A 54990-nucleotide genomic window follows, 5' to 3' on the forward strand; every position below is an offset into this window, starting at 1 on the left:
TGCAGAACCCGGGGCCATTGTCGCGAATGTACAGATTGACGCCGTCGGCGGTGGCTTCGGCACTCAGCCACAACTTGCGCGGCGGGCCTTTTTCGGTGAGCGCATCGAGGGCGTTGGCCAGCAGATTGCCGAGCACCTGGCGCAGTCGGGTTTCGCCGGCCTCGACCCACAGCGTGGCTGCGGGCAAGTCGCGGATCAGTTCGACTTCCATGCTGCGGCGACGTTTGGCGAGTAATGCCAGCGCATCGTCCAGCGCCGGTTGCAGAGCGACGCTTTCCGGTGCGTGGCGATCGCGCCGAGCGAAGGCACGCAAGTGGGCGATGATCGAGGCCATGCGCCCGGTCAGTTCGCTGATCAGCTTGAGGTTGCCGCGCGCGTCCTCGGTGCGCTGATGATCGAGCAGCACTTCGGCGTTTTCCGCATAGCTGCGAATCGCCGCCAGCGGCTGATTGAGTTCGTGGCTGATGCTCGCCGACATGGTCCCCAGCGCCGACAGTTTGCCGGCCTGGACCAGATCGTCCTGGGCGCGTACCAGCTCCTGCTGGGCGTGCTCGCGCTCAAGCACTTCCTGCTTCAAACGGCGGTTGAGGCCTTCCAGATCGCTGGTACGTTCGGCCACCCGGCCTTCCAGTTCGCGGCGCGCCTTGGCCTCGAAGGCGATGCGCTCCAGATAATGCCGGCGACGTTGCATCATCAAACCCACCAGCAGCATCACCACCAACAGTGTGGCGCCGCCGATCGCGACCACCGTGCGCACCGGACGATCAATCAGCGTGCGCGGGGCGAGGATGCTCACGCTCCAGCCGGTCTCGGCGATGTCGTGGGTCTGCGTCAGCCAGGCGTCAGGGCTCAGGTTCAGCGGCCGGGGTTCACGGGTCGGGTAGGGCTGGATCGCGGTGATCGCGGCGCGCTCGGCATCGCTCAACTCGCGAGTGGAGCGGAAACGCCATTCCGGGCGCGACGTCAGGATGACCACGCCGTTATGGTCGGTCACCAGCAGTTGTTCCGGGGTTTTGCCCCACAGGCTTTCGGTATGGTCGAGGTCGACCTTGATCACCAGCACGCCGATGATTTTCTCGCCGTTGCGCACAGCAGCGGCGAAGAAATAGCCGCGTTTGGCCGAGGTGGTGCCGAGGCCGAAGAAGCGCCCGAGGCGCCCGGCCATGGCTTCACTGAAATACGGGCGGAAGGCGAAGTTGCGGCCGACGAAGCTGTCGCGTTTGTCCCAGTTCGACGCCGCCAGTGTCTGGCCGGACGTGTCCATCAGGTACATCACTTCAGCGCCGGTCTGCGCGGCGATGTTTTTCAGCAGGCGATTGGCGTTGCCTTGGGTCACGCCGTCGTCCGGCGCACCGAGCACCGCGCGCAGGGCCGGCAGATCGCCGAGAATCTGCGGCAACACTTCATAGCGATGCAGGGTGCCGAGCAGGTTGGCGACGTAGAGATCGAGGGTCTGGCGATTCTGCCCGGCGAGTTCGCTGCGGTAATAGCGCTCGGCAAGATGTTCCAGCGGCCACAGCAGCGGCGCCAGGCACAGGGCCAACAGCGCGAGGCTACGCCAGCGGGGTCTGCGGGGAAGCGGTGGTTTCATGTGCCGGATACGCCTGTAGGGACAGGCGCATTATGCCCGGCCTCAGGCGAAGACGTCAGCGTCCTTGAGCAGCGCAGCCGCCTGGTCCTTGGCCGACAGCTTCGGCGCTTCGTCCAGTTGCCAGTCGATGCCCAGCGCCGGGTCGTCCCAGCGAATGCTGCGCTCGGAGGACGGGTCGTAATAGTTGGTGGTCTTGTAGAGGAATTCGGCGAACTCGCTCAGCACCACGAAGCCGTGAGCGAAACCTTCCGGTACCCACAGTTGGCGATGGTTTTCCGCCGACAGGCGCACCGCCACCGACTTGCCGAAATGCGGCGAACTGCGACGGATGTCCACCGCCACATCAAGCACTTCACCCGCGGTCACGCGAACCAGTTTGCCCTGGGTGTTCTGCAACTGGTAATGCAGGCCACGCAGCACGCCTTTTTGCGAGCGCGAATGGTTGTCCTGCACAAATTGCGTATCCAGACCGGTGGCGTCCTGAAACGCTTTGGCATTGAAACTCTCGTAGAAAAAACCGCGCTCGTCGCCGAACACCTTGGGTTCGATGATCAGAACACCGGGCAGATCGGTGGTGATGACATTCATGAGGATTTCCATAGACAGGTGTGAATGGCCGACATTCTTGCGCAAAGTGCTGCAGGGCGCGAGCGTTCGGTTTGAATTGGGCCGTTCAGTCACGCTGGGGGTTGCGTAACCGCCAAGGCAATGGCGATATAAGCGCCTAATAAAATTTCAGGGGTCGTTTCATGCCGCTCGCCACGTTGATTCATCGCGCCAGTTTGCCCGGTCCGCAGGTTTCAGAGGCGCAGGCGCTGCAATGGCTGGCCGAACATTACGGGCTCAGCGGCACGTTGCAGGCGCTGGGCAGCCAGCAGGATCTGAATTACCGCGTCGACAGCGCAAATGGGCGCTTCGTGTTGAAAGTCTGTCGTGGCGACTACGCTCTTGTGGAACTGCAAGCCCAGCACGCAGGCCTCAATTATCTGGCCGAGCACTCGGCGATCAAGGTGCCGCGCGTCATCGCAGCCAATAACGGTGCGGATCTGTTGTCGTTGCAAGCCAATGGCGAAACGGTGCATGTGCGGTTGTTGGAGTACATCGACGGGCAGCCGTTGACCGATTTCGATCATCTTGGCCAGGACGTGGTTGCCGGGTTTGGCCGACTCTGTGGCGAGATGGATCTGGCGCTCGCAGGCTTCGATCACCCGGGCCTTGAACGCACCTTGCAGTGGGACGCGCGTCACGCCAACGCTTTGATCAGTCATCTGTTGCCGGTGATCTCGGACGTGCAGCAGCGTGCGGTGATCAGCGCTGCCGCCGAGCAGGCCGAGCGCCGTTTGCAGCCGCTGCTGGACAAGCTGCCGGTGCAGGCGATTCACATGGATATCACCGATGACAACGTCGTCTGGGCGCGTGATGCCCAGCGGCATTGGCAATTGCAGGGGGTGATCGACTTCGGTGATCTGGTGCGCACCTGGCGCATCACCGATCTGTCGGTAACCTGTGCGGCTTTGCTGCATCACGCCGATGGCGATCCGTTTGTCATCCTGCCGGCGGTCAAGGCGTATCACGCGGTCAATCCGTTGCAGTACGCAGAACTGCAAGCGCTGTGGCCCTTGATCGTGGCGCGGGCGGCGGTGCTGGTGCTCAGTGGCGAGCAACAGGTGAGCATCGATCCCGCCAATACTTATAGCCGCGACAATCTCAGCCACGAGTGGGAAATCTTCCGCGTCGCGACCTCGGTGCCACTGGAGCTGATGGAAGCGGCGATTCTCACCGCCGTGGGACAGACCGTGCCGGAGGCTGAAAACACAGAATTTGCACCATTGTTGCCCGGGCTGGTCGGGCGTGAATTTGCGCTGATCGATCTGGGCGTGTTGAGTCCGCATTTCGAAGCGGGCAATTGGGAGCAGCCGGGCATTGATCAGCGCTTGCTGACAGAAGCAGCAGCGGTCCATGGGCTGGCGGCGACGCGTTATGGCCAGTACCGCTTGTCACGCACCCGCCCGGACAGTGCGACTGAACCGGATACGTTCCCGTTGCATGTCGAATTGCGTGTGCCGACCGGAAGCGAGGTGCAAGCACCGTTCCCCGGCGTTCTGAATCAAGCGGCAAACGGGGCGCTGCAACTCGATGGCCCGCAGTTCAGCGTTCGCCTGTGGGGCGTGACGCCAGTTCTTGGCCATGACGCGGCACTGGATCGAGGCCAGAAGCTCGGTACGGTCACGGGCCCGCTGCTAGTGCAGATGTGCCGGGGAGCAGAACTCGACGCGCCGCTGTTCTGCACGCCGTCCCGTGCATCCGCATGGCAGGCGGTGTGCCCGTCACCGGCGACTTTGCTCGGGCTGGCCTGCGACGCCGAGCCTGAGCTGGACGCGCAAACCCTGCTCGAACGCCGCGATGCCAGTTTCGCCCGCACGCAAAAACACTATTACGTTAACCCGCCACGTATTGAACGCGGCTGGCGCAATCACCTGATCGACATGCACGGCCGATCCTATCTGGACATGCTCAACAACGTCGCGGTTCTCGGCCATGGTCACCCTCGGATGGCGGCGGTCGCGGCGCGGCAGTGGTCGTTGCTCAATACCAATTCGCGCTTCAACTATGCGGCGGTCGCCGAGTTCTCCGAGCGCTTGTTGAAGCTGGCGCCGAAGGGCATGGATCGCGTGTTCCTGGTCAACAGCGGCAGCGAGGCCAATGACCTGGCGATTCGTCTGGCCTGGGCTTTCAGCGGCGGGCGCGACATGATCAGCGTGCTCGAGGCGTATCACGGCTGGACGATCGGTGCCGATGCGGTATCGACGTCGATTGCCGACAACCCGAGGGCGCTGGAAAGTCGCCCGGACTGGGTGCATCCGGTGCCGGCGCCGAACACTTATCGGGGCGAATTCCGTGGCGCGGATTCGGCGCCGGATTACGTGCGCAGCGTCGAACATCACCTGCAAAAACTGGCCGAGCAAAAGCGGCAACTGGCCGGTTTCATCTGCGAGCCGGTCTACGGTAATGCCGGGGGTATTTCTTTACCGCCGGGCTATCTGCCGCAGGTGTATGAAAAGGTCCGCGCGCAGGGCGGGGTGTGCATCGCTGACGAAGTGCAGGTCGGTTACGGGCGCATGGGCCATTTCTTCTGGGGCTTCGAAGAGCAGGACGTGGTGCCGGACATCATCACCATGGCCAAAGGCATGGGTAACGGCCAGCCACTTGGCGCGGTGATCACCCGCCGGGAAATCGCCGAGGCGCTGGAGGCCGAAGGTTATTTCTTCTCGTCGGCGGGCGGCAGTCCGGTCAGTTGCCAGATCGGCATGGCGGTGCTGGATGTGATGGAGGAGGAAAAGCTCTGGGAAAACGCCCAGGTCGTCGGCGGTTACTTCAAGGCGCGCCTGGAAGCGTTAATCGATAAACATCCGCTGGTCGGCGCGGTGCACGGCTCCGGGTTTTATCTGGGGCTGGAGCTGATCCGCAATCGGCAGACGCTGGAACCGGCAACCGCCGAGACAGCGTTGCTGTGTGACCGCCTGCGCGAGTTGGGGATCTTCATGCAGCCGACGGGCGATGACTTGAACATCCTCAAGATCAAGCCACCGATGGTGACGTCGCGCCAGAGCGTGGATTTCTTCGTCGAAATGCTGGATCGGGTGTTGAGCGAAGGTCTGTAAGCAAGGCACATCCCCTTTGAGAGCGAGCCTGCTCGCGAAAGCTGTGTATCAGTCGCCACATGCGGTGACTGACACAGCCCATTCGCGAGCAGGCTCGCTCCCACATTTGTTTTAACTCTCAAGTTCGATTTGTATCGATTTAATTAGCGTTCAAGCGAAGAGATTACTTATTTATAGCTTTTAAAGCCGATATTTATCGGTTATAAATTCGCCATTGCTCCGGCATGGCGATCTCTTGTCCGGTGCGCGCGTTTTCTTTTCGGTTGAATTCTTCGACCGTCAAAGCACTAGCCCGGAGATGATTCATGAGCCGTATCGTTACCGTCGCCGCCACGCAGATGGCCTGTTCGTGGGACCTGGAAGCCAACCTCGAAACCGCTGAAAGACTGGTCCGTGAAGCCGCCGGCAAAGGCGCGCAGATCATCCTCATACAGGAACTGTTCGAGGCACCGTACTTCTGCCAGAAGCCCAATCCGGATTACCTGCAACTGGCAACGACGGTTGAAGAAAACGTCGCCATCAAGCATTTCCGGAAAATTGCCAAAGAGCTGCAAGTGGTGCTGCCGATCAGCTTCTACGAACTGGCCGGGCGTGCACGCTTCAACAGCATCGCGATCATCGACGCCGACGGCAGCAACCTCGGAATTTATCGTAAAAGCCACATTCCGGACGGCCCGGGCTATCACGAGAAGTATTACTTCAACCCGGGCGACACCGGCTTCAAGGTGTGGAATACCCGTTACGCGAAAATCGGCGTCGGCATCTGCTGGGACCAGTGGTTCCCGGAAGCGGCGCGCAGCATGGCCCTGCAAGGCGCGGAAATTCTCTTTTATCCAACCGCGATCGGCAGCGAGCCGCACGACAAGACCATTTCTTCGCGCGATCACTGGCAGCGAGTGCAGCAGGGCCATGCCGGCGCCAACCTGATGCCGCTGGTTGCCAGCAACCGCATCGGCAATGAAGAGCAGGACGGCTACGACATCACCTTCTATGGCTCTTCGTTCATCGCCAACCAGTTCGGCGAAAAAGTGCAGGAGCTGAATAAAACCGAAGAAGGTATTCTTGTGCACACGTTCAACCTCGACGAGCTGGAACATATTCGCAGCGCGTGGGGTTCATTCCGCGACCGCCGGCCGAATCTGTACGGCGCGTTGAAAACCCTCGACGGTTCCCTGGAGTCCTGATGACCACATTGAAAAGTACCCCGCGCGCCGACGGCTTCTACATGCCGGCCGAGTGGGCGCCACAAACCCAGACCTGGATGATCTGGCCCGAGCGCCCGGACAACTGGCGTCTGGGTGGCAAACCGGCGCAGGCCGCGCACGCCACAGTGGCCAAAGCCATCGCCCGCTTCGAGCCGGTGACCGTTGCCGTCTCCGCCGGCCAATACGAAAACGCCCGCGCGCGCCTCGATGTGCCGAATATCCGCGTGGTGGAAATGTCCAGCGACGATGCCTGGGTTCGTGACAGCGGCCCGACCTTCGTTATCAATAACCATGGCGAAGTGCGCGGTGTGAACTGGGATTTCAACGCCTGGGGCGGTTTCGATGGCGGCCTGTATGCACCGTGGAACCGTGATTCGCAGGTCGGCGGCAAGATCCTCGAGATCGAGCGCAGCCCGCGCTACCGCACCGAAGGTTTCGTGCTCGAAGGCGGCTCGATTCATGTCGACGGCGAAGGCACGCTGATCACCACCGAAGAATGCCTGCTCAACCGCAATCGCAACCCGCACCTGACCCGAGAAGAAATCGAAGCCGTACTCAGCGACAACCTGTCTGTGGACAAGATCATCTGGTTGCCGGATGGCTTGTTCAACGATGAAACCGACGGCCATGTGGATAACTTCTGCTGCTACGTGCGTCCGGGCGAAGTGTTGCTGGCCTGGACCGAAGATCCGCAGGATCCGAACTACCCGCGCTGCCAGGCCGCGATGCAAGTGCTGCAAAGCAGCACCGACGCCAAGGGCCGCCCGTTCACGGTGCACAAAATGCCGATTCCGGGGCCGCTGTACGCGACCGAAGAAGAGTGTGCCGGCGTCGATGCGGTGGACGGTTCGCAGGAGCGCAATCCTTCCGTGCGCCTGGCCGGCTCCTACGTGAACTTCCTGATCGTCAACGGCGGCATCATCGCGCCGAGCTTCGACGACCCGATGGATGCCCCGGCCAGGGAAATTCTGCAGAAGCTGTTCCCGCAGCACGAAGTGGTGATGGTGCCGGGCCGTGAACTGTTACTGGGTGGCGGCAATATTCACTGCCTTACCCAACAGCAGCCAGCGCCGCACAAAGAGTGAGTTGAGTCGTAACAGCTTGAGTTGATTCACAAATCATCCAGGCAATGATTAGCTCGCTCTGCATGAAAGCAAGCCCGCGGCCCGTCAGGACCGCGGGCTTGTTTGTATCCGCCGGTCGACATTCGAGTCGCCTTGGCATAGCTCTTGTATTGCTCCTGATGCACTAGGGAGGGAGGGGAACTTCAACAGTTCTGTCACAAACCTTGGATAACGTAGCCGCTCACGAACGGGGAGAGAGCGCTGAAATGAACGCCGAAGTGAACGTAATCAGCGAGCGGACTGTGCATCCCATGGCCGTCAACGGCGAATCGCTCCAGCTTGTCGCGCACTGGTTGAAGTCCAATGGAACGCGTCAGATCAGACAACCTGATCCGCGCCGGATGATGATCGAGCGTTACCCCGCTGGCCTGTTCAGCGAGGCCGAGCTGGAAGCCTTGTGGGATGTGATGGAAGGATAGGAACAATAGGGATTGGTAAAAGCGCTGCCGGGATGGCGGCGCTTTTTTTGGCCTGATTTTTATCCACAGGCATTCAAAGGTGGGAGCGAGCCTGCTCGCGAAGACGTCAGCCCTGCCAATGACTTCATCGAATGATCCACCCATTTCGCAAGCAGGCTCGCTCCCACGGTTCAGAACTCCCTGCTTAACCTCATTTTTCTGCAACAGCCCAGCAAAAAAATTACGTTTCTTAGACGTTTTTCGCCTATTTAAAGACGATTCTTGAAATTGACACACAGTTCAGGGCGCGGCTACGATTCGGCCCAACGCCTGTGGCTAACCGCCATGACTCAAAATAAGGAGCAGGCCCGCCATGACGTTAACGTCGGCGGGCTTTTTTGTTTCGGGGTGAATACAAGAGTGCAGAAAGCGCCGTTTCAGCCGTTCGACACAGCGCGTTTCAACCCGTAATAAGGAAAACAAAATGTTGAACAAGCGAATCAGTCTGATCGCACTGGGGATGTTGAGTGCTACACAGGCCATGGCTAACGACCAGGCCGAATCCAAGGGTTTCGTTGAAGACAGCAGCCTTAAAGTGCTGTTGCGCAACGCCTACATCAATCGTGATTACAAAGACGGTAACAAGGACAAGGCCGAATGGGGCCAAGCGGCCATCGGTACGTTCTCGTCGGGCTTCACCCAAGGCACCGTTGGTGTCGGCGTGGACGCTTTCGGTCTGTACGCATTGCGCCTGGACGGCGGCAAGGGCCGTAGCGGCGCCGGCGGCATCGACTTCTTCAGGCAGGAAAATGATGGTCGCGCGAACCACGACATTGCCAAGGGCGGCGCAGCGGTCAAATTCCGTGTTTCCAACACCGTGTTGACCTATGGCGACCAGATGCCGGCCCTGCCGGTGCTGAGCTACGACAACGTGCGTCTGCTGCCGGAAAGCTATACCGGTACTTTGATCACCTCCCGTGAGATCAAAGGCCTGGAATTGAACGCCGGTCGCTTCACCGCCGAATCGCGCAAGAGCGATGAAGGCCGTGACAGCGGCGGTCTGAAGTCGATCAACGTGTTGGGCGGCAGCTATCAGTTCACCGAAAACTTCAAAGGCGCGCTGTACGCCTCCGACGTTGAGGACGTCTTGAAGAAACAGTACGTGAACGCCAACTATGTGATTCCGTTCAACAAGGATCAGTCGCTGACCCTGGATTTCAACGGCTATCGCACCAAGCTGGACAGCTCGTACGTACGCGAAAACACCGTACCGGGCGAAAGCATCGTCACCGGTCGCGACAACAAGATCTGGAGCCTGGCAGCCACCTTCGCCACCGGCCCGCACTCGTTCACCGTGGCACACCAGCGTTCCACCGGCGACAGCAACCTCGGTTATGCCTACGGCGGCTACCAGAAAGATCAGGGCCGTGTCGGCGACGGTGGTAACTCCATCTATCTGGCCAACTCCTACTGGTCTGACTTCAACGCCGAAGACGAACGCAGCTGGCAGCTGGGTTACGGTCTGGACTTTGGTTCGTTCGGCGTTCCGGGTCTGAGCTACAACTTCGCTTACGTGCGCGGCGACAACATCACCACGTCCACCAGCGAAGGCGGCACCGAGCGCGAAATTTTCAACCAGTTCAAGTACGTCGTGCAGAGTGGCCCGGCCAAAGACCTGAGCGTGAAGTTGCGCAGCTCGATCCTGCGGGTGTCGCAGAAATCCAGCGAGTACAACGTCAGCGGTAACGAGCTGCGTGTATTCGTGGACTATCCGATCAACATCTTCTGATGATCGATCCGCTGTAAGAAAAATGAGAAAACCCCGATTCGTTCGGGGTTTTTTTTCGCCGGTTTTTCAGCGAAAACCGCAAATAACCGGTGTTCTTGTCATGTAAAAGTCGTTTTTCAAGCGCTGCAGATTCCGTTTCAAGCAGTGCTTCAAATGCCTGAAATTCTTTCTCATGGACGCAAATTCTCCACCCAATAGATTAGGGCGTTCAACGCAGCGGAGAATTTGGTAATGATCGTTTTGAACAGAGAAGTGGGCGAATCGCTACGGCGCGACAAGTTTGTCAACGTCCAGGGTGGTGACTTCAATCTCTACGGTCATTTTGCCGACTTCGTCAGACTGACCAAAAGTTGGGAAAACATGGAGCCAGACAGCTACTACGGTCAGGCCGAAGCCGGCATGCGTTATCGTCGTTACAGCGACTTTGAATACAACCCGAAAACTCGCGAGCTCAAGCAACTTGAGCATCGCGCCTATGTGCAATCGAAAGAGAACAACGCTTACGTCGGTGGCGTGGTACGGCACTTTCAGGACTTTTCCGAAGAAGTGATCTCTTCCCCGGTGATGCGCAGCCTGATCGACACCGATTTCGAAGTGTACAAAAGTGTCCTGCCGGAAGAGTTGCACGATGAAATCTGGCAGTGCCAGATCCATCAGATCCGCATCGAGATCAAACCCGGCAAACAGCTGGAAATCACTCCTGAAGGTATTCATTGCGACGGCTATCCGTTCAGCGGTGTGCACTTCTGGGGCCGCAGTAACGTAGAGGGTGCCGAGAGTCGACTGTACGACATTCACGAGCATCAACTGGCGGCGACCACCTACGAGGAAATTCTCGATACCACCTTCTTCCTCGATCGCGACATGCGCCACTACGTGACCCCGGCGCGCAATACCCACACCCATGCCATGGCGTACCGGCAGATTCTGGCGATTTCCTTCTCGCGGCCCGGGACCGCTTTCGACATTGTTCGCTAATCAGATCACCCTAATCGACGGCGTCGAGTGCTCGACGCCAGTGGTACTGCGCCGCGCCACCGCCAAGGATGCGCAACGCATGGAGCGCTTCTTCCGCCAGTTCGACGAAGTGTCGTTCTGCGAATGGCAGGACGCCAAATGCCTGCGCGGCGTGTTGATCCAGAAAACCACCACGGCGTATCTGGCGTTCGATGTGGCTGGCGAGATCGTCGGCGCGGTGCTCGGCGGCATGCTCGGCAGTCGCGGCACGATCAATCATCTGGCCGTGAGCCCGCGCTACCGCAGCCAGGGCGTGGGCCAGCGTCTGGTTGAAGCAGCGTCGTCCGACATGAAACGGGTCGGGGTGCTGCGGATGTTTCTGTTCGTCGACGATGCTAACCTCGCGGGCAAGCGATTCTGGGCTGCCCAGGGTTTTTGCGAGCCTCACGGCGAACGAACATTTGAGAGGGATCTATGAATGAAAGGTCCGGCAGCGCGCCGCTGATGGCGACTCATCAGCCGTCGCGCACGTTTGCCGAAGCCAGCCCGGTGGTCGCCGGGTATTTCACCGTGTCGTTTGTCTTCGGGCTGATGGCGGTCAACGCCGGCCTGCCGATGTGGCTGCCAGTAGCGATGTGCTTGTTCGTCTATGCCGGCGCTTCGCAGTTCGCCGCGCTGGCGCTGATCTCCAGCGGCGCCTCGCTGACCACCATTGTGCTGACCACTTTCCTGATCAATGCGCGGCACATGCTGATGTCGGTGTACATGGCCAAGGCCCTGCGCGCCCTTGGCTTGAGCCGCATGGAGCGTTGGGCTTACGCCGGTGGCCTGACGGATGAATCCTTCGCCTTTCATAGCGTCAAGCTCGGCACGGGCGCACCGGTCAATGTGCGTTACCTGATCGGCTTCAACCTGTTCTGCCACACCTCGTGGGTGCTCGGCGGTTTGCTCGGTGCGGTCTGCGCGCAGTACGCGGCGCACTTGATCAAATATCAGCTCGACTACGCGCTGACGGCGATGATGCTTTACGTGCTGGTCTCGCTGTGCAACACGCGCAACAAACTGATTGCCGCCGCTGCCGCCGTGGTCTGCATGGGGGCGCTGAGCCTGATCGGCAGTTCGCCCTTCAACGTATTTATCGCCACGTTTGTGGGCTGCGGAGTGGGTGTATGCCTGACCAAACGTTCCTGATTCTGGTGGTGGTGCTGATGATGGCCGTGACCTTCCTGCCGCGCGCCTTGCCACTGCAGATCAACACCGAACACTGGCCGCCCTTCGTGGCGCGGGCGCTGGAATATCTGCCGGTGGCGATCGTCGCTGCGATCAGCCTCACACCCCTGTTGATCAAGGATCGGCAGATCCAGCTCGATCGCCCGGAATTCTATGCCGCGATTCCGACGTTGCTATGTGCGTATTTCAGCAAAAACCTCTTTCTCAGTGTGGCGGTGGGGACGGCTGCGTACATTGCGCTCGGCTCGTTCATGTAGCGGCAGATCAACGACGTCGTTCAGCGCCTGGTGCGACAGCTCCGGATTGTTTACCGCCAGGCGCACTTCGAGGAAATCCTCGAAACCGGGAAAAATCGTCAGACCGTTCTTCTGCGCCGCTTCACGCGAGACCATGCCGACCGCATCCATCTGCGTGATCAACGACAGCGTCAGGGTTTCGCTGCAGGAATAGACCATGCGCTGGCCGTTCTCGTGATTGCCCAGCCCGGCGTCGAGAAACCGCAAGAAGCTGTGGGAATACGGACAATCTTCCGCAGGACGCACCTGAAACTTGTTGCCCAGCAAAGTCAGCGGATCGTTTTCCTGACCGCAATGCGCACCGACCACCTGCACCTGCACCTCTGGCAGCACGATGCTCGGCAGCCCCGGCCGCTGCGGGCCGATCAGCACGGCAAGGTCGAAATCTTCGTTCCTCAGCTTGCTGAGGTTTTCCATCGACTCGGCGTAGCTGAATTCCATCTGGTAATCAGGAAACACCTCGATCAGGCGACCGATCATGCGCCGGTTGAAATCAGGCGACAGCGTGTTGTTCAACGCCACCTTCAACGTGCGCTGCCCGGGCACCTTCAGCGCCTCGACCTTTTCTTCCATCTGTCGCGTGGCGATCAACACTTTGTCGATGTAAGGCGTGAGCTCCGTACCTTGCGGCGTCAGCGTCAGGCCCTTGTTGGAGCGGCGAAACAAGCGGAAACCGAACTGCTCTTCGACCTTGTTCAACTGTGCGGCCAACGCCTGCACGGTCAGGCACGAATGCTCGGCTGCGGCCGACAACGAGCCGGTCTGCACGATGCGCATGAGGTTGCGTAAGGTTCTGCTATCCATGGGTAATGCCCTCTGAAGTGGGCTGGGTATTGTTGTTTACGAAACGACCGAAACGGCGCCATATGCCGGCTATATTCCTGCACCTGAGCATAGTTGTCGCGGATTTAGTAGCGAATTGATTTCCCCGCCGATGGCTGGAGGCTGACAGAGGATCGGGGTTTTTGGTGAAGTGGGGGTGATGAAGGTCAAAAAAGTGCGTGGTTTTGGTGCGCGGGGAGATTTTTTTCGAAGAGAAACAGCTTACATCTTCCTAGCTTTTTGCCTGCGTCATACGCAGATAGGTCTCAGGTAAAGTAACGATTCAGCTGATAGCGCCCAACAGTCAAAGGAGTTGAAATGGATGTCTGGCATGCGAGCCATGGTGGTAGATAACCACCTATCAACTTCGCATTGACCCACAAAGATCACTCCGAACACAATGCAGAGGTAGCGCTGATGTAGCTACAAAACCACGATGAGGTAATTGAAATGGCTGCACTACTGAAAACTACCGATGTGCGCTGCCGCATTGATGAGGATTTGAAAGCGCGTGCCACTGAAGTCTTGAACGCTTGCGGGCTGAGCATTAGCGACGCCATGCGACTTTTTCTGCGACAGGTTGTTGCTACTCAGGGGCTTCCCTTCGAGGTGCGAGTTCCATCGGAGAAGACGGCCCGCGCAATGATGGAAGCACGAGAAATCCGTCAGCGTTTCGACTCGATAGACGACATGCTGAGGAATGCTGATGGCGAAACAGGAGAAAACGCAAAAACGCGCTGATCGGCCTAAACAGTGTGCACAGACTTCTGAATTCAAGAAGTCTTGGGATCGTTTAGGGAGTCATTCAGAACTGTTTAAATAGTGCAGAAAAACATAAGCCGGCTTAACTCCGGCTTCTGAGCGTTTGATTGTTACGATTCGTTCATTTGTGTATCAAAACGCTAAAAAATTACAGTTATGTACTAGTCTTCAGCTAAGACAAAAAATCAGGAGGCGTCTATGCCTACCTCATCCCCAGCTCTCACCCCACGCGAACAACTCGACGCCCCCGAAGCCGGCCGGGTTGCGCTGGAGTTCTTCTTCAGCCTCATGGAGCATTGGGGCTGTAGCGCCGAGCAACAACGCACCCTGCTCGGAGGAGTCGGCAACACCACGTTCTATAAATACAAACACCTGCCAAACATACGCCTGCCCCATGACACCCTCGAGCGCATCTCTTACCTGATGGGTATTCACAAGGCGTTGAGCATCATCTTCAGCAATAGCCGTGAGCGCGCCTACAAGTGGGTCAGCAGCCCGAACACTGCGGCACCGTTCAATGGCAAAACCGCCCTGGATTACATGCTGGCGGGCCGAGTGGTCGATATCGCCGATGTGCGCCGCTACCTCGACGGAGTGCGCGGTTGAAAGCGCCGGCGCTGGTCGACGTGCCATGGCCACGCGCCTATCGCATCGTCAACAGCAGCTTCCCGCCGATTGCGCTGTTCGAAGACGTCCTCGACCCCGAGGACCTCGAAGTTGCCTACGCCATCGAAGCGCTGACCAATGATCGCCTGATCGAACAGGCCGGCGTACTCGCCCGCGTACGTCCCGAAGATCGCCTGTCCGGCCCCGGTTCCAGCCCGGTGATGGCTGCGTTCACTCACGTCGGCAAACGCAGCCGTTTCAGTGACGGCACCTTCGGCGTCTATTACGCCGCCAGCAGCCAGGCTGCGGCCATCGCCGAAACCTGTTTTCACCAAGAACGCTTTCTTGCCGCGACCCGGGAAGCCGATCTCGAATTGACCATGCGTACCTATATCAATCAGGTGACCAAACCGCTGCATGATGTCCGCCATGGCTTTGATCACTTGCATCAGCCTGATCCTGAAGCCTATGGCCCATCACAGCTGTTCGCGCGGCAACTGCGCGACGCCGAGTCGTGGGGCTTGCTTTATAACAGCGTGCGGTTGCCTGGGCATGAATGCGTTGCGGCGTTCCGTCCGCCTGCGGTTTCGATTCCGAAGCAGGGCAAGCATTTGCGCTATGTCTGGAGCGCAAGTGAGGGCAGGATTTCGTTTGTGTTCGAGGTCAGTCAGGTCTGAATTATCGCTTTGACTTTGTCGAGCGTTGTGACAGGAATGACGCTGGATGGAATTCGCGAAGAGGGCGACAAGTTGTAAACGGCAAACTCTTTGCCGACGACTTTGTCGGACATGAGTTTCAGAGATGGAAGTATTCTGGAATGAAAATGCTGATCCAGACCGCACGGCGAGATAGAGCTTCCATCAGTCTCGTAAAAGCGCCCCGCGGACTGGTTCATATCCGCTCCCACCAAAATCACCTTTGAAAAGCCTGCGTGATAGGCAAGTTGGAGTGCGAGATACAAGACTGTGCGGGCATCAAAAAAACCATGGGCTAGGTTTTTGCTGAATCCGATACTGCGGTTTCGGCTACCCCAAACAGCGCGACTACGTACCAGATCCTGGTTGTCGCGCAGTAGCCATTCAGTCAAGGTTGGTTTGGGCGCTTTCTTGAGCAAATAGAGATCACCTGTCGGTTCAACAATCAGTTCCTGAGCCTGGTTAGCCCACACAGCTACACGCTGACTAGTGCGCATCGCATAGGCAAACAGTTCAGGTTGTTGTAGCGAAAAACTGGTATCGGTGCATGCGTAGAAGAACGGCTTTATGCCTGTTCCCATGAACATGGATATCGCGCCGTTCACCGTGATCATCGGGATGTCGGCAAACTGTTCAATGGGAAAGTCCTTCGCGGAGTTGCCCGACGCGATAATGAATACAGCGCCTTGAGCAATGTTTCGACAGTCAGAAAAGTCCCTGATTTGCGAACGTGCGGAGCCGTTTGGCGTTTCTGATGTTGAGTTCATCGATGGTCTCTTGGTCCATGTCATGCATTCAGCCCGTTGTGCTGACGTGATGAAGCGGGATGACTCTTCCACAGCGCCGCGCTTTGTAAGGGAGTGTTGCGCTCGGCGTTAGTTCCCAATTGGCTGCGGGGCGGCCGATGCGTTGGCCAAGAACGCTCCAGTGGCTGGCGGGTTGTCTGGATAGATGCAGGAGGGAAGTCGGATATGTCCCCGCACCAAGGGACCTTGAGGAAGGCCGGCATGTTTTCGGCAGGCCTGAAATGCAAAAAGCCCTCGCATCAACGAGGGCTTCGAATGGCGGTTTGCATCAATGCCTTTCTGGTGGCGAATCCATTACTTTCACCACATCATCGATCAGTGCCTTGCTTGGCTCGTGCAGATACTGCGAGGCATAAGCGCGGACTTTGCAGGATTGGGAACAGGGGCACAGGCAGCCGACGGGTGCAGCGCAGACTCTCTTGCGGGTGGCAAGTCAGCATCCTGAGGCGTTGCGGGATCTGCATATTGCTTGATACCACTAAAACCTTTCGCCTGGCGTCTGCTACTGAATACAACGAAGCCCCTGCATTTCTGCAGGGGCTTCGTTTTGTATGGCGTCAGCACCAAAATCGTAAAAAAGAATTCAGGTTGCGACTCTGTCACTAATTGAAAAGCGTGGTCTGTCCCCAATTCTGTTTCCCCAATTCTGTTTCTCCGGGCGCAATGGCGAAAGAACAAGACCTCTGGCTTCCCTTACTCCAAACACCATTGCGATTGCCGTTTCCAGTCATCTGGAAATCCCATAAGTTTCAAATCACCCGGTTCCCTCTGGTCCATTATTTCGGCCAAGTGAAATTTCCACTGGCTGTCTGGACTGATCAAATCGGTTAAATACGCCAGCATCGTTAGTACTATAAATAGCCGCTGCTTGGGTTGAGGCCGATTGCCAGGCGCATTTTGGATGACCCATTCTTTTGGTAAGGATGGTCGAATCGAGAGCTCTCTGTTCCATAGTCGTGAGTGGTGGGCGCAGCAGTTTCGAATGAAGGTCAGAGTGTGGAGCCAGGAGGCCAGTACTTCGAAGGGGAGATTAAATCTGCTCGCGATCGCTTTCTTGTCGACGCTTTTGCCTATGGCATTGAACATCGTGGATACCGTCCCAAGGCTGAGCTCTTCCAGAACAGCCCAAGCGGGCGGCAACTCGGGATGGGCATAGGTTGATCCGTAGAATCGAAAATAGTTATCGCGCATGCGATTTTCAATTCGCTGGTGCTGGACCTGATCAACTCGGCTGCTCTTTTTTATACGATCAATCTCACGTCCCAGTTTGTTGCGCTCCTTGCCCAGTTGATCTCGCAGGGGCCGCAATAAATCGCCATGTGAATATGAAGAAGAGAAGATTGACGCGTCAGCTATCCAGTCAGGCCCGTACTTAGGGCACATGTGATTGCTGATAGTCGCTCGTATGGCGACTTCGACACGTTCGATAGCATCCATGGTTATGCGTCGCAACGAGCCATCGAAGCGGTAGATGTCGACGACTGCTTTCAGAGTGCTACCAGGTTTGAAGGTGTGTTCAGGGTTTGTTTCCTGAAAAGGGCGCATGTATGGACTCAAGCGAAACAGCGTGACCACTTCCAGGAAACGCATGGCGCGCTCGTCATTTGCGACTTGCAGGCCTCGTTGCTTTAGCAGTTCCAATTGCTGTTCTACGCTGAGGGCCGGCTTGTCGAAGGGCCTCATGTAGTTTTCTCCAGGCAAAAAAAACCCGCACGATTTGAGCTTGCTGACTGGGTCAACCTAGGCTTGGCGGGTGTATTGGGGTGCATTATAGGTAGGTGCAAGAGCCCGTCAATGTTGGGCTGATGTGAAATTGTAACGGGTCCAGGCACGCGGGCAGAGTAGGGGGCTGCTGGTTGAGATAAGGCGTCGTTTGTTTTGTCGCAGCGATGCGGACCTCCTGGTGAGCTCCAAGCGCCAGAAACAACAAAGCCCCTGCATTTCTGCAGGGGCTTTGTTTTGTATGGTGCCGGCACCAGGAGTCGAACCCGGGACCTACTGATTACAAGTCAGTTGCTCTACCAACTGAGCTATACCGGCGTGTGGGCGACGATTATAGCGATTGGGTAGATCCTGTAAACCCCTGAATTCAGACTATTTTTGCATTCCGGAAAAATCAGGCCCAGCGCAAATTTATGCGCTGCTTTTGTACCTCGCGCGTAGTAAGACATTTATACAGGGCGTACGGGTCAGCTTCGGCTTTCATGACCCCACAATTATTCACTCGGCTAGCCCAATATTCGTCGGTTATGTCGTTTTGATTGGCAGCTTATGCACAACTGAGGGGCGCGGATACTGGCTTATGCGAGGTGTTGTGAACCCATTCTCATCTTGTTCGCAAATCCCTGTTTTACAGGTTTTTTATTCATGTGAACAAAAAATGACCAGTGTTGTTAAAGCGACGAAACAGGCGCAGATATTGGATCCACAGCAAATCCATCAACAGAGTTATCCACAGGTCGTAACGTTTTAGGCGCGCTCGGCGAGCAGCAGTAAGTTACGCGGTGTGAGTGAGGCGTCGCAAAAGGTGCCGAGGCGTACGACGTATCCCTGTTCTGCGAGGAAAAGCGCCCGATCCAGATTCAGCCAGAGCTCAAGGGGGCGGCGGAACAATCCGCGCAGCAATTCCAGGTTGCGAACTTCGGCCAACCGCTGCCAACCGGTTGCTTCGAGTTCGGGCCAATCTGGCTCGCCGACTGTGGATAACTCTTTGAGCACAGCCAGATCGCGACAGTAATCAGCGAACGGTTTGTCCAGCCAGGCGCTGGGCAGGGAGGGCGTTGGCAGGTATTCATCGACGCCGCGCACTTGCCGTTGCAGCAGGTCGAAAGCCAGGCGACGAGCCATCGATGTGTCACGCTGGCGCCGGACGCGCGCACCGGCGGTGACGGTTTCGTTCATCGGCAGCGCCAGATCTTCCAGCGAGAGCTGTAGAAGCGATGCCGATCCTGCGCAGGACAAGGCCTGGTATTCGTTACGACTGATGCGGTTGTAACAGCACGGTGCGATCGCCATTTGCTGGCAGCCTGCGGCACTGGCCAGTTGCATCAAGCGCACATGAAGATCACCGCAGGCGTGGAGGGCGACGGGGGTGTGGGCGGCGTTCAATACGGCCGGGGCGTCTGCCGCGAGTACATCCTGTTCGACATGCAAAGCGTGCAGATGATGACGCTGACTCAAGGCCTGACCGCTGGCGACCAGCACCGGATCGTATTCAACGCAAGTCAATTGTTGCCCAGACCCCATTAGGCGCCGCCCCAAGTGTCCCTTGCCCGAGCACCAGTCCAGCCAATGCGTCGGCTGCGAGGCAAAAGACAAACGACTGGCAAACGCTTCAATCTGCTGCCACTTGCGCCCGGGCACATCGACATTCAAGCGATGCCCGGCAGCCTCAAGCGCATGCCCCGGCAACTCACCGACCGCACTCAACTCTGCCGACAACTTCGCCAATGAAGCGAACGGCTCTGGCGCATCGACAAGATCAGCAGGATGGTTATGCGCGCGTTCTGCATCTTCCAGCGATCGCTTGCGCAGCCACGCAGACAACTCCGGGTAGGACGCTTCCCATGGAAGTTGTAGGTGAGTGAACGGTCGAGGTTTCCACAGCGCCTGATGCTCAATCAGAAAAGCATCCAGCGCGGTGAAGCGGGCGAGTAAGTCCTCGCCCGTCAGCACGCAGGAAGTGTCAGCGGCCTTGGCAGGCATCGACGCGCAGCCAGCGCTCCAGCAGCTTGAAGCCGCGTACCAGCACGTAAGCCATGACCAGATAGAACACGCCGGCGGCGAAGAAGATCTCCACCGGCAGATAAGTGCGGGCGATGATCGTGCGTGCCATGCCGGTCAGTTCCAGCAGGGTCACGGTGCTGGCCAGGGCGCTGGCCTTGAGCATCAGGATCACTTCGTTGCTGTAGGCCGGCAGGCCGATGCGCGCAGCACGCGGGAGGATGATGTAGAACATCGCTTTCGGTCTGGACATGCCCAACGCTCGCGCGGCTTCAATTTCGCCCGGTGGAATCGCCTGAATGGCACCGCGCAGAATCTCGGCGATGTACGCCGCTGTGTGCAAGGTCATGGTCACGGTCGCGCACCAGAACGGATCGCGCAGGTAGGGCCACAACGCGCTTTCACGTACGGCGTCGAACTGCGCCAGGCCGTAATAGACCAGGAACAGCTGCACCAGCAACGGCGTGCCCCGGAAAAAGAAGATGTAGGCGTAAGGCAGCGAGCGCACGTACCAGCGCTTCGAAGAGCGGGCGATGCCCAACGGAATGGCGAGCAGCAGGCCGGCAATGACCGCGATGGCGACCAGTTCCAGCGTCAGGGTCGCGCCCTGTGCCAGTTTTGGCAGCCACTTGATGATGACTTCCCAGTTCATTGCGCGCTCCTCGCAAAGCCGCGGGCGGCGCGTTTTTCCAGCAAGTGCATGCCGGTCATCGCCAGCACTGTCAGGCCGAGGTACATGATCGCCGCGACCATATAGAAGGTGAACGGTTGTTTTGACACGGTCACACCGATCTGCGCGTGACGCATGATTTCTTCCAGACCGATGACCGATACCAGCGCGGTGTCTTTCATCAGGATCATGAACAGGTTGCCCAGGCCCGGCAGGGCGATGCGCCACATCTGCGGCATGATCAGCCGGGTGAAAATCCGCCATTTCGACAGGCCCAGGGCCTGGCCGGCTTCACGGTGGCCCTTGGGAATGGCCAGCAGGGCGCCGCGAAACACTTCCGTGGCGTAGGCGCCGAAGCACAGGCCCAGTGCGATCACACCGGCGGCAAAGGCGTTGAGTTGCAGGTCGGGGTTGCCGAAGTACTCACCGAGGGCGCGCATCAGGTTGACCGTACCGAAGTAGATCAACAGCACCCAGAGCAATTCCGGGACGCCGCGCACCAGTGTCGAGTAGGTACCGCCAAGCCATTGCAGCGGCTTGTACGGGGAAGTCTTGGCCAAGGCGCCGAGCAGGCCGAGCACCAGGCCCAGGCACAGGGCGGTGAGGGCCAGTTGGACGGTCATCAGCGCACCAGCGGCGAGCGCCGGGCCGAATCCGTAGAGGTCGATAATCATGGGTTTCTGTTCAAATTGCGGCAGGCAAAGTCGGGAGCCGGCGCCGCTTCATCGCGGCGCCGGTCCCACAGGTCAGATCAATAGATGCTGAACGGGAAGTACTTGTCGTTGATTTTCTTGTAGGTACCGTCAGCGACGATTTCCTTCAGCGCGGCGTTCAGCTTGTTGCGCAGTTCGTTGTCACCCTTGCGCACGGCGATACCGATCTTGTCGCTTTCCACTACCGGGTCGCCCTTGAACTCGTAGTTCTTGCCAGCGTCGGTTTTCAGCCAGTCATAGTTGGCGTACTTGTCGGCGAGGATCGCGTCGACACGACCGGAGGTCAGGTCGAGGTAGGCGTTTTCCTGGGTGTCGTAGAGGCTGACCTTGATATCGTCACCGTAGGTGTCTTCCAGCCAGGTGCCGGCCAGCGTTGCGCGCTGGGTGCCGATGGTCTTGCCCTTGAGCGAGTCCTTGTCGGTTTTGAAGTCGACGTTCTTCGGCGCGATGAACTGCAATTTGTTCGAGTAGTACGGGTCGGTAAAGTCCACTGCGGCTTTGCGATCTTCGGTGATCGACAGCGAGGAAATCAGGAAATCGAACTTCTTCGCGTTCAGCGCCGGAATGATGCCGTCCCAGTCGGAAGTGACGACGGAACATTCGGCTTTCATCTTCGCGCACAGGGCGTCGCCGATTTCCTTGTCGAAGCCGACCACTTGGCCGCTGGCGTCTTTATTGTTGAACGGCGGGTAGGCCGCTTCGATGCCCATCTTCAGGGTTTCAGCCATGGCACCGGCGCTGAACGCGAGGGTGACGGCGGCGGCCAGGAAGACCTTTTTGAAATTCTGCATGCATGTTGCTCCGTTAGCGGTTGCTGGACATGAATTGTTTGCAGCGCGCCGAAAGCGGGTTGTCGAACACCTGCTGTGGCGATCCTTGCTCTTCTATAAGGCCCTGATGAAGGAACACCACTTCGCTGGAAACCTGGCGGGCGAAGCCCATTTCGTGGGTCACGAGCAGCATGGTGCGGCCTTCTTCGGCCAATGCGCGGATGACACTAAGTACTTCCTGAACCATTTCCGGGTCAAGCGCGGAGGTCGGTTCGTCGAACAGGATCACCTTCGGCTGCATCGCCAGCGTGCGGGCGATCGCTGCGCGTTGTTGCTGACCACCGGACAATTGCGCCGGGTAGGCGTGGCGCTTGTCGGCGATGCCGACCTTGGCGAGCAACGCTTCGGCGGCTTCGATGGCTTCGGCCTTGCTCTGGCCGAGCACGCGGCGCGGGGCCTCGATGACGTTGTCGAGCACGCTCATGTGCGGCCACAGATTAAAGTTTTGAAATACAAAACCAATCTCCGAGCGCAGACGATTGATCTGTTTGCCGTCGGCGGCGACCAGTTCGCCGTTCTTCGCGGCTTTAAGCTTGAGTTCTTCACCGGCCACCAGGATCTGGCCCTGGTGCGGGTTTTCCAACAGGTTGATGCAGCGCAGGAACGTGGACTTGCCGGAACCGGAAGAGCCGAGGATCGAGATCACGTCGCCGTCGCGGGCGGTCAGCGAGATGCCTTTGAGCACCTCCAGCTGTCCGTAGCGTTTGTGCAAGTTGCGGATTTCAAGCGCGGGCGTGGCCTCAGCCATGTGCGTTCCTCATATATGTTGCGCTCCTGCTGTTGGCGGGCCTTCCTGGCGAGGCGGCCAAGCTAGCATAGCGTTTCAATGGCAGCCAACAGCGCTACGAGCGGTAAACGGGTGGCATGTGGCGGGTTGTCGCATCGGCGCAGCAGACTGTCGCCCCGTCAACAACCGAACGGGTGTTTGATCGTGCAAACCCGTGGGTGCCGCGTAAAAAAAGGCGCGATGTTGCCAGCTTTGGCGGGGTGTTGGAAGCGCTATCCGGCCGAACGTTCCTTATTCGCCCTTTTTCTGTGCGCCGCACACTTTATCTGTGTGTTTCTGGTGCGCGAATTCGTCTTGAAAGTGAGTCGCCGGGTAACGTTCTGGCGAATAGCCATTAAACTCAAGGACTTGCACCGGATGCCGGAGCCCCCGGCCCTCAAGGACTTGAAACATTTTGGCGCAAATATTGCGTGCAGAATAAGGAACAGGCCGTTGGATTCTTTTTACGAGAAAGAATTTACAGACGCGCCGGACGCACTCGCTTTCCTTGCAAAGGTAGTCTCTATGAGCAGTACCCCAAGCTCCACTGGCCTCGAACAGGGGCTCAAACCGCGTCATGTGACCATGTTGTCGATCGCCGGTGTGATCGGCGCCGGTCTGTTCGTCGGCTCCGGCCACGCCATCGCTGCCGCCGGCCCGGCCGTGCTGCTGGCCTACGCCGCTGCCGGTACTCTGGTGGTGCTGGTGATGCGCATGCTCGGCGAGATGGCCGTGGCTTCGCCGGACACCGGTTCGTTCTCGACTTACGCTGATCGCGCGATCGGTCACTGGGCCGGATTCACCATCGGCTGGCTGTACTGGTGGTTCTGGGTGTTGGTGATTCCGCTGGAAGCCAACGCCGCCGCGACCATCCTGCATGCGTGGTTCCCGGGTGTCGACATTTGGGCTTTCGCGCTGGTGATCACCATGCTGCTGACCGTGACCAACCTGTTCAGCGTGAAGAATTACGGTGAGTTCGAGTTCTGGTTCGCCCTGATCAAGGTGCTTGCGATCATCGGCTTCATCGGCCTCGGCCTTGCAGCGATTTTCGGCTTCCTGCCGACCAGCCAGGTCAGTGGCGTTTCGCACCTGTTCGACAGCGGCGGCTTTCTGCCCAATGGCATGGGTGCTGTGCTGGGCGCGATCCTGACCACCATGTTCTCGTTCATGGGGACCGAAATCGTCACCATCGCGGCGGCGGAATCGAAAGACCCGGGCAAGCAGATTTCCAAGGCGACCAATTCGGTGATCTGGCGGATCGGCCTGTTCTATCTGGTGTCGATTTTCATCGTGGTTGCGCTGGTGCCGTGGAACGATTCTACCTTGGCCAACCTCGGTTCCTACCAGACCGTACTTGAGCGCATGGGCATTCCCAACGCCAAGATGATCGTCGACATCGTCGTACTGGTCGCAGTGACCAGTTGCCTGAACTCGGCGCTGTACACCTCGTCGCGCATGCTGTTCTCCCTCGGCAAGCGCGGTGACGCCCCGGCCATGTCGACCCGCACCAACAAGAGCGGTACGCCTTACTGGGCGGTGATGTTGTCGACCGGCGCAGCGTTTCTCTGCACCTTCGCCAACTATGTGGCTCCGGCCGCGGTGTTTGAATTCCTCCTGGCCAGCTCCGGCGCCATCGCCCTGCTGGTGTACCTGGTGATCGCCTTCTCGCAACTGCGCATGCGCAAGCAGCGCATGGCGCGCGGCGAGAAGATCGTCTTCAGCATGTGGCTGTTCCCGGGTCTGACCTGGGCGGTAATCATCTTCATCGTCGCCGCGCTGACCATCATGCTGTTCCAGGAAGCCCACCGCGTGGAAATCCTTGCCACGGGCCTGCTGAGTCTGATGGTGGTGGCTGCCGGTCTGCTGGTGTCGCGCCGGCGCAAGCTGGAGAAACGTGGTGCGGTGGTGTTGAACTGAGTCGTAACGCGTGATGTAAAAACGGCCGCTGTCAGGGATGACTAGCGGCCGTTTTTGTTTCTGAGCTTTCCAGTCAGGTTAAACCCAGTCCTCGATTCGCAAACCGGAAACGCGTTCAAACTCCCGTACGTTGTTCGTCACTACAATGAGTCCAAGTGAGCGTGCGTGGCCAGCGATCATTTGGTCGTATGGCCCGATCGGCGTTCCAGCCTTCGCGAGTTCAGATCGAACCATCCCGGCCTGTGCGGCTGCGTCGTTATCGAAAGGCAAGACATCCAGTCGCGCGACAAATCCTTCAACAATTGCCAGATTTTTCTCCGGGGCCGCCGACTTTTCAGCACCGTAAATAAGCTCCATAAGCGTGATAGCGCTGATGCACAACTGCCCGGAATGTCGATTGAAGGCTTCCCGGACAATTTGTGGTTTGTTCTTGATGGTGAAGATGCAGATATTTGTATCCAGCATGTACTTGATCATCAGAACGACTCGCGCTCCTGTTCAGTGGGTTGCTCACGGTTAGCCATGAAATCAGGGCTGACGCTGTCGCCATCAAACCAGCTATCCCAGCTTTCTCCAGCAGGCGTAATGACGCGTGTTCTGCCAATCGCGATGACTTCCACTCGTTTAACGTCGCCGGGCATCGCAACTGCCTTTGGCAGTCGGACTGCCTGACTTCTGTTGCTCATGAAAATTGTGGTCTGCTCCATATTCGAGCTCCCGGGTCTGTTCCTGTGATTAGCTCAGGATAGATCGTGCTGGGGATATGTCAATGGGATATACATCGTCACCGGACAAAGAGTAGCTAGGCCATCCAAACAAAAAACGGCCGCTGTCAGGGATGACTAGCGGCCGTTTTTTGTTTCTGAGAAGGGCTTATTCGCTCTTGTCTTCCTGGGGCTCTACCGACTTGCCATAAGCATCCAGCGCCACGCCGAAATCCGTAATGAACTGCGGCTCGCTCAGCCAGGCCTGGGCCTGTTCGATGGTCATGCCGTCGGCCCACATGCGGTAGTCGATGAGCATATCGGCGGCCAGGTGGGTGGCGGCCATGCCTTCGTTGTCGGCGTTTTCCATGTCGAGCAGTTCAGGATGGTCGACGATGATGAAGGCCAGTTCGCGCAGCAGGGTCAGCAGCATTTCGTTGCGGCTGACGGCTTCGGCGTCGCGCATTTTGCTGAACATCGCCAGGGTGTATTCCGGGATCGGCTCGGCGAGGTGGCCGAGCTCTTCGTCCTGATCCAGCGGTTTGCGCCCGACCATACGGATCTGCTTGGCTTTGGCCTTGGCGCGTTTGGCGCGTTTCTGTTGCTTGTTCAGGGATGCCATGGGAGCTCAGTTCTTCTGTTGGGTTTGTGCCGCGATCGCGTCGGATGCCGCTACATAGTCAGCTTGGAATGCCGGAGATTCGATCCACGCCAGCGCGCCGGCCTCGTCGGTTTCCTGCGACCATTGGCGATACTCGATCAGCGCGGCGAGGATGAAATCCATCGCGCCTTCTTCGCCTTCCTGCTCGTACACCAGTTCCAGCAGCGGATCTTCGAGGAACGCGCTGCACATGGCCTGTTGGCTGATCTTTTCGGCGTCGATCATTGTCTTGAACAGCTCGGTCAAGTCCACCGATTCGAAGTCGATGCGGTCGTCGTTCGGGTCCAGCTCGACCGGCGCTTCGGCGCGCTTGGTGCGGTTCTGCTTGGCCTTGGCTTTGGCCCGGGTGGCGCGTTTTTGCTGCTTGTTGGCGGAGGCCATGATGTGTTCCGTCGTGCGTTGAGAGGGGCTCAGCTGCGTGGCACTTGTCGGCCGGGTGTATCGGCGGCCAGTGCGCCGGTCTGCAGCCAGGTCAGAGCAATGGGCCATAGTGTGGCTTGGTATGCGCTGCGAAAAAAGCCGAAATGTCCGACTTGTCGTTCGCCGATGTCCTGCGGCGCAATGCGCAGATGGGTTTTTGCCGCGTTGCTGAAGTAGCCGAGCAGGCGTTCGATCGCCGGGATCGTTCCGTAAGGATCATCGCTGAGGCTGATGGCGAGGGTCTGCGCGCGGACGCCATCGAAGGGCAGGGCGCCCGCCTTTTTCATCAGCACCCGACCGCTTGGACGATCCTCGTACCGTGCAGTGGGTGTGCTCCAGTCGCAGACTACGCCGGTTGGCGTGTCCTCCAGCCAGCCGATCCGCTTGCCTGGAAAATAGCCGCAGAGCAGCGTCATCAAAGGCATGATCACATGCCACTTGCCGAACATCCGCCAGCGCTGTTCAGGGGCGTAATCACGCCAATAAGCGAACTGCGCACCGACGGTTACCAACCGTCGGATCACCTTGCCCGACTCCGCCAAGCCCGCCGCGCAACCGCCGAAACTATGGGCGACCACATCGATTGGCTGACCGGGAAACTCCCGCTGCGCTCGTTTGAGCATCGCTTCGAAATCCAGCGCGCCCCAGTCGGTCCACGAGGCACGCAGCCCTTTGATCGATTCGCTGCGTGATTCGCCAATGCCCCGGTAGTCGTAGGTCATGACGTCGAAGCCGTGACTGAACAGATAGGCTGCGAACCTTGAGTAATGGCGACAGCGCACGGAGGTGGCGGCGTTGATGACGACCACCGGGCGCTGTGGATCGGGCGAACTGTGGCGCCAGGTGAAGCCGCCGAGTGCGTAGCCGTCGGCTGCGTTCTCTATGAACGATTCGCCAATGGTTACCGGGTCGGTCGAAAGGCATTTGTTCATAAGGGCTCGGCCTTTGCGAAGGTGGATCGAGAATGAGCCTGGAACTGGCGCCGAGCAACATACGGAACGCAGTGCGTTCCGAATTCAATGTGATCGAATTCGTGACGCGCTGCGTCACGATTTACATAAGTCCGAGAGACAGTTCATTTCACATCCGCTCCAGTTCATGCAACGCGCAGCGGCGTAATGCCAACATGACAGCGTTCGAATGCGCCGTCGCGCAACAGGCAATCTGGTTTAACCGATATGCCGAGTCAGCAGGTAAAGCAGTCACGAGCGAAAGGCGCGAGTACAATCCCGCGCCCAGTATTTTGTGACGTAAGGAAGCGCTGTTTTGAAAGGGATTCTGCGAATTGGCTGTGTCATAGGCCTGGCACTGCTGTTGGTTGGCTGCGGAACGTTTATCGGGCGCTTGAATGATGGTCTGTCCGACGCCGAATATTACCGAGGGGTCGATGGCGGCCTACACCTGCTCGGTGTTCGGGGAGGAGGCAGCGATGGCATGCCGGCAGCGATCATCTGTTACATGATGATCGTCTGCCCGGTCATCACTCTTGTATCCCTGCCAGTGGATGCCGCTGTGGATACAGTCTTGTTGCCCGTCGATTACATCAACACTCTGTGAAGGCGGCATGCACTATTGACTTGTGCGCTTGCCCTTCGGCCTCTGCTCACGCACCCGCCCTTTGCGATAAATCCACAGCCCGAACACACCGATGGCCAACATGAACGCGGTCCAGAAGCTCTGCCACATGAACTCGAACCAGTATCGCCGAGGTTGCAGTGCCAAGGTGTAGGTGCTGCGCGGTCCGCGATTGTTGGTGGTGATGGAACCGCTGATCCAGCTTTCGATAAGCATGTAGATCGAAAGACACACGGCTAAGGCAATCAGCACGCCAGCGAGCACCGTCAGCCAGAATGTCCAGTGGCTCGGGCGATACGGCGGGGGATGCGGCAAGCGAATACGGGTTCTTTTCTGATTCATAAGCGAGGCTCGCGCAAGTCGGTCAGGAAACTGCCAGCTCTTGCAGCTGTTCAGTCGGCATCTGCCGCGGGCTCGTCGGGCGTGCGGCAAGGTGGGCGCATTCGGCGATCACCTTGAGAATGCCGATCACCGCCGGGGTCAGCGTAGTGCCGAGGCAAATGCGCACGCCTGTGGAGGCCTGGCCATCGGCGAAAAATATGCCGCTGCCAGCCACGTGGCAACCACGCTCCGTGGCCAGTTGCTGCAGCGCCGGCATGTCGGTGTGTGCAGGCATTTCGACCCAGTGGATGAAACCGCCGCGCGGTGGCACATAGACGGTCCCGAGCGGGAAATCCGTGCGCACCAGCGCTTCGACAAAACTCGCCAGCGAAGAGAGTTGCGACCTCAATCTGGCGCAGTGCTCGTCCATGTAGCCACGGCCGATGAATTCATTGAGAACATTTTGCGCCAGGCTGGAAACGGCCAGGTTGCGCGAAAACATCTGCGCGAGGATGGCATTGCGGTATTTGCCGGCCAGACACCAGCCGACGCGATAACCCGGCGCGATGGTTTTGGAAAAGGACGAGCAGTAGATCGTCTGGCCGCTGCTGTCGTAGCTCTTGAGGGCGCGCGGCCGATCAGCTTCGGGCACCAGGTCGAAGAAGATGTCGTCTTCGATGATCGGCACATCCGCTTCCCGGGCGATCCTGGAAAGTCGCGCGCGCGCTTCGTCGGGCATGATGAAGCCACGCGGATTCTGCAGCGTCGGGTTGAGAAAAATCACCGCGACCTTTTTTTGCTTCAGAGCTTCTTCCAGATGATCGACATCCAGGCCCGTGCGGCCGTCGGTGCGGATCGGCAGGGCGCGCATGCCCAGGCGTTCGATGGTCTGCAGGATGCCGTAATAGGTCGGGGTTTCGATGGCGACTGTAGCGCCTTTCGACGCGACGGCTTCCAGGGCCAGTTCGAGAGCGATGGTGTCGCCCGATGTCACCAGAATGTCGTCCGGCCCGCATACCACTCCGCGAGTCAGCATCAGGCCGGCAATACGCCTTCGCAGCGCGGGAAGGCCGGGTGGCGCGACCAGGCCGCTCAGCGTGTTGTCAGTCTTGGCGGCCAGCACCGAGAGGCATTTGTTGAGCAGCACGTTGGGCGTGAGATCGCTGTGCAGGACAGCCGAATTCAGCGATGCGGTGGTGCGCGAGGCCGCCTCGGAGAGCATCGCAACCACCGCATGATTGACGTTGACGGTGACACTGGAAAAGTCGAAAGCGCCGGACGGTTTTGCCCGCCCTGATGCCGAGACGAAGTAGCCGACGCGCGGTACCGTCGAGACGTAGGCATCAGCCTCGAGATCGGCCAGCGCCCGCTGCACCGTGGTGATGCTGGTCTCGAACATCCGCGCCAGAACGCGGATTGACGGCAGTTTGGCTTCGGCCGCCAGGTCACCGCTGTCGATCTGGCGAATAATCCAGTCCTTGACTATCCGCCAGCGCTTGTCCGGCAAATCAAACCTGTCCATAAGTTCTCTGTGATGATTCGAAACAATTCACAGAAAGTAGAGCAAAACGATCCCCGTTGCAGCAACTATGACGATGTTCAGCGCCACCAGACCGAAGGCGAAGCGGATCAGGCTGTTTTCTTCCTGGCGGTTGGCCCCGGCAAGTCCGGTGATCAACGACAGAATCGACAGCGAGCCAAGTGCGCCATGTCCGGCGGCGCTGTTGACCATTGCCGCCAGCCACGCCCCGTGTTCGCTGCTCAGCGCGGCAATGGACGGCATCACCAGCGTGTTGCCGCCGACGTTGGAGCCGGTGACATAACCGGCAATCCCTGCCAGCAGGGCGATCGTCGGCGCCAGCGAAATACCCGACATGGATTGCAACGCGCTTTGCGCCTCGACGAGGAATCCAGCGTTGACCATCACCTGGGACAGCAGCAGGAACAGGAAGATTGTCGTGACCGGAAACTTCGCCCGGTTGAACAGCGCTGGCCACGGGAAACCCGCGCTCGCGGTTTGCCTGAACGCCATCAGCACGGTCACGATCAGCAGCGCCAGCCCGGGAGACGCCAGCGGCTTCCATGAAACGTGTTCGCCCCTGACGACCCATAGACCATCCCAGCCCGACAGCACGAACAATCCGCGCGACGCCACAATCACTCCCAGCAAGGCCAGATAAGGCCATGCCGCGCTCGGCCAGCGCACCAGTTTTTTCCGTTGCGCCCAGGAGATGCCCAGGCCGACGCAAGCCACGGCCAGCCCGGCCAGCACACCGGAGACTTCCGGGCCGACCCACAGGTTGATGGAAAACAGCACGGCAACGAACAGGGCGGTCACGACGATCAGCCCCAGCCACGGAGTAATCCTGCGGATGCCGGCCTGCCACAAGGCCAGCGACGCCAGGCAGAGGAACACCGGCGCGCTGATCAGCGCTGAATGACTACCGAGAGTTTGCGCCGGTAAATGTGCCAGCAGGGCACCGATCACCGTTGCCAGACCCAGCGTGCCCCACGGCATGATGACCATGCCGGCGAGAGCGATTTTCATCCCCGACTGGCGAGTGAAAAGCCCCATCAGCAGCGGCACCGTGGCGATCAGCGAAACGCCGAAGCCGGTCATCGCTTCCAGCAGCGGCGCCAGGCCCAGCACGATGAAAATCACCTGCGCCGGGGGGTCCAGCCGAGTTCCTTGACCCACGCGCCGATGGCCTGCGGTGCACCGCCGCGCTCGACCAGAATGACGAAGGCCAGCCCCGGGACGATGACGCACGCGGTGCTGAGAAACAGGATCGTGGTGTCCTGAAAAATCGCCGAGGAGATGGCCGCCGACACCGGCCCGGCAGCGCCCAGTGCCCACAGCACCAGCACCAGCACCACACCGGCCAGCGCGGCCTGTACCGGCGGACGCCGGAGGATCAGGATCAGCGCAATCACCAGCGCGATCGGTGACATTTGCAGCAAGAGAGAGCTCATAGCGGTTTCCTTGGCTTAATCGTGCGTCTGTCCGCTGTACTCGGTCGCCCGCATGGACGCGCGCTGGCAGAACGTCTGGTACCACTCGCTCAGGCGTGCTTGCGCCGAGAAGTCCGAGAGTTGACGGAAAGCGATCCAGTCCAGCGCGGTCGCCAAGGCGATGTGGCCAACGGTGATCGGGCCATTGAGGTCGACGTGCTCTTCGATGAAGCGATACGCCTCCTTGAGTTTGTAGGCCTGGCCGTCCGCGTACGCCGGATAGCGCAAAGCCTCGGGGCGCCGCTCGACTTCCCAGCGCAGCTTGATGCCGACGTCGCACATGCCCTGCGCCAATGCCTGCAGGCGCAGCGCCTTGTAGCGCTCGGGGCCGCTTGCCGGGATGAATTTACGCCCGTTGCTCAGGTCATCGAGGTATTCGCAAATCACGATGGAATCGAACAGTGCGCTGTCGTCGGGCAGCATCAGCACCGGCACTTTACCCAAGGGGTTGGCCTGGTAAATGGTCGCGTTCGGTGAAGTCGGGCTGGTCTCGTGATGTATCACCTCAAGGCTCGATGCGATGCCAAGTTCGTGAGCCAGCACCAACACCTTGCGGGCGTACGGCGAATGCGTCTGATAGTAGAGTTTCATGCGCGAGTTCCTGTCTCAAGGATGGCGGTGGCGACTCGATGGGCGTCCATGAACAGCCGCGAAGGTGCGCCCGCCGAGGTGACGTAGTGGTTGTAATAGCAAGAACCTTCGGCGAGCGGTCCCAGCACCCAGATGTCACGCACCGCTTCGCCGCTGTTCGACTTGGGGTTGGACGCCGCGTCGACATCGATGCCGTCGATGCCCGGCACATCGGTGCGTGGACGCACAAGGCCCAGGCGCGCGAGGTCGCGCACAGGTGCGCAGTCGCTGTGGCTGACGCCGCTGCTCTGGACGTAACCGGCGACTCGCTTGAAGTGATCGATCGCGGGGCGTGAGCCGGGCTTGAGGAAGGTCAGCAAACCGGCATCACACAGCGCGAGCAGATCGGCGTGGCGCTCCTTTTGCGGGCCGGCGACCAGACGGTTGATCGCCTTGTGCCAGCGGCCATAGAACTGCCGATGCGAATCTTCGGTGAGCCCGTCGAAATCCACCGCTTCACGCAGCCGGTCACGCAAGTCGCGCCAGACTTCGATGGCGGCTTTGATCGGCGACGCGCCGCGTCCCAGGCGTGCTTCATGCAAGTCGGCTTCGAGGGTGTCGTAAATCCATGCGTGATAGTTGTAAGGCGTGACGCTGTCGGGCAGTTTGTGGCTGATCAGCTCCAGCGGACTGATTGCGCCGGCAATCGCTTCGAACTCGCGCAGCAAGGCTTCACAAGCGGCCACACCGGCAGGGCCGGCAACGCTGACGGTTCTGAGCTGCTCAAGCAGCTGTTGTGGCGCTGAGGGTTTATGCAGAACGGCGACCGCAGCGGCACGCATCTCCAGCAGCATCAGCGGCAGAATGTCCCGTTCGAAATCCAGCCGACGGTTATGCGCGTTGCCCCGCAACGATTCGATGCGCTCGCTCGTGAGCAGCACGGCGCTATGGCGGGGGCAGCCGATCAAGCCATTGGGACGCGTGCGAAACGGCAGCCCGTCCCGCGACTGAATGAAGATCACCGGCTCCTGACCCGACGGCTGGTAAGTGTGACTGCCATCCGCCATGGGTTTGTAGATCCCGCCTCTGCCAGCCGTCAGCGCCGCGAGGGTGTCCATGGCGCCCAGGCCCAACCCTTCGATCAACACCGTTTCGCCGGGCTCGACGGTGGTGAGGCTGCCCGGCAGCGGGTAAACGTTGTCGACCCGGTTCTGCCCCGCCAGGCGCAGGCGTCCGGTGTGGCCAACCGTCAGCACCAGACGATCCACCGTCACCGCAGCGCCGTCGGCGGTTAGCAGAAGGTATTGCTGGTTCTCGTTGCGCTCGACCGCCGTGACCTGATGCCGATGCAGATTGACCGTTACCCAGGCGGGTGCGGTCGCGAGGATCCGCGTGAAGGCGTCGGCCAGATAAGCGCCGAGCAGGTGCCGAGGCAGAAAATCCTCCGGCTCGACGTCGCGACCGTCGGCGGCGAGCAGGCCGCTGTCGGGGTCAACCTTGACGCGCTGTGCTCGGCACCACGCGAGAAAGTCCGGCCCTGGCCGTTCCCGGGCGTCGGTCAGATCACCGAACGCTGCTGCGTCGGGAAATACCCCGAGCTGACCGGCGACGGTGTTGAGCAACAGGTAGTCCGGTTGATCGGGCCAGTGCGCGCCGCTGCCGAGCACGTTGGGCTCGAAGATGTCGATGAACACCGGTTGTTCCGGGCGTTCCTCGGCGCGGCTCAACAGGCGCTCGAATACCGACAATCCGCGCGAACCGCAGCCGACCAGGCCGATGTGCACAGGCGCCTTCACCATCTGCGCTCCTCGCCAAAAAATGACGGGATGGCAATTGCCGTACCGGCCGCCACCGCAATGTCGTGGATCATCCGGCCAATCGCGAGATCGAGAATGCCCATGCCGAATGGCGAATAGATCAGCGGTTTGTCCTGGGCGACATGCAGGTCTCCGCGAATCAGCTGCGCCACTGTGCCGGTGACAAAGTCGCGATGGCCATATTGCTGCTCGGCCAGATGCGGTGAGGTATTGGCCTTCAGGCAATGGGTGATGTCGTCGAAGTAGTTGTAACTTTCCTCGATGATTTCGGCGCCGATATCCCGCAGCGAGATGTTCAGAACAATCTGCCCCGGGCGGAACGTGCCCTGGCCTTTTACGTACGGCTCGCCCGCGCTGGTGGCGAACACCACGATGTCGGCAGTCAGCGCTTCTTCGAGCGACAGTAGGCGTACATCCGGCAGGCCCAGTTGTTCGCCAAATTCCGCGAGGGCTTGCGCCGATTCGGCGTTGAGATCGTGAATGCCCACGCTGTCGAAGGACCAGTCGTCCGCGACGAAAGTCTCGAGGATATTTCTTGAGATTACCCCGCCACCAATGATCGAAAGTGTCGCCGCGTGGCGGTTCTGGCCATTCAGCCACCAGGCACCCAATACCGCCGACGCCGCCGTGCGCACGGCACTGATCAGCGCACCTTCGAGCAGGGCGTAGGGATAACCGGTCTGCGGGTCGTTGAGAATCAGCACGGCAGATGCGCGCGGAATGCCTGACTTGATGTTGTCGGGATAACTGGCAATCCACTTGATCCCGGAGACGGATTGATCGCCCTTGCTGTCGACGATGGCCGCCGGCAGCGCAATGATCCGGTTCGCCGGTTGCGCAGGGAAACGCAGAAAATAACTGTCGGGGTTAACGGTTTCGCCACGCTCGTGGGTCAGGTAGGTCTGCGCCACCATGTCGATGGTTGCATGCCGCAGCCCGTTGAGGATGTCTTTGACGACAGCGCCGGGGATGACGTGGAACGGCTGGATCGGATTCTGTGTGGTCATGAGGATTACGCCGAGAGTGCCAGAGCGATTTCAGGGAAAAGGGGCTGCAGTGCGGTTGCGCCGATCCGCTGGGTGACCCAGTCGTCGGAGTAGATGGTTTCGAGATAGCGCTCACCCATGTCGGGGGAGATCGCCACCACGACATCGTCGGGCCGGATATGCGGCGCCCACTGGCGGATGCCGGCGAGCACAGTCCCGGTGGAGCCGCCGAAGAGCAGGCCGTAGCGTTGCGCCAGCCAACGGCAGACCTTGATCGTCTGTTCCTCGGGAATCGACAGGAAGTCGTGAATGCCCGACGACTCGAATATCTCCGGCAGGCGGCTGGTGCCGAGCCCCGGGATATGGCGCGTGCCGCCCGGCAGGCCGAACGTCACCGAGCCGACGGTATCGACGGCAATGACTTTGGTCTGCGGATGATGTTCGGCGAAGTAGTTCTTGCAGCCCATCAGCGTGCCGGTGGTGCCCGCGCCGACGAACAGGTAATCCACCTGGGAAAACTTGCGCGCGATGGACCTGGCAGTCGCTTGATAGTGGGCGAGGGGGTTGGTCGGATTCTTGTACTGGTTGAGCCAGATGTAGTCGGCGTTGTCAGCGACCAGTTGTTCGATCAGGCGAATCCGCGAATTCAGGTAACCGCCGTTCTCGTCACGCTGATCGACCATGAGCATTTGCGCGCCAAGGGCTTGAATCAGCTTGCGGTTCGGCGCGGAAATATTCGGGTCGATTACGCAAACGAACTTGTAGCCCTTGGCCGCGCAGACCATGGCCAGCGCAACGCCCAGATTCCCCGATGAGGATTCGATAAGGCGGGTCTTGTGGTTGATCAGTCCGCGAACTTCAAGATCAGTGATCAGCGCGTGCGCGGTCTTCAGCTTGATGGAGCCGGCGGGATTCAGTCCTTCGATTTTCAGCTGGATCGTTGCGCTGCAAAGATCGCCGATCTGCACATAACTGTCTTCATTGATGAGTTGCTTGATCATACGTCGTCCGTTTCGCTCTTTTGCCGGGCGCACGGGGGCGCCAGCATTCATCCTGGAATGTTTGAAAAGCAGTAACTGCAGTTCGCCTGTGGGTTGGGTTCAGATTTTTTGCTGGACAGGAAGTGACCTTGCGGGCGACGCCGATCGATTCAAAAAATCAGGGTTTGCGCTCTGAGGGCTACAGGAGTCCAGAGTGTTGCGGGGCGCAAAGTAGAGCCAGTCATTGGCTCGCCAAGGCTTGCTTGAAGTATTGGCGAAACGCCATTCGCGCGGAGAGATACAGATTTCCGGTTTTTTCCAGTACAGCTGGAATCCGGGTGTATCGAAGGACGAAGAGAGGAGGGGGATCAAATCGCAGGCATAAAAAAACCCTGAATCTTGCGATTCAGGGTTTTCGGTATTTGGTGCCCAACGCGTATGTTTTTAGAGATGATTATGACGAATGAATCTGCCGATCTTTCTTGGGAGGTGTATGGAGACATCGAACCCGGATCGAATTCGTTCATACAAATCATCACTTACGGGGTGATGAGCTACGATTTCCCCAGCGTCCACTTTTAGATCAAGCCGAGATGCGTCAAAGACGGCGGCCTCTTTGTAGACTACCCAGCTGTCCCACCGTACGTAAGGGTGACATTCCGTAGTCAAAATGCATGAAGGATCATGGTAAATCCCAGGCTTGATTGAGGAAATGTTTACAGCCAAAACACCGTCGTATCCATGTTCATGTGAATAAACAGGGTTGTTCATCACGATGTGAAGGTGGTTAGCCGGGCCGCTGAGTATCAGTAGAGTTCCTTTCCTTAAAATATTCCCTGGCATCAGATCAACTCAGAAACGGCCCTTCCTAGACTTTTACGCTCAAACAATTCTCGAGCCAGCGCTTCCGCCTGATTCTCGTCCTTGCCTAGCGCCCTGAACACTGCTCGAGGATTGATGGGAGTAGAGGAACGCCCTGGGTCGATCCATTCCGGCAGGTGGTCATGAGTGTAATCCACCAGCTCCCAGCGCTTCATTCGCCCAAACTGATGCCAGACATGATCCATGATCTCAATGTCTGCATCGGACAACTCGTCCAGTTCTTCAATGTCAGTCGGGCCACGGGTCAAAGAGACTTCGAATTGGGCTTCGGAGGTGACCCAGCTTCGCCAGATGGGCGACTGAATTTGACCAGTGATGAGATTAAGCGTTGCAGAGAGGACAGGTCCCTGCGCCATTGAGACATGCGAATCGTGCGAAATGGGGGCGCTATAGCGATCCATCGACTCACGATCCGCTAGGTACAGCAGCTTCATGAGTTTTATGTAGGCCATGCGTCCGCCGCGTCTTTGCAAAAAGTAAGCCGCCATTTGGGCTACTTTTTGTTCGCTGAAGATCACAATTAAACCCCTTTCCCCAATCCATAGGGACATGCTGAAAATGGTGCCGAATTATCGGCTCGGTAATAGGTTAGTCAAGCACAAAATCATCCGGTTCTTCCGAACGGCAGATCCCATCTCCACCTGACGGTTGAAACTGTACATCCGTACAGGTTGTGTCGCAACCGACGGGTTGTCCCATCATCTATAGCATGGCGGTATCTCGGTAGCGAATGTCAGGTATGCAGAGACCAGCCAGATGTCAGGTATTTTCCTCCGGACATCAAATCGCAGGCATAAAAAAACCCTGAATCTTGCGATTCAGGGTTTTCGGTATTTGGTGCCCAGAGACGGAATCGAACCGCCGACACGGGGATTTTCAATCCCCTGCTCTACCGACTGAGCTATCTGGGCAACGGGGCGCATTAAAAGGGTTTTTCGGATTTACGTCAACGACTTTTTGAAAATTTCTTAAATTAATTCCGTCGCTTACGAAATCTGCGGGTTATTCGGCTGGCGGCACGTAGCCTTCGGCCTTGGCGTATTCCTCGCCGGAGAAGTACTTGTCCATTTCGCCCTGCAAGTATTTGCGATCGTCGGCGTTCATCATGTTCAGGCGCTTTTCGTTGATCAGCAGGGTCTGGTGTTTCTGCCAGTCGGCCCAGGCCTTGGCCGAGACGTGGTCAAAAATATCCTGGCCCTTGGCGCCCGGGAAAGGGCGCGCTCCAGCGCGGGCAGTTCTTCTTTGTACTTGCGGCATATTACGGTGCGGGTCATGGCGACTCTCCTGCATTCAATACGGCGGCCGCGCGTTCGAGCAAGGTCTTGACCGGGGCAGCAAGGCCCAGGCGCGGCGGGGTGGCGAGGTTATACCAGAGCCAGTCGGCCTCGGCCACGTGATGGCTGGCTTCCTGCACCTGAACCAGCCACGGTTCGATGGACAACTGGAAGTGGCTGAAGGTGTGAATCAGGCTCGGCAGCGCCTGCTGCTGGCCCATGGTCAGCGAGTGTTGATCGGCCAGATGCTGCAGATCTTCCAGATCATCCAGTTCCGGCAGGCTCCACAATCCGCCCCACAGTCCTGTTGACGGGCGGCGGTAAAGCAGAATCGCGCCTTCGCCGTTGGCGAGCATCGGCATCAGCGTGCGTTTCTGCGGGATGGCCTTGCGTGGCTTGGGAATCGGATAACGTGTTTCCAGACCAAGTATGTGCGCTTCACAGCCACGCTTGAGCGGGCACAGCAGACAGCTCGGCTTGCTGCGCGTGCAGAGTGTGGCGCCAAGATCCATCATCGCCTGGGTGTAAGCGTTGACCCGATCGTGCGGGGTGAAGCGCTCGGCGTTGGCCCACAGCTGTTTGGCGACTTTCGGTTCGCCGGGGTAGCCCTCTTGCGCCGTGAAGCGCGCCAGCACGCGTTTGACGTTGCCATCGAGGATCGGCGCGCGCAGGCCCATGCTGATGCTGGCGATCGCCCCCGCGGTGGACAGGCCGATGCCCGGCAGCTCGGTGAGTTTTTCCACGTCGCGCGGGAATTCGCCAGCGTACTGGCTGACGACGATCTTCGCGGTCTTCTGCAGATTGCGTGCGCGAGTGTAGTAACCCAGCCCGGTCCACAGGTGCAGCACCTCGTCTTCCGGCGCTTCGGCCAGCGCTTCGACTGTTGGCAGCGCCGCCATGAAACGCTCGAAATAGTTGAGCACGGTGCTGACCTGAGTCTGCTGCAACATGATCTCGGACACCCAGACCCGGTACGGATTGATGTCCTGCTGCCACGGCAAATCGTGGCGGCCATGGCGGTCGAACCATTCCAGCACCGCCGTGGAAAACTGCTCCGCTGTCATCGCTTGAACAGCCCCTTCAATGCGTTTTTCAGTTCCGGACTGACTTTGTCGCCCAATTTCTCGTCGATCTTTTCGCTGAGTTTGTTGCCGGCCATTTTGCTGGCGACCTGACCAAGGCGGTCATTGTCGACGCGACAGGCCTTGGCCCCCAGTTCCAGCGGGCCACGGCAGCGCAGCGGCCACTCGATGCCGACGAACTTCTCGCCGACCTGACAGGCCGGGTCAGGCATGGCGCTGGTGTCGCCCTCGACGATGATGCCGACGCGGTAATCCATGCCGAGCACGCGCAGGTCGATGTCGCCGTCACCGTTGACGGTCATGCCAGGGATACGCACTTTCAGGTCGGGGTTGCTGGCGACGCCGTTGCGCACGGTCAGGTTGCCCTTGAGCTCCTCGAACGGCGTGTCCTTGCCCCGAGGCTCGCCGCTAAGGGTCTTGCGGTTGAGGGTGGCGATGCCTTTGCACAATTGCTGTTCAAGATTGGCGTTGAGCAGCACGCCGTTGTTGATGACGAAACTGGCGTTGCCGTTCAGCGTATCGATCAGCGCCTGTTGGCTGTTGCCGCTGCCGGTGAGGCTGCTGGTCAGCGTCACCAGCCCTTTGACCGGTGGAGTCTTGCCCTGGCTTTCGATGATTTTTTCCACCGGGACGCGATTGAGCCGGGTCTGCAGGTTCAGTACCGGCGCGCTTGGGCGCACGTCGAGCGTGCCGTTGGCGACGAAACCGCCGTTGTACAGATCACCGCTCAGGTTAGTCAGTGTCAGCAGGCCGCCCTGACCGGTGGCTTTGAGCGCGGCGTTCTGGATTGGCAGTTTGTCGAGGGTCAGTTGGCCGAAAGTCAGGTCGGCGTCCACGTCCAGTTTGGCCAGGCGCTCGACCGGCAGCAGGCGCTCGGTGCTCCAGGCGGTTTTGCTCGGTTTGTCCGGCAGCGGCGTGGTACCTGCGACGGCGCCGGCCTCGGTGCTGGCGACTTCGGCCTGACGGGTTTGCGTGGCGCTGTTGGCCTGAGCCGATTTCGGTGGCAGGTAGCGGTCGACGTTGAACGTGTCGGCCTTGAGAATCGCGCGCAGCGACTGTTTGGCGAAGTCCTCGACGGCGATGCGGCCACTGAAGCTGCTGTCATCGAGTTTCAGGTTGATGTTGTCGAACGACAGGCTGGTCGGGGTGGCCGCAACGCGGCTGACCAGTTCGACCTTGCTCAGGCTGCCTTCGCCCATCGCCGGCAGTGTCTGGCCGATACTGTCGACGAATTTCGCCAGATCGAACTGGGCGATGGAAATGCCGCCGCTGATCTGTGGCGTCTTGTCGAGGTCGTTGGCTTTCAACTCGCCCAGGGCGCGCAACTGGTTGGCGGAAATTTTGATGCCGGTCCATTCGGCGACGTTCGCTGCTTTATCCAGCAATAACTGCCCTTGAGCGGAGAAGGTCATGGTCTTGCCTTGCAGCGGATCGCCAGCGAGCTCGCCGGTCAGCTTCAGGTCTTCGAACTTGTAGCGTTGCAGGGCGCGCTCGAAGCGCAGCTCGCCGTTGAGCTCGGTGCGCACGCGCAGCACCGGTTGGTTGGTGCCGAGGAACGCGGTGGCTTTTACCGGGATATTGGTCGAGTCGTGCACCGGGCCGGTGCTCAGCTGAATGCTTTCGGCACTGAACTGCTTGCCGGTCAGCTCATCGGTGTATTCAACGCGGGCGTTGTTGACGGTCAGGCTGTCGATGTCGAGGCGGATCGGTTGCGCCGGTTTTTCTACGGCGACGGTCGGCTCGCTGGCGGTCGCGCCCGGTGTGGCGGGTGGAGTCGAGCCAGGCGCCACAGGCACCTTGCCGATGTCTTCCCAGTTGCCGTGGCCGTTCTTGTCGCGGTTCAGGCGCAGGTTGAGGCCTTCGACGCGCACGTCGCTCATCTGCACTTCGCGGCGCAACAACGGCAGCACGCGCACGGACAGGCCGAGCATCTGCAGGTCGGCAAACGGTTCGGCAGGCTTGGCCAGGGTGGCGACGCTGGCTTCGTGCAGTTCCAGACCAAGCCACGGGAACAGGCTCCAGCCGATATCGCCATTGAGCGTCAGCTCGATGTGGGCCTTGTCGCGGGCAATCTGGCGGATCTCGTCTTTATAGTCGTTGGGATCGAAGAGGTGGGTCAGGGCAAAGCCTGCCGCCACAATGATCAGCAACAGCCCGAGAAGTACCAGACCCAGGATTTTGCCGAACGCTTTCATGGGCGAGTCCTTGTAGTTAGTCGAATTGGTCATATGGCCGGGGAGTATAGCGCTGCCGGCGCCCGGTTCGGTGTGGCGTCATCTGCCGAGGGTCGGCGGCGGCACCTGCAACTTCGCCACAGGGCCTGCGCTTGAGGATGCCCGGCGGGCGCCAGAGGGCGCAATCCGGCCCCCGCTTGCGACGCCATTTTTTGCGCTTGGTTCACCCGTCGTTCAGTCACGCCCAGACGACGGGTAACTTTTCGCACGCATAAATGGGACAAGTAGCAAGCGGCGTGGTGCCTTTGCAGACGCGGGGTTGGCGGCTTCCCGAGTCGTACGAGAACAGATGACTTGCAAAAAGGTGATATCAGTTTGGTTTTTCTGTCACCTGAGAATGGTAACCTTCGCCAGTTCGTCCGCCCGTCTGCGACTTAACGTCGCGCCTTCAAGGAGCTTCACCTAAAAAAACGGTCATGCCTGCGTGCATAAGGCCGAGGGTGAGCAGTGGCTGGCGAACCATACTAACAATTGGGGGATACACAATGAGCACGAGCATCACGGCGGACGGCCTCAAAGCCGACCAGCCTGCGTTCCTGTCCAAGGAACGCATCATCGCCAAGCCCGGTTTCAACCGTTGGCTGGTTCCACCGGCCGCTTTGGCCATTCACCTGTGCATCGGCATGGCCTACGGCTTCTCGGTGTTCTGGTTGCCGCTGTCCAAGGCGCTGGGCGTTACCGCGCCGGTGGCTTGCGCGCCGGACATGAGCTTCATCGCACAGGTATTTTCGTCGAACTGCGACTGGCCGATCTCCATGCTCGGCTGGATCTACACGCTGTTCTTCATCTTCCTCGGCTGCTCGGCAGCGATCTGGGGTGGCTGGCTGGAACACGCCGGGCCTCGTAAAGCGGGCGTGGTCTCGGCCTTGTGCTGGTGCGGCGGTCTGCTGATTTCCGCGCTGGGTATCTATACCCACCAGATCTGGCTGATGTGGATCGGCTCCGGCGTGATCGGCGGTATCGGTCTGGGCCTGGGCTATATCTCGCCGGTGTCGACCCTGATCAAGTGGTTCCCGGACAAGCGCGGCATGGCAACCGGCATGGCGATCATGGGCTTCGGTGGCGGCGCGATGGTCGGTGCACCGTTGGCGACTGCACTGATGAGCCACTTCGCATCGCCAGAAGGCGTGGGCGTATGGCAGAGCTTCGTGGCCATGGCGGCCATTTACTTCGTGTTCATGATCGGTGGCGCATTGTCCTACCGCGTGCCGCCAACCGGCTGGAAGCCTGAAGGCTGGACCGCTCCGGCGAAGAAAGCTTCCAACGCCATGATCACCAACCGTCACGTCCACGTGAATGTAGCCTGGAAAACTCCGCAATTCCGTCTGGTCTGGCTGGTGCTGTGCCTGAACGTGTCGGCGGGTATCGGTATCCTCGGCATGGCTTCGCCACTGTTGCAGGAAGTGTTCGGCGGCAAACTGCTGGGCGTCGATGTGCCGTTCGGTCAGCTCGACGCTGGCCAACTGGCCTCGATCGCGGCGATCGCAGCGGGCTTCACTGGTCTGCTGAGCCTGTTCAACATCGGTGGCCGCTTCTTCTGGGCCTCGTTCTCGGACTACCTGGGGCGCAAAAACACCTACTTCGTGTTCTTCGCATTGGGTTTTGCCCTGTATGCGCTGATTCCGAACATGGGCCATCTGGGCAACGTTGCGCTGTTCGTGGCGGCGTTCTGCATCATCCTGTCGATGTACGGCGGTGGTTTTGCCACCGTTCCGGCGTATCTGGCCGACCTGTTCGGTACACAGATGGTCGGTGCGATCCACGGTCGTCTGCTGACTGCCTGGGCCGCTGCCGGGGTGCTCGGTCCGGTGCTGGTGAACTACCTGCGTGAATATCAGTTGAGTATCGGCGTGGAACGCGCTGCCGCTTACGACATCACCCTGTACATCCTCGCCGGCCTGCTGGTGCTGGGCTTCCTGTGCAATCTGATGGTCCGTCCGGTGGCCGACAAGTACTTCATGACTGACGCTGAACTGGCTGCTGAACAGGCGCTGGGTCACGACAAAGGTGCTGACGCCAGCACCGTTCTGGAGTGGAAAGCCGCGCCGGGCACCAAGCCTCTGGCGATCGCGGCATGGCTGGTGGTGGGTATTCCGTTGGCGTGGGGTGTGTGGGTGACTCTGCAGAAAACGGCGGTATTGTTTCACTAAGGTGTTAGCTGAATAAACGCCGAACCTGTGGGAGCGAGCCTGCTCGCGAAGACGGAGCACCAGTCGACATCCATGTTGGCTGGCGTACCGCATTCGCGAGCAGGCTCGCTCCCACATTTGTTTATGGCATGCCTGTACTGGCTTGTATGGACATGTCTACCCGCGACAGCCGGGCGTTCTATCCGTCAGGCATCTCACCTCTCGTGTTTCTGTTTGCCTCCTGCGTGCCTATAATGGCTGCCTTTTTCGCCCAATGATTTTGCGGAGCTGGTGATGGCCGAACGTAAGGCGTCTGTCGAGCGCGACACTCTGGAAACCCAGATCAAAGCCTCGATCAACCTTGATGGCACCGGAAAGGCCCGATTCGATATCGGTGTACCTTTTCTTGAGCACATGCTGGATCAGATTGCCCGTCACGGGTTGATCGACCTGGATATCGAATGCAAGGGCGATCTGCATATCGACGACCACCATACGGTGGAAGACGTCGGTATCACCCTCGGCCAGGCGTTTGCCAAAGCCATCGGCGACAAAAAAGGCATCCGTCGCTACGGCCATGCCTACGTGCCGCTTGATGAAGCGCTGTCGCGCGTGGTGATCGATTTCTCCGGTCGCCCGGGCCTGCAGATGCACGTGCCGTACACCCGCGCCACCGTCGGTGGTTTTGACGTTGACCTGTTCCAGGAATTCTTCCAGGGCTTCGTCAACCACGCGCTGGTCAGTGTGCACATCGACAACCTGCGCGGCACCAACACTCACCACCAGATCGAAACCGTGTTCAAGGCTTTCGGCCGCGCCCTGCGCATGGCCGTCGAGCTGGACGAACGCATGGCCGGGCAAATGCCGTCGACCAAAGGCGTTCTGTAATGCAGACGGTCGCAGTTATCGACTACGGCATGGGCAATCTGCACTCGGTGGCCAAAGCGCTCGAGCACGTCGGCGCCGGCAAGGTGCTGATTACCAGCGACGCGAACGTGATTCGAGAAGCCGACCGTGTGGTATTCCCGGGCGTTGGCGCGATTCGCGATTGCATAGCGGAGATCCGTCGCCTCGGCTTCGACTCGCTGGTCCGTGAGGTCAGCCAGGATCGGCCGTTCCTCGGCATCTGCGTCGGCATGCAAGCCTTGCTCGATACCAGCGAAGAGAACGCCGGCGTCGACTGCATCGGCCTGTTTCCGGGCGCGGTGAAATTCTTCGGCAAGGATCTGCACGAAGACGGCGAGCACCTCAAAGTCCCGCACATGGGCTGGAACGAGGTAAAGCAGAAGATCAGTCACCCGCTGTGGCATGACATCCCGGATCTGGCGCGTTTCTACTTCGTGCACAGCTACTACATCGCCGCCGCCAATGCGCGGCAGGTGGTGGGCAGCGGTCATTACGGTGTCGATTTCGCCGCAGCGCTGGCCGACGGTTCGCGTTTCGCCGTGCAGTTCCACCCGGAGAAAAGCCATACCCACGGCCTGCAACTGCTGCAGAACTTCGCTGCGTGGGACGGTCGCTGGTAAATGGCTGTCAAGAAGTCCAGACCGCCGATCCTGACCCTCACTCCCGAGCAGGAGAGCGAGGCCAATCGCAAGATCCAGCGGTTCATGGAAGACCGTTTCGAACTGGACCTGGGTTCGTTCGAAGCGGCGGAAATTCTTGAGCTGTTTACCCGCGAGATTGCACCGCACTATTACAACAGGGCGATTTTCGATGTGCAGACCCACCTCAAGGAACGGTTTGAAAGCATCGAAAGCGACCTGTGGGCGCTCGAGAAAAACTGATTCCCGAGCCAAGCTGAACATTCCAATTTTAAGGTTTGCCAGATGCTGATTATTCCCGCTATCGATCTCAAAGACGGTGCCTGCGTACGTCTGCGCCAGGGCCGCATGGAAGATTCCACGGTGTTCTCCGATGACCCGGTGAGCATGGCTGCCAAGTGGGTGGAGGGCGGTTGCCGCCGTCTGCATCTGGTCGACCTGAACGGCGCGTTCGAAGGCCAGCCGGTCAACGGCGAAGTGGTTACCGCAATCGCCAAGCGTTACCCGACCCTGCCGATCCAGATCGGTGGCGGCATTCGTTCGCTGGAAACCATCGAGCATTACGTCAAGGCAGGCGTGAGCTACGTGATCATCGGCACCAAAGCCGTTAAGGATCCCGCGTTCGTCGCTGAAGCCTGCCGTGCGTTCCCAGGCAAGATCATCGTGGGTCTGGATGCCAAAGACGGTTTCGTTGCCACCGACGGTTGGGCGGAAATCAGCACCGTACAGGTCATCGACCTGGCCAAGCAGTTCGAAGCCGACGGCGTATCCTCGATCGTTTATACCGACATCGCCAAAGACGGCATGATGCAGGGCTGCAACGTACCGTTCACCGCTGCGCTGGCCGCTGCCACCAGGATTCCGGTGATCGCTTCCGGCGGCATCCATAACCTGGGTGACATCAAGTCGCTGCTCGACGCCAAGGCACCGGGCATCATCGGCGCGATTACCGGCCGGGCGATCTACGAAGGCACTCTCGACGTCGCCGAAGCGCAAGCTTTCTGCGATTCGTACCAAGGCTGAGGACTGACCATGGCGCTGGCCAAACGCATCATCCCTTGCCTGGACGTGGACAACGGCCGGGTCGTCAAAGGCGTGAAGTTCGAGAACATCCGCGACGCCGGTGACCCGGTGGAAATTGCCCGTCGCTACGACGAGCAGGGCGCCGACGAGATTACCTTTCTCGACATCACCGCCAGCGTCGATGGCCGTGACACCACGCTGCATACCGTCGAGCGCATGGCCAGCCAGGTATTCATCCCGCTGACCGTCGGCGGTGGTGTGCGTACCGTGCAGGACATCCGCAACCTGCTCAATGCCGGCGCGGACAAGGTGTCGATCAACACTGCCGCCGTGTTCAACCCCGAGTTCGTCGGCGAGGCCGCGCAGCATTTCGGCTCGCAGTGCATCGTCGTTGCCATCGACGCCAAGAAAGTTTCCGGTCCCGGCGAAACCCCGCGCTGGGAAATCTTCACCCACGGCGGGCGCAAGCCGACCGGTCTCGACGCAGTCGAGTGGGCGAAGAAAATGGAAGGCCTCGGTGCCGGCGAGATCCTCCTGACCAGCATGGATCAGGACGGCATGAAAAACGGTTTCGACCTCGGCGTGACCCGCGCCATCAGCGACGCGCTGGGCATTCCGGTGATCGCTTCCGGTGGTGTCGGCAATCTGCAGCATCTGGCCGATGGCATTCTCGAAGGTCATGCCAGTGCGGTGCTGGCGGCGAGTATTTTCCACTTCGGCGAATACACCGTGCAGGAAGCCAAGGCCTACATGTCGCATCGCGGCATCGTCATGCGCTAAAGCGTACAGGCCAGTGGACAGCATGGCGCGCCCAAGGCACTCTTGGGCACGCCATGGATTCCGGTAGCCCGACATGATCAAACGCCTGCTTGTTGTTCTCGCCAGCGCCTCGTTGTTGTTCATCAGCAATGCCCGGGCCGAAACCAGTCCCGACACCGATCTGGTGCTGCTCACCGAGAACTTCCCGCCGTACAACATGGCGAAGAACGGCAAGAATTTCGCCCAGGGCGACAACATCAACGGCATTGCCACGGACATCGTTCGCGAGATGTTCCAGCGCGCCGGCCTCACTTACAGCCTGACCCTGCGTTTCCCCTGGGAGCGTGTCTACAAACTCGCCCTGGAGAATCCCGGCTACGGGGCCTTCGTCATGGCGCGCCTGCCCGATCGCGAAAGACTGTTCAAATGGGTCGGCCCAATCGGCCCGGACGACTGGATCCTGCTGGCCAAGGCTGACAGCAAGATCACCCTCGAAACCCTCAATGATGCGCGCAAATACAAGATCGGCGCCTACAAGGGCGATGCGATTGCCGAGACGCTCACCAAGCAAGGCCTCAAACCGGTAGTAGTGCTGCGCGATCAGGACAACGCAAAAAAACTGCTCAATGGCCAGATCGATCTGTGGGCCACGGGTGATCCTGCCGGCCGTTATCTGGCGCGGCAGGATGGCGTGACCGGCCTGAAGACCGTACTGCGCTTCAACAGCGCCGAGTTGTACCTGGCGCTGAACAAGGACGTCTCCGATGAGGTGGTCAACAGGCTACAGACCGCGCTGGATCAGTTGCGCAAGGAAGGCGTGGTCGATGAAATCATGGCGCGCTATCTGTAACGGCTGACTCCTCGGGCTCTGGCAGGGAGGTGCTGATTTCGCCCTCGGTCGCAGGCGCAAGCACAGTCTGATCTTCGACCGCCTCTGGCTCCGAAGCGACGATGATTGCAGGCTCGGTAGGTGCGTACTGGCTGATGTGCAGGCTATTGCCATCGGTGTAGCTGAAACCTTCCGTCACTGCCGTGCCGTCCGCGCGCACCAGTCTGTATTCGCTCTGGGCCAGGTAGGCGGCCACTGAGCGGTTTTTGTCCACCACCGCAACCACTTCGATGGTCGCTGTATTGAGCCATTCATTCGAATGCAGTTCGCATTGGGTGAAATCGTGGCCCAGCCGTGCGGAAAACATCAACGCGCCGTGCTGACGGGTTTGCCATTGCGCGCCGAATTCGATGCAAGTGGTTTGAGTGAAAGTACGCAAGCCGCCAGTACGCTGGGCGCGCTGCGCATTCCACCTGAATATCTGGCTGTCGTTGCCACTGTTGCGTGCGTGACCGACGAGGATGTAGCGATCCTTGCGTTCAAGCAGATAGAAGGGCGAGTGACGCCATTGCTCAGCGGCGGTGTAACGCGGATCGTTGACCGTGAACCAGGGGAGGCTGGCGGTGTAAGTCGCATCGTCCGTTGGCTCTACAGGTGTTGGCGTCTCGCCGCAGAGCACCGGTGGCGATGGGCGTGTAGACATCTGCAGGCCGATCTGCAAGCGCAAGCAGTAGACCGGGAAACTGGCCGGTCGGGTGTAGTCACTCAAGCTGAAAAAACTGCCCGATGCCAAGTAGACTTCGCCCGGCAAAGCGGCTGGAGGAACGGCGCTCCAGGTGCTGACGCGCTGTCGGGCCTTGCTGCCCTTGTCGTCCCAGATCAGATCGGTGGTATTCGACGCGATCACCAGGTCTTCGCGAACGCAGCGCACCGCGTTGAGCGAAGGTTTTTCATGATCGTTCGAGCACACCGACCCCAGCGCTACGTAGCCTGCGGGAGCTAGCGGTCGCCAGATCGACAGATCTCTTTTCGAGCCTGATCCGGAGTCCTTCCAGACCAGCTCGTAATCATCGGGACGTCGCAGTGCCCTGCCTTTGGTGGGGTCAGTGCTGGCAATGTCTGCCTCACAAACAACCGCGACCACGCGTTCGCCGTTGATGTTGCCAACGCCTCTGGTGACGAAGTCGCCCAAGGGGAAATAACCGGGTAGCGCGTCGGGAGCCGGGGTCGGGCGCCAGAACGACGCGGGTCTGGCCGACAAACCGTTGGTATCCCAGATGCGCAGAAATTCTGTTGTGAAGTTGATCAGCAGGTTATCGATGCGGATCGGTTCAGTCCGCCCAACGGGCGGGATAATCGGGGCGTTGTTTGTCATGGGCACTCCTGATAGTTGCAAGCGACTCAAAGGAGTCGCGACCTGTTGCAGGTCTCACTATCCGGAAGGGGGAGGGGCGTTCGGTGGTAACTATGTATTGCAACGTGACCGGGTGTTACCGGTAAACGCCATCCTTGCCATGCCCGGCCATGGCGCGGTTGCTGCGCACGCTGATCATCTGCCGGATATCAATCCAGTCGATGCCCTGCGCTTTGAGCTTGGGTAATTCGCGCTCGAGCACCGCCAGGGTCTGCGGATACGGATGGCCGATCATCACCGCTGAACCCTGTTTGTGCGCCAGGGCGATCGCGGTCTGCAACTGAATGGCAATGGCCGCTTCGGTGCGCTCATCATCGAGAAACACGTCTCTGGAAACGCTGGCCAGGTCGATTTTCTGCGCCTGCTGCGCAGCGACCGTTTGAGCGCTGGTGCGGCTGTCGACGAAGAACTTGTGCCGACGCTGCAATTCGCCCATCAACCACGCCATCGCCACAGGCTGCGCGGTCATGCGGCTGCCCATGTGATTGTTGATGCCGGCGGTGAACGGGACTTTTTCGAACGCAGCATTCAGGCGTTTCTGCAGTTCTTCGAGGGGCAGTTCCGGGTGCCAGGCGTAAGGCCCGGTGGCCGGGTCCATGGGCATGTGCAGGATGACGATCTTGCCGGCGCGATGGGCTTCGCGGGCAAATTCGGTGGCGTGGGGGGTATCGGGCATGATCGCCGCCGTGACCGGGCCGGGCAGGGCGAGCACGCGACGATCCCGGGGCAGGTTCTGCCCCAGGTCATCGATGATCAGTGTCAGGTAGGCCTTGTGCGGTGAGGAGCTGGCGGGCTCTGCTTGGGCAAGACCCGCCAGACAGCACAACAGAACGCAGAGGGAACGCAACAACATCCTCAGCGGCCGGACGTGATGCTCAGGCCTTTGAGCAGGCTCAGGGCCTGGGCCAACTGGTAATCGTCATCCTGCGGCATCGCTTTGGCCTTGCCGCCGGAGCCGCTCGGTTTGTCGGCGCCGCCGTTGCCGTTGCCCAGGTGACCTTGCAGATCGGCTTCCTTGAAGTACTCGCTGTCGGCTTCGTTGGTGATCTTCGCGCGGCGCACTTCGATGTCCGGCACGATGCCCTGAGCCTGGATCGAGCGGCCGTTCGGCGTGAAGTACAGCGCGGTGGTGATCTTCAGCGCGCGGTCGTTGTTCAGCGGCAGCACGGTCTGCACCGAGCCCTTGCCGAAACTGGTGGTGCCCATGACCACGGCACGCTTCTGGTCCTGCAGGGCGCCGGCGACGATTTCCGAAGCCGAGGCACTGCCACCGTTGATCAGCACGACCATCGGTACCGCTTCGCTTTCATCCTTGCCGGTGGCGGAGAAGCGCAGCTCGGAATTGGCGATGCGGCCCTTGGTGTAGACGATCAGGCCCTTGGTGATGAAATGGTCGACCACTTCCACCGCCGATTGCAGCACACCACCGGGGTTGTTGCGCAGGTCGAGGATGATGCCGTTGAGCTTCTTGCCGTTGTCCTTGCGCAGTTTGGCCAGAGCCTTGGAGACTTCTTCGCCGGTCTTGACCTGGAACTGGGTGATGCGGATATAGCCGTAGCCCGATTCCAGCAGCTGCGCCTTGACGCTCTTGACCTGAATTACTGCACGGGCCAGGGTCACGTCGAACGGCGTGCCGCCATCGCGAACCAGGGTCAGGGTGATTTTCTGGCCGATCTTGCCGCGCATCTTGTCGACGGCTTCGGTCATGGTCTGGCCACGGGTTGGCTGGCCGTTGATCTTGACGATGAAGTCACCGGCCTGGATGCCCGCCTTCGACGCTGGCGTGTCATCAATCGGCGAGACGACCTTGATGAAGCCGTCTTCGGCGCCGACTTCGATGCCCAGACCGCCGAATTCACCGCTGGTGCTTTCCTGCAGCTCGGTGAAATCTTCCGGGCCGAGGTAGGCCGAATGCGGATCGAGGTTGCTGAGCATGCCCTTGATCGCGTTTTCCAGCAGGGTCTTGTCGTCCACAGGCTCGACGTACGCGGCTTTGATCCGGTCCATGACCTCGGCGAAGGTGCGCAGCTCTTCCAGCGGCAACGGCGCCTTGGCGGTCGCGGCAGTGCCTGCCGGAGCGACGGTCGGGGCCGGTTGCGCGGCGAACGCCAGAGGCGCGCCGATCACCAGGGCGATCGTCAGGGCCAGCGAGGTAAGGCGGGACAAATGCAGCATGTCGAACGAACTCCTGAATTAGGTGGTGCGCTTATCCTTGCGCACGGCACCATTGCGCCGGATCACTTGGGTGACCCTGCTGACGAATTGCGAAATACAGCGCTGGCGTGTCCTGACCGCCACTGTTACCGACAGTGGAAATCGACTCGCCCGCCTTGACCACATCACCCGCCGACTTGAGCAGCGTCTGGTTGTGGCCGTAAAGACTCAGAAAACCGTTGCCATGATCGAGGATCACCAGCAAACCGGCACCGCGCAGCCAATCGGCGAACACCACGCGCCCGCCATGTACGGCATGCACCTGACTGCCGGCGGAGGCGCTGATCATCACGCCATCCCACTTGGTGCGGGCGTCGTCGCCACGGCTTTCACCGAAGCGTGCGAGTAATCGACCATCAACCGGCCACGGAAGTTTTCCCCGCGTTGCAGCAAAAGGCCCGCCAAACGTTTCGCCGCTGCTCGATACCAGCGCGCCGGGGCTTGATCTGGCGGGTTTTCGTGGGGCGTCGCTGTTTTCAGCCTGCGCCTCACGCAAACGCTTTTTTTCCGCTTCCTGCTGGGCGATCAGCGCTTTCTGCCGCGCCTCTTCTGCCTCACGAGCCTGTCGGGCCAGGGTTTCTTCAATGGTTTTAAGGACTTTAGACAGGTCTGCCTGATCCTGCTCGCGGGCGGCGAGTTTCTGGTCGCGGGCCTTGACGTCGTCATTGAGTCTGGCGAGAACCTGCTGGCGCTCCTTGCGGACTTTCTCGAGTGCTTCGCGCTGCGTGTCGAGGTCGCTTTTCTGCACCAGCAACTGCGCTTGCTGCAGACCGATGTCTTTTTCGACATTGGCCAGTTGGCGCAGGGTTTCGTTGAAGTTCTTCAACTGCTCCAGGCGTGCCTGGCTCAGGTAGTCGTAATAGGTGAGGGTGCGGGCGAATTTCTCGGGATTCTGCTGGTTGAGCAGCAGCTTGAGGTATTCCTGGCGGCCGTTCTGGTACGCCGCTCGGGCCTGAATGGCGATCAGTCGCTGCTGTTCAGTGCGCGCGCTCTGGAGTTTTTTTCTCTGCATCGAGCCGCTGCAGCTCGGATTCGCTTTTCTGCAGTTCTTTCTGCAGCGCGTCGACCTGCTTCTGCAGCTTGCCCATCTCGGTTTCAGTGCCCTTGAGCTCTTTCTGCACGCCGGACTTTTCTTCCTGCAGCTTGCCCAGAAGCTTTTTCAGCTCGGCGATATCCTGACGCGTGGCGTCCAACTGCTGTTGGGTTTGCGCGCGCTCGTCGGCGAAGGCCGGCTGGAGCAGACAGGTCAGAGCAAGGGCGATCAGGACGCGAAGCATAGGGGCGGGCGGCACCAGGGTAAGGGACGGCCTAGTATGCCCGCCCGAGGCTGCAAAAAAAACGCCCAATTGGGGCTGTGTGATAACTGGCTGGAGATACAGCTGAAAATAATCTTCGAAACCAGCACAAACCACTGTGGGAGCTGGCTTGCCAGCGATGGCGGCTGCACATTCAACATAAATGCTGGCTGTCAGCTTGCTATCGCTGGCAAGCCAGCTCCCACAGGGTTTTTGCGGTGTTTTCCGGATTCGGCTCAGACCAGAATCGAAGTCCCGGTCATCTCCGCCGGTTTTTCCAGACCCAACAGCATCAGCATGGTCGGTGCCACGTCCGCCAGCACGCCGCCTTCGCGCACTTTCAGGTCGCGTTTGCCGACGTAGATGAACGGCACCGGCTCGGTGGTGTGTGCGGTGTGCGCCTGGTGGGTTTCTTCATCGGCCATTTTTTCGACGTTGCCGTGGTCGGCAGTGATCAAAGCTTCGCCGCCGACCTTTTCCAGCGCATCGACGATGCGACCGACGCAGGTGTCGAGGCACTCGACCGCTTTGACCGCTGCATCGAACACACCGCTGTGGCCGACCATGTCGCCGTTGGCGTAGTTGACCACGATCACGTCGTAGCGCTGGTTTTCGATGGCGTCGACGATACGGTCGGTGACTTCCGGCGCGCTCATTTCCGGCTGCAAGTCGTAGGTGGCGACTTTCGGCGACGGGATCAGGATGCGCTCTTCGCCCGGGAACGGTTCTTCACGACCGCCGGAGAAGAAGAAGGTCACGTGAGCGTACTTCTCGGTTTCAGCGATGCGCAGCTGGGTCTTGCCGTTTTTTGCCAGGTAATCACCAAGAACGTTTTCCAGGCTGCCGGCGGCGAAGGCCGACGGTGCCGGAATACTTGCGGCGTACTGGGTAAGCATGACGAAACCGGCCAGTTTCGGCTGACGGGCGCGCGCGAATTCCTTGAAATCGTCTTCGACGAACACCCGGGTCAGCTCGCGGGCGCGGTCGGCACGGAAGTTCATGAACACCACGGCATCGCCGTCTTCGACTTTGACCGGCTCACCGATGGAAGTGGCTTTGACGAATTCGTCGCTTTCGCCACGGGCGTAGGCGGCTTCGAGACCTTCCTGAGCGGTGGCGGCGTTGAATTCGCCGTTGCCGTCGACGATCAGGTTGTAGGCCTGGGCGACGCGATCCCAACGGTTGTCACGGTCCATGGCGAAATAGCGGCCAATGATGCTGGCGATCCGGCCTTTGCCCAATGCCTGGAACGTCGCGTCGAGCAGTTCGATCGACGAAGCGGCACTTTTCGGCGGCGTGTCGCGGCCATCGAGGAAGGCGTGCAGATAGATTTTTTCGGCGCCGCGCTTGAAGGCCAGCTCGGCCATGGCGATCAGGTGATCCTGATGGCTGTGCACGCCGCCATCGGACAGCAGGCCCATGAAGTGCACGGCTTTGCCGGCGGCCACGGCTTTATCCACAGCGGCGCAGATGGTCGGATTGTCGAAGAATTCGCCGTCGCGGATCGCTTTGGTCACACGGGTGAAGTCCTGATACACCACGCGCCCTGCGCCGAGGTTCATGTGGCCGACTTCGGAGTTGCCCATCTGGCCGTCCGGCAGACCGACGTCCATGCCGCTGCCCGAGATCAAGCCGTTCGGCACGGTGGCCCACAGACGATCCAGCACGGGTTTCTTTGCCGCGAACACAGCATTGGATTCGGGGCTGTCGCTGTGACCGAAGCCGTCGAGAATCATCAGGACCAAAGGTTTGGGCGTAGTCGTCATGGAATCCACTCGTGGCTGATAAAGAAGAGGGCGATGGAAAACGGAGTTGGAGTTTAAAGCGAAGTTCCGACCGCGTCACCGCCGGACGGGGTTTGGCCGACCATAGTGGCTGTGTATACTGGCCGACATTTTAACGCCCTGGAACCTCCTTCGATGGTTGCTCACCTGATTGAATTTGCCACTAACCACTACATTCTTGTCGGTATCTTCGTCGTACTTCTGGCTCTGTTGCTGGCGCACACGATGCAGGGCGGCGGCAAGAGCCTGAGCACCGGCGAGCTGACCGCACTGGTCAATAAAGACGCAGGCGTGGTGGTGGACATCCGTCCGGCCAAGGATTATGCCGCTGGCCACATCGTCGGCGCGGTGAACATCCCGCAAGACAAACTGGCCGCCCGCGTCGGGGAGCTGGAAAAGCACAAGGCCAAGACCATCATTCTGGTCGACGCCCTCGGTCAGACCGCCGGCACCCACGCCCGCGAACTGATGAAGTCCGGCTTCACCGCCGCCAAGCTGTCCGGCGGGATTTCCAGCTGGAAAGGCGACAACCTGCCGCTGGTGAAATGACATGAGCGAAGTCATCGTCTATTCCAGCGATTACTGCCCTTACTGCTCGCGCGCCAAGCATCTGCTCGCCAGCAAAGGCGTGGCCTTCGAAGAGATCAAGGTCGATGGCAAGCCGCAGCTGCGTGCCGAAATGACCAAAAAGGCCGGGCGCACGTCCGTGCCGCAAATCTGGATCGGCGCAAAGCACATCGGCGGTTGTGATGATTTATACGCCCTGGAGCGCGCCGGCAAACTCGACGCGCTGCTCAAGGGCTGAACGGCTGCACCCACGTACAGCACTCCCTAAAAGACCCAAGATCGATAAGGATCTGAGATGACTGACCAACAGAACACTGCAGCCAGCGAAGAAGAAACCGCACCGCAATTCTCC

At 59.5% G+C, this 54990-nt stretch carries 54 protein-coding genes, 2 tRNA genes and 5 pseudogenes (2 of these 61 running past the window's edge); 26 read left to right on the top strand and 35 right to left on the bottom strand.

The genetic code is table 11. The features are described 5' to 3' along the window. Window positions 1–1591 carry the 5' portion of a sensor histidine kinase gene (locus tag AB4N41_RS10190; RefSeq protein WP_252877250.1) on the bottom strand. 218 nt of this gene lie to the left of the window's left edge, so only the first 1591 of its 1809 coding nucleotides appear in the window; it begins with the start codon at window positions 1589–1591; its stop codon lies beyond the left edge, outside the window. A gap of 42 nt (window positions 1592–1633) precedes the next feature. Further along, entirely contained in the window at window positions 1634–2179 is a 546-nt protein-coding gene (gene rfbC, locus AB4N41_RS10195) for a dTDP-4-dehydrorhamnose 3,5-epimerase (RefSeq protein ID WP_056787145.1), read from the bottom strand. 161 nt (window positions 2180–2340) lie between these two features. Between rfbC and AB4N41_RS10200 the strand changes: the two genes are divergently transcribed. From AB4N41_RS10200 to AB4N41_RS10240, 9 genes are all read left to right on the top strand, one after another. Beyond that, window positions 2341–5253, top strand: a complete 2913-nt coding sequence (locus AB4N41_RS10200; RefSeq protein WP_252877251.1) for an aminotransferase — start codon at window positions 2341–2343, stop codon at window positions 5251–5253. Window positions 5254–5558: 305 nt separating this feature from the next. Continuing rightward, window positions 5559–6437: an N-carbamoylputrescine amidase gene (aguB, locus tag AB4N41_RS10205; protein ID WP_041477498.1), complete on the top strand. Its 879-nt coding sequence runs from the start codon at window positions 5559–5561 to the stop codon at window positions 6435–6437. Then, entirely contained in the window at window positions 6437–7543 is a 1107-nt protein-coding gene (aguA, locus tag AB4N41_RS10210; RefSeq protein ID WP_252877252.1) for an agmatine deiminase, read from the top strand. Before aguB ends, aguA begins: the two co-directional genes overlap by 1 nt. A 245-nt stretch (window positions 7544–7788) precedes the next feature. Next, window positions 7789–8001 (top strand): hypothetical protein, encoded by a 213-nt coding sequence (locus AB4N41_RS10215; RefSeq protein ID WP_016772156.1) that lies wholly within the window; start codon window positions 7789–7791, stop codon window positions 7999–8001. A gap of 463 nt (window positions 8002–8464) precedes the next feature. Further along, a complete protein-coding gene (locus AB4N41_RS10220; RefSeq protein WP_150741768.1) occupies window positions 8465–9769 on the top strand; it encodes an OprD family porin in 1305 nt (434 codons plus the stop codon). Between the two features lie 231 nt (window positions 9770–10000). Continuing rightward, the gene (locus AB4N41_RS10225; RefSeq protein WP_041477502.1) at window positions 10001–10747 is read left to right on the top strand and encodes a 2OG-Fe dioxygenase family protein; all 747 of its coding nucleotides are present in this window, start codon (window positions 10001–10003) and stop codon (window positions 10745–10747) included. Window positions 10748–10826: 79 nt separating this feature from the next. After that, window positions 10827–11204, top strand: a complete 378-nt coding sequence (locus tag AB4N41_RS10230; protein WP_016986309.1) for a GNAT family N-acetyltransferase — start codon at window positions 10827–10829, stop codon at window positions 11202–11204. Next, the gene (locus tag AB4N41_RS10235; protein WP_016772152.1) at window positions 11201–11917 is read left to right on the top strand and encodes an AzlC family ABC transporter permease; all 717 of its coding nucleotides are present in this window, start codon (window positions 11201–11203) and stop codon (window positions 11915–11917) included. Before AB4N41_RS10230 ends, AB4N41_RS10235 begins: the two co-directional genes overlap by 4 nt. Beyond that, a complete protein-coding gene (locus AB4N41_RS10240; RefSeq protein ID WP_024011198.1) occupies window positions 11896–12213 on the top strand; it encodes an AzlD domain-containing protein in 318 nt (105 codons plus the stop codon). The genes AB4N41_RS10235 and AB4N41_RS10240 overlap by 22 nt, the downstream gene beginning before the upstream one ends. Here the strand turns inward: AB4N41_RS10240 and AB4N41_RS10245 are convergent. Next, window positions 12130–13056: a LysR family transcriptional regulator gene (locus tag AB4N41_RS10245; RefSeq protein WP_041477504.1), complete on the bottom strand. Its 927-nt coding sequence runs from the start codon at window positions 13054–13056 to the stop codon at window positions 12130–12132. The genes AB4N41_RS10240 and AB4N41_RS10245 overlap by 84 nt on opposite strands. A gap of 468 nt (window positions 13057–13524) precedes the next feature. On the opposite strand from AB4N41_RS10245, the gene AB4N41_RS10250 reads away from it, so the two are divergent. The 3 genes from AB4N41_RS10250 to AB4N41_RS10260 all read left to right on the top strand — a co-directional run bounded on the left by AB4N41_RS10250 (window position 13525) and on the right by AB4N41_RS10260 (window position 15119). Continuing rightward, window positions 13525–13815, top strand: coding sequence for a type II toxin-antitoxin system RelB/DinJ family antitoxin (locus AB4N41_RS10250; RefSeq protein ID WP_056787159.1), 291 nt, complete (start codon window positions 13525–13527; stop codon window positions 13813–13815). Between the two features lie 219 nt (window positions 13816–14034). Further along, entirely contained in the window at window positions 14035–14442 is a 408-nt protein-coding gene (locus AB4N41_RS10255; protein ID WP_252877254.1) for an MbcA/ParS/Xre antitoxin family protein, read from the top strand. An 11-nt stretch (window positions 14443–14453) separates the two neighbouring features. Further along, window positions 14454–15119, top strand: a complete 666-nt coding sequence (locus tag AB4N41_RS10260) for an RES family NAD+ phosphorylase (RefSeq protein ID WP_150638096.1) — start codon at window positions 14454–14456, stop codon at window positions 15117–15119. Here the strand turns inward: AB4N41_RS10260 and AB4N41_RS10265 are convergent. Further along, entirely contained in the window at window positions 15110–15904 is a 795-nt protein-coding gene (locus tag AB4N41_RS10265) for a lipopolysaccharide biosynthesis protein (RefSeq protein ID WP_252877255.1), read from the bottom strand. The two genes, AB4N41_RS10260 and AB4N41_RS10265, sit on opposite strands and share 10 nt — an antisense overlap. A gap of 307 nt (window positions 15905–16211) precedes the next feature. After that, window positions 16212–16334, bottom strand: a complete 123-nt coding sequence (locus tag AB4N41_RS10270) for a DUF3077 domain-containing protein (protein ID WP_353956569.1) — start codon at window positions 16332–16334, stop codon at window positions 16212–16214. Here AB4N41_RS10270 and AB4N41_RS10275 point away from each other — a divergent pair. After that, a pseudogene (locus AB4N41_RS10275) lies at window positions 16303–16416 on the top strand (helix-turn-helix domain-containing protein); the annotation flags it as partial. The gene AB4N41_RS10270 and the pseudogene AB4N41_RS10275 sit on opposite strands and share 32 nt — an antisense overlap. 220 nt (window positions 16417–16636) lie before the next feature. Here AB4N41_RS10275 and AB4N41_RS10280 read toward each other — a convergent pair. From AB4N41_RS10280 to AB4N41_RS10310, 7 genes are all read right to left on the bottom strand, one after another. Beyond that, window positions 16637–17626: an Abi family protein gene (locus tag AB4N41_RS10280; protein WP_252877256.1), complete on the bottom strand. Its 990-nt coding sequence runs from the start codon at window positions 17624–17626 to the stop codon at window positions 16637–16639. A 281-nt stretch (window positions 17627–17907) separates the two neighbouring features. Then, window positions 17908–17983: transfer RNA gene (locus AB4N41_RS10285), tRNA-Thr, on the bottom strand. A 429-nt stretch (window positions 17984–18412) separates the two neighbouring features. Beyond that, complete coding sequence (locus AB4N41_RS10290; protein ID WP_252877257.1) at window positions 18413–19648, bottom strand: methyltransferase; 1236 nt, start codon at window positions 19646–19648, stop codon at window positions 18413–18415. Then, entirely contained in the window at window positions 19629–20318 is a 690-nt protein-coding gene (locus AB4N41_RS10295) for an ABC transporter permease (RefSeq protein WP_016772145.1), read from the bottom strand. Before AB4N41_RS10295 ends, AB4N41_RS10290 begins: the two co-directional genes overlap by 20 nt. Further along, on the bottom strand, window positions 20315–21010 hold the full coding sequence (locus tag AB4N41_RS10300; RefSeq protein ID WP_016772144.1) for an ABC transporter permease: 696 nt from the start codon (window positions 21008–21010) through the stop codon (window positions 20315–20317). Before AB4N41_RS10300 ends, AB4N41_RS10295 begins: the two co-directional genes overlap by 4 nt. Window positions 21011–21087: 77 nt before the next feature. Continuing rightward, window positions 21088–21840: an ABC transporter substrate-binding protein gene (locus AB4N41_RS10305; RefSeq protein WP_095181077.1), complete on the bottom strand. Its 753-nt coding sequence runs from the start codon at window positions 21838–21840 to the stop codon at window positions 21088–21090. 13 nt (window positions 21841–21853) lie between these two features. Further along, on the bottom strand, window positions 21854–22627 hold the full coding sequence (locus tag AB4N41_RS10310) for an ABC transporter ATP-binding protein (RefSeq protein WP_236168220.1): 774 nt from the start codon (window positions 22625–22627) through the stop codon (window positions 21854–21856). Between the two features lie 543 nt (window positions 22628–23170). Here AB4N41_RS10310 and gabP point away from each other — a divergent pair. Further along, complete coding sequence (gabP, locus tag AB4N41_RS10315; protein WP_150637946.1) at window positions 23171–24562, top strand: GABA permease; 1392 nt, start codon at window positions 23171–23173, stop codon at window positions 24560–24562. 78 nt (window positions 24563–24640) lie between these two features. On the opposite strand, the gene vapC is transcribed toward gabP, so the two are convergent. The 5 genes from vapC to AB4N41_RS10340 form a co-directional block, all read right to left on the bottom strand. Next, a complete protein-coding gene (gene vapC / locus AB4N41_RS10320) occupies window positions 24641–25039 on the bottom strand; it encodes a type II toxin-antitoxin system tRNA(fMet)-specific endonuclease VapC (protein ID WP_150637947.1) in 399 nt (132 codons plus the stop codon). Then, window positions 25039–25269, bottom strand: coding sequence for a type II toxin-antitoxin system VapB family antitoxin (gene vapB, locus AB4N41_RS10325; protein ID WP_024011210.1), 231 nt, complete (start codon window positions 25267–25269; stop codon window positions 25039–25041). The genes vapC and vapB overlap by 1 nt, the downstream gene beginning before the upstream one ends. Window positions 25270–25435: 166 nt before the next feature. After that, window positions 25436–25888: a hypothetical protein gene (locus AB4N41_RS10330; RefSeq protein ID WP_056787197.1), complete on the bottom strand. Its 453-nt coding sequence runs from the start codon at window positions 25886–25888 to the stop codon at window positions 25436–25438. A 6-nt stretch (window positions 25889–25894) separates the two neighbouring features. After that, entirely contained in the window at window positions 25895–26308 is a 414-nt protein-coding gene (locus AB4N41_RS10335; RefSeq protein WP_150637948.1) for a hypothetical protein, read from the bottom strand. Window positions 26309–26337: 29 nt separating this feature from the next. Continuing rightward, window positions 26338–27279: an alpha/beta hydrolase family protein gene (locus tag AB4N41_RS10340; RefSeq protein ID WP_252877258.1), complete on the bottom strand. Its 942-nt coding sequence runs from the start codon at window positions 27277–27279 to the stop codon at window positions 26338–26340. Between the two features lie 32 nt (window positions 27280–27311). On the opposite strand from AB4N41_RS10340, the gene AB4N41_RS10345 reads away from it, so the two are divergent. Further along, window positions 27312–27596 (top strand): hypothetical protein, encoded by a 285-nt coding sequence (locus AB4N41_RS10345; protein ID WP_133337418.1) that lies wholly within the window; start codon window positions 27312–27314, stop codon window positions 27594–27596. 17 nt (window positions 27597–27613) lie between these two features. Beyond that, the gene (locus tag AB4N41_RS10350) at window positions 27614–27904 is read left to right on the top strand and encodes a YceK/YidQ family lipoprotein (RefSeq protein ID WP_252868627.1); all 291 of its coding nucleotides are present in this window, start codon (window positions 27614–27616) and stop codon (window positions 27902–27904) included. 12 nt (window positions 27905–27916) lie between these two features. Here AB4N41_RS10350 and AB4N41_RS10355 read toward each other — a convergent pair whose 3' ends face one another. The 13 genes and pseudogenes from AB4N41_RS10355 to AB4N41_RS10415 form a co-directional block, all read right to left on the bottom strand. Beyond that, window positions 27917–28264 (bottom strand): hypothetical protein, encoded by a 348-nt coding sequence (locus AB4N41_RS10355; RefSeq protein WP_252868628.1) that lies wholly within the window; start codon window positions 28262–28264, stop codon window positions 27917–27919. A 22-nt stretch (window positions 28265–28286) separates the two neighbouring features. Then, the gene (locus AB4N41_RS10360) at window positions 28287–29765 is read right to left on the bottom strand and encodes an aminotransferase-like domain-containing protein (protein WP_252877259.1); all 1479 of its coding nucleotides are present in this window, start codon (window positions 29763–29765) and stop codon (window positions 28287–28289) included. A 27-nt stretch (window positions 29766–29792) separates the two neighbouring features. Then, window positions 29793–31216, bottom strand: a pseudogene (locus AB4N41_RS10365) (L-lactate permease). A 15-nt stretch (window positions 31217–31231) separates the two neighbouring features. Beyond that, a complete protein-coding gene (locus tag AB4N41_RS10370; protein ID WP_056787214.1) occupies window positions 31232–31846 on the bottom strand; it encodes a glutathione S-transferase family protein in 615 nt (204 codons plus the stop codon). Next, entirely contained in the window at window positions 31843–33624 is a 1782-nt protein-coding gene (locus AB4N41_RS10375; RefSeq protein WP_252877261.1) for an FAD/NAD(P)-binding protein, read from the bottom strand. The genes AB4N41_RS10370 and AB4N41_RS10375 overlap by 4 nt, the downstream gene beginning before the upstream one ends. Beyond that, complete coding sequence (sbnB, locus tag AB4N41_RS10380) at window positions 33618–34649, bottom strand: 2,3-diaminopropionate biosynthesis protein SbnB (RefSeq protein WP_252877262.1); 1032 nt, start codon at window positions 34647–34649, stop codon at window positions 33618–33620. The genes AB4N41_RS10375 and sbnB overlap by 7 nt, the downstream gene beginning before the upstream one ends. 5 nt (window positions 34650–34654) lie before the next feature. Next, entirely contained in the window at window positions 34655–35629 is a 975-nt protein-coding gene (gene sbnA / locus AB4N41_RS10385; RefSeq protein WP_252887170.1) for a 2,3-diaminopropionate biosynthesis protein SbnA, read from the bottom strand. An 821-nt stretch (window positions 35630–36450) separates the two neighbouring features. Further along, on the bottom strand, window positions 36451–37008 hold the full coding sequence (locus AB4N41_RS10390) for a Panacea domain-containing protein (protein ID WP_231990984.1): 558 nt from the start codon (window positions 37006–37008) through the stop codon (window positions 36451–36453). Window positions 37009–37325: 317 nt separating this feature from the next. Next, a tRNA-Phe gene (locus tag AB4N41_RS10395) sits at window positions 37326–37401 on the bottom strand. Between the two features lie 91 nt (window positions 37402–37492). Further along, window positions 37493–37764 (bottom strand): annotated as a pseudogene (locus AB4N41_RS10400) (oxidative damage protection protein). After that, window positions 37761–38828, bottom strand: a complete 1068-nt coding sequence (gene mutY / locus AB4N41_RS10405; RefSeq protein ID WP_095181066.1) for an A/G-specific adenine glycosylase — start codon at window positions 38826–38828, stop codon at window positions 37761–37763. Before mutY ends, AB4N41_RS10400 begins: the two are co-directional and overlap by 4 nt. Continuing rightward, the gene (locus AB4N41_RS10410; RefSeq protein ID WP_056787222.1) at window positions 38825–41041 is read right to left on the bottom strand and encodes an AsmA family protein; all 2217 of its coding nucleotides are present in this window, start codon (window positions 41039–41041) and stop codon (window positions 38825–38827) included. Before AB4N41_RS10410 ends, mutY begins: the two co-directional genes overlap by 4 nt. 78 nt (window positions 41042–41119) lie before the next feature. Then, window positions 41120–41334, bottom strand: a pseudogene (locus AB4N41_RS10415) (acetyl-CoA sensor PanZ family protein); the annotation flags it as partial. A gap of 231 nt (window positions 41335–41565) precedes the next feature. On the opposite strand from AB4N41_RS10415, the gene AB4N41_RS10420 reads away from it, so the two are divergent. From AB4N41_RS10420 to AB4N41_RS10450, 7 genes are all read left to right on the top strand, one after another. Beyond that, window positions 41566–43230: an OFA family MFS transporter gene (locus AB4N41_RS10420; RefSeq protein ID WP_016772126.1), complete on the top strand. Its 1665-nt coding sequence runs from the start codon at window positions 41566–41568 to the stop codon at window positions 43228–43230. A 273-nt stretch (window positions 43231–43503) separates the two neighbouring features. Beyond that, the gene (hisB, locus tag AB4N41_RS10425; RefSeq protein WP_016772125.1) at window positions 43504–44097 is read left to right on the top strand and encodes an imidazoleglycerol-phosphate dehydratase HisB; all 594 of its coding nucleotides are present in this window, start codon (window positions 43504–43506) and stop codon (window positions 44095–44097) included. Continuing rightward, window positions 44097–44735: an imidazole glycerol phosphate synthase subunit HisH gene (gene hisH, locus AB4N41_RS10430; protein WP_460138388.1), complete on the top strand. Its 639-nt coding sequence runs from the start codon at window positions 44097–44099 to the stop codon at window positions 44733–44735. The genes hisB and hisH overlap by 1 nt, the downstream gene beginning before the upstream one ends. Continuing rightward, on the top strand, window positions 44736–44996 hold the full coding sequence (locus tag AB4N41_RS10435) for a DUF2164 domain-containing protein (protein ID WP_056787227.1): 261 nt from the start codon (window positions 44736–44738) through the stop codon (window positions 44994–44996). It abuts the gene before it with no gap. 42 nt (window positions 44997–45038) lie between these two features. Next, window positions 45039–45776, top strand: coding sequence for a 1-(5-phosphoribosyl)-5-[(5-phosphoribosylamino)methylideneamino]imidazole-4-carboxamide isomerase (gene hisA / locus AB4N41_RS10440; RefSeq protein ID WP_056787231.1), 738 nt, complete (start codon window positions 45039–45041; stop codon window positions 45774–45776). 9 nt (window positions 45777–45785) lie between these two features. Further along, complete coding sequence (gene hisF / locus AB4N41_RS10445; RefSeq protein WP_016772122.1) at window positions 45786–46556, top strand: imidazole glycerol phosphate synthase subunit HisF; 771 nt, start codon at window positions 45786–45788, stop codon at window positions 46554–46556. 73 nt (window positions 46557–46629) lie between these two features. Continuing rightward, a complete protein-coding gene (locus AB4N41_RS10450; RefSeq protein WP_130929050.1) occupies window positions 46630–47385 on the top strand; it encodes a substrate-binding periplasmic protein in 756 nt (251 codons plus the stop codon). On the opposite strand, the gene AB4N41_RS10455 is transcribed toward AB4N41_RS10450, so the two are convergent. The 5 genes and pseudogenes from AB4N41_RS10455 to gpmI all read right to left on the bottom strand — a co-directional run bounded on the left by AB4N41_RS10455 (window position 47366) and on the right by gpmI (window position 54053). Then, window positions 47366–48739, bottom strand: a complete 1374-nt coding sequence (locus AB4N41_RS10455; RefSeq protein ID WP_252877264.1) for a Vps62-related protein — start codon at window positions 48737–48739, stop codon at window positions 47366–47368. The two genes, AB4N41_RS10450 and AB4N41_RS10455, sit on opposite strands and share 20 nt — an antisense overlap. Window positions 48740–48854: 115 nt before the next feature. Then, window positions 48855–49631 (bottom strand): divergent polysaccharide deacetylase family protein, encoded by a 777-nt coding sequence (locus tag AB4N41_RS10460; RefSeq protein ID WP_252877265.1) that lies wholly within the window; start codon window positions 49629–49631, stop codon window positions 48855–48857. Window positions 49632–49633: 2 nt separating this feature from the next. Next, on the bottom strand, window positions 49634–50953 hold the full coding sequence (locus tag AB4N41_RS10465; RefSeq protein ID WP_039756590.1) for a S41 family peptidase: 1320 nt from the start codon (window positions 50951–50953) through the stop codon (window positions 49634–49636). Window positions 50954–50984: 31 nt separating this feature from the next. Beyond that, window positions 50985–52269, bottom strand: a pseudogene (locus tag AB4N41_RS10470) (murein hydrolase activator EnvC family protein). A 254-nt stretch (window positions 52270–52523) separates the two neighbouring features. Continuing rightward, window positions 52524–54053 (bottom strand): 2,3-bisphosphoglycerate-independent phosphoglycerate mutase, encoded by a 1530-nt coding sequence (gpmI, locus tag AB4N41_RS10475; RefSeq protein WP_252877266.1) that lies wholly within the window; start codon window positions 54051–54053, stop codon window positions 52524–52526. 153 nt (window positions 54054–54206) lie between these two features. Between gpmI and AB4N41_RS10480 the strand changes: the two genes are divergently transcribed. The 3 genes in view from AB4N41_RS10480 to secB are tightly spaced (at most 57 nt apart) and all read left to right on the top strand, a layout consistent with a single transcriptional unit that may run on beyond the window. Continuing rightward, entirely contained in the window at window positions 54207–54620 is a 414-nt protein-coding gene (locus AB4N41_RS10480; RefSeq protein WP_016772116.1) for a rhodanese-like domain-containing protein, read from the top strand. A 1-nt stretch (window position 54621) separates the two neighbouring features. Next, window positions 54622–54876 carry a glutaredoxin 3 gene (gene grxC, locus AB4N41_RS10485; RefSeq protein ID WP_016772115.1) on the top strand — a complete coding sequence of 85 codons (255 nt, stop codon included), beginning with the start codon at window positions 54622–54624 and terminating at the stop codon, window positions 54874–54876. A 57-nt stretch (window positions 54877–54933) separates the two neighbouring features. Then, a protein-coding gene (gene secB, locus AB4N41_RS10490; protein ID WP_016772114.1) for a protein-export chaperone SecB crosses the window boundary here: on the top strand, window positions 54934–54990 show its 5' portion. Its footprint extends 429 nt past the window's final position; 57 of the gene's 486 nt are visible here — the first part of the coding sequence; its start codon is at window positions 54934–54936; its stop codon lies off the right edge, out of view.

It is taken from the genome of Pseudomonas sp. S2_A10 (assembly GCF_054668465.1).

What these genes read in the sequence shown, in the direction of transcription:
- rfbC (WP_056787145.1), bottom strand. Translation starts at nt 2,179, where the DNA reads ATGAATGTCATCACCACCGATCTGCCCGGTGTTCTGATCATCGAACCC.
- AB4N41_RS10200 (WP_252877251.1), top strand. Translation starts at nt 2,341, where the DNA reads ATGCCGCTCGCCACGTTGATTCATCGCGCCAGTTTGCCCGGTCCGCAG.
- aguB (WP_041477498.1), top strand. Translation starts at nt 5,559, where the DNA reads ATGAGCCGTATCGTTACCGTCGCCGCCACGCAGATGGCCTGTTCGTGG.
- aguA (WP_252877252.1), top strand. Translation starts at nt 6,437, where the DNA reads ATGACCACATTGAAAAGTACCCCGCGCGCCGACGGCTTCTACATGCCG.
- AB4N41_RS10215 (WP_016772156.1), top strand. Translation starts at nt 7,789, where the DNA reads ATGAACGCCGAAGTGAACGTAATCAGCGAGCGGACTGTGCATCCCATG.
- AB4N41_RS10220 (WP_150741768.1), top strand. Translation starts at nt 8,465, where the DNA reads ATGTTGAACAAGCGAATCAGTCTGATCGCACTGGGGATGTTGAGTGCT.
- AB4N41_RS10225 (WP_041477502.1), top strand. Translation starts at nt 10,001, where the DNA reads ATGATCGTTTTGAACAGAGAAGTGGGCGAATCGCTACGGCGCGACAAG.
- AB4N41_RS10230 (WP_016986309.1), top strand. Translation starts at nt 10,827, where the DNA reads ATGGAGCGCTTCTTCCGCCAGTTCGACGAAGTGTCGTTCTGCGAATGG.
- AB4N41_RS10235 (WP_016772152.1), top strand. Translation starts at nt 11,201, where the DNA reads ATGAATGAAAGGTCCGGCAGCGCGCCGCTGATGGCGACTCATCAGCCG.
- AB4N41_RS10240 (WP_024011198.1), top strand. Translation starts at nt 11,896, where the DNA reads ATGCCTGACCAAACGTTCCTGATTCTGGTGGTGGTGCTGATGATGGCC.
- AB4N41_RS10245 (WP_041477504.1), bottom strand. Translation starts at nt 13,056, where the DNA reads ATGGATAGCAGAACCTTACGCAACCTCATGCGCATCGTGCAGACCGGC.
- AB4N41_RS10250 (WP_056787159.1), top strand. Translation starts at nt 13,525, where the DNA reads ATGGCTGCACTACTGAAAACTACCGATGTGCGCTGCCGCATTGATGAG.
- AB4N41_RS10255 (WP_252877254.1), top strand. Translation starts at nt 14,035, where the DNA reads ATGCCTACCTCATCCCCAGCTCTCACCCCACGCGAACAACTCGACGCC.
- AB4N41_RS10265 (WP_252877255.1), bottom strand. Translation starts at nt 15,904, where the DNA reads ATGAACTCAACATCAGAAACGCCAAACGGCTCCGCACGTTCGCAAATC.
- AB4N41_RS10280 (WP_252877256.1), bottom strand. Translation starts at nt 17,626, where the DNA reads ATGAGGCCCTTCGACAAGCCGGCCCTCAGCGTAGAACAGCAATTGGAA.
- AB4N41_RS10290 (WP_252877257.1), bottom strand. Translation starts at nt 19,648, where the DNA reads ATGCCTGCCAAGGCCGCTGACACTTCCTGCGTGCTGACGGGCGAGGAC.
- AB4N41_RS10295 (WP_016772145.1), bottom strand. Translation starts at nt 20,318, where the DNA reads ATGAACTGGGAAGTCATCATCAAGTGGCTGCCAAAACTGGCACAGGGC.
- AB4N41_RS10300 (WP_016772144.1), bottom strand. Translation starts at nt 21,010, where the DNA reads ATGATTATCGACCTCTACGGATTCGGCCCGGCGCTCGCCGCTGGTGCG.
- AB4N41_RS10305 (WP_095181077.1), bottom strand. Translation starts at nt 21,840, where the DNA reads ATGCAGAATTTCAAAAAGGTCTTCCTGGCCGCCGCCGTCACCCTCGCG.
- AB4N41_RS10310 (WP_236168220.1), bottom strand. Translation starts at nt 22,627, where the DNA reads ATGGCTGAGGCCACGCCCGCGCTTGAAATCCGCAACTTGCACAAACGC.
- gabP (WP_150637946.1), top strand. Translation starts at nt 23,171, where the DNA reads ATGAGCAGTACCCCAAGCTCCACTGGCCTCGAACAGGGGCTCAAACCG.
- vapC (WP_150637947.1), bottom strand. Translation starts at nt 25,039, where the DNA reads ATGATCAAGTACATGCTGGATACAAATATCTGCATCTTCACCATCAAG.
- vapB (WP_024011210.1), bottom strand. Translation starts at nt 25,269, where the DNA reads ATGGAGCAGACCACAATTTTCATGAGCAACAGAAGTCAGGCAGTCCGA.
- AB4N41_RS10330 (WP_056787197.1), bottom strand. Translation starts at nt 25,888, where the DNA reads ATGGCATCCCTGAACAAGCAACAGAAACGCGCCAAACGCGCCAAGGCC.
- AB4N41_RS10335 (WP_150637948.1), bottom strand. Translation starts at nt 26,308, where the DNA reads ATGGCCTCCGCCAACAAGCAGCAAAAACGCGCCACCCGGGCCAAAGCC.
- AB4N41_RS10340 (WP_252877258.1), bottom strand. Translation starts at nt 27,279, where the DNA reads ATGAACAAATGCCTTTCGACCGACCCGGTAACCATTGGCGAATCGTTC.
- AB4N41_RS10345 (WP_133337418.1), top strand. Translation starts at nt 27,312, where the DNA reads ATGAGCCTGGAACTGGCGCCGAGCAACATACGGAACGCAGTGCGTTCC.
- AB4N41_RS10355 (WP_252868628.1), bottom strand. Translation starts at nt 28,264, where the DNA reads ATGAATCAGAAAAGAACCCGTATTCGCTTGCCGCATCCCCCGCCGTAT.
- AB4N41_RS10360 (WP_252877259.1), bottom strand. Translation starts at nt 29,765, where the DNA reads ATGGACAGGTTTGATTTGCCGGACAAGCGCTGGCGGATAGTCAAGGAC.
- AB4N41_RS10370 (WP_056787214.1), bottom strand. Translation starts at nt 31,846, where the DNA reads ATGAAACTCTACTATCAGACGCATTCGCCGTACGCCCGCAAGGTGTTG.
- AB4N41_RS10375 (WP_252877261.1), bottom strand. Translation starts at nt 33,624, where the DNA reads ATGGTGAAGGCGCCTGTGCACATCGGCCTGGTCGGCTGCGGTTCGCGC.
- sbnB (WP_252877262.1), bottom strand. Translation starts at nt 34,649, where the DNA reads ATGACCACACAGAATCCGATCCAGCCGTTCCACGTCATCCCCGGCGCT.
- sbnA (WP_252887170.1), bottom strand. Translation starts at nt 35,629, where the DNA reads ATGATCAAGCAACTCATCAATGAAGACAGTTATGTGCAGATCGGCGAT.
- mutY (WP_095181066.1), bottom strand. Translation starts at nt 38,828, where the DNA reads ATGACAGCGGAGCAGTTTTCCACGGCGGTGCTGGAATGGTTCGACCGC.
- AB4N41_RS10410 (WP_056787222.1), bottom strand. Translation starts at nt 41,041, where the DNA reads ATGAAAGCGTTCGGCAAAATCCTGGGTCTGGTACTTCTCGGGCTGTTG.
- AB4N41_RS10420 (WP_016772126.1), top strand. Translation starts at nt 41,566, where the DNA reads ATGAGCACGAGCATCACGGCGGACGGCCTCAAAGCCGACCAGCCTGCG.
- hisB (WP_016772125.1), top strand. Translation starts at nt 43,504, where the DNA reads ATGGCCGAACGTAAGGCGTCTGTCGAGCGCGACACTCTGGAAACCCAG.
- hisH (WP_460138388.1), top strand. Translation starts at nt 44,097, where the DNA reads ATGCAGACGGTCGCAGTTATCGACTACGGCATGGGCAATCTGCACTCG.
- AB4N41_RS10435 (WP_056787227.1), top strand. Translation starts at nt 44,736, where the DNA reads ATGGCTGTCAAGAAGTCCAGACCGCCGATCCTGACCCTCACTCCCGAG.
- hisA (WP_056787231.1), top strand. Translation starts at nt 45,039, where the DNA reads ATGCTGATTATTCCCGCTATCGATCTCAAAGACGGTGCCTGCGTACGT.
- hisF (WP_016772122.1), top strand. Translation starts at nt 45,786, where the DNA reads ATGGCGCTGGCCAAACGCATCATCCCTTGCCTGGACGTGGACAACGGC.
- AB4N41_RS10450 (WP_130929050.1), top strand. Translation starts at nt 46,630, where the DNA reads ATGATCAAACGCCTGCTTGTTGTTCTCGCCAGCGCCTCGTTGTTGTTC.
- AB4N41_RS10455 (WP_252877264.1), bottom strand. Translation starts at nt 48,739, where the DNA reads ATGACAAACAACGCCCCGATTATCCCGCCCGTTGGGCGGACTGAACCG.
- AB4N41_RS10460 (WP_252877265.1), bottom strand. Translation starts at nt 49,631, where the DNA reads ATGTTGTTGCGTTCCCTCTGCGTTCTGTTGTGCTGTCTGGCGGGTCTT.
- AB4N41_RS10465 (WP_039756590.1), bottom strand. Translation starts at nt 50,953, where the DNA reads ATGCTGCATTTGTCCCGCCTTACCTCGCTGGCCCTGACGATCGCCCTG.
- gpmI (WP_252877266.1), bottom strand. Translation starts at nt 54,053, where the DNA reads ATGACGACTACGCCCAAACCTTTGGTCCTGATGATTCTCGACGGCTTC.
- AB4N41_RS10480 (WP_016772116.1), top strand. Translation starts at nt 54,207, where the DNA reads ATGGTTGCTCACCTGATTGAATTTGCCACTAACCACTACATTCTTGTC.
- grxC (WP_016772115.1), top strand. Translation starts at nt 54,622, where the DNA reads ATGAGCGAAGTCATCGTCTATTCCAGCGATTACTGCCCTTACTGCTCG.